Source organism: Bacteroides sp. OM05-10AA (assembly GCF_003439055.1).
Classification (GTDB): Bacteria; Bacteroidota; Bacteroidia; order Bacteroidales; family Bacteroidaceae; genus Bacteroides; species Bacteroides intestinigallinarum.
In genome coordinates this window covers 1-57,671 of record NZ_QSUR01000033.1, presented here as the reverse complement: position 1 = coordinate 57,671, position 57,671 = coordinate 1, and the positions used below count along the sequence as shown (strand labels likewise).

Below are 57,671 nucleotides of genomic sequence, written 5' to 3'. Positions count from 1 at the left end.
CAACAAGGCCCTTCAATGGTTCGAACTTGTACAGAAACCGGAAGAGATAGACAGTATTTTTGTGAAAAGTGACTACAAACTGGTACAAGTGGACTTGAAGAAAATCATGTATATCGAAGGACTGAAAGATTATATTAAAATATATACGGAAGATGCTTCCAAACCTATTCTATCACTGATGAGTATGAAAGCAATGGAGGAACTTTTACCGTCCAGCCGTTTCATACGCGTGCACCGCTCATTCATTGTGCAAAAAGATAAGATACGTGTGATCGACCGCGGCCGTATTGTTTTTGACAAGACATATATTCCTATCAGCGATAGTTACAAGCAAGTTTTTCAGACTTTTCTTGACGAAAGGAGCTAATTATTCATGAATTTATCGGTAAAAAAGTGAATTTTGTCGATTATAGTTTGTCAAAACCCGTTTTATATCTACCTTTGCAACGAACAGAAAGGGATTGTGAAATTCCAAGAATAGAATAGTTTAGTTAAGTCTAGTTTAGTTTTTGTGTTAATAGCTCCCTCGTCGGCGGACGAACTAGGGAGCTATTTTTTTTATTTATTACAGGAATATAATTGCACAAAATATACATATTTTCCATAACTTTGCAGCGACAAAGGATCACACAAATGGAATATAGCGTAGAAGAACTAAAAAGTGCATTAATAGAGAAATGCGAGAGTGAAGGTATCCTGTATGCAACGGTTGCAATGGACCGTCGTACTAAAGAAATGATTCTTCCTGATACTTTACAAGGAGCTCTGAAACATCCGGAATTCTTCGTATGTACCTGCAAGAAAGTAAAAGACCAATATGTAGTGGAGGAGATTACTAAAGTGTAATACTCCCCCAGTCTTTTATTTTTTATTCGCCCAGTTCACCTAGCAAATCGTAGGAAGGAGCAAAGAAAAGTGTTCCCGTAACTGCTGTACTAAAGTCCAGTAAACGGTCGGTATTGCCTACCGGATTGCCAATAAACATACTTTCCAACATCTGCCGGGTAGTAGTGAACGTACTTGCATAGCCGATGAAGTAAGTACCATATTCTCCTTTAGATGTATTGGCGAACGGCATATTGGCACGCACTATTTTCAGGTCATCACCAATATTAGTGACGGCATTATGCGCATTTTGAGGTTTCTCCTCGTCAGACAGTTCGACATCGTTAAACTTACGACGTCCGATCACTTTCTCCTGTTCTTCCACAGGCAAGGAGTTCCACGCAACCATATCGTGAATATACTTCTGCACAAAGACATAGCTGCCTCCTGCAAAATCAGCATCTCCCTCTCCTACAACTGCAAAATGATAGGGATTTTCATCAACCGCCGGATTCTCCGTTCCATCCACAAAGCCGATAATGGCTTTGCCATCCATATATCTGAAACCGTGAGTTTCGTCGACAGGTTCAACCACGCCTTGAAGTTTCTCATCGATGATAGATGCAAACTCAAAACATAATCCCATCTGTTTTGCACGGATATGAAACAATAAGTCGCCCGGAGTAGAAACTGCCGTATGCTTCTCGCCTTTTATCTCTTCGAAAGTTTTCAGTTCTTTGGGTTTTCCTTGTTCCGGGAAAAGACGGCTCCAGGCATCGGCTCCAAATCCCATGGTACAACTGAACATCATATCAGGAAAACGGTTACGCATACTGCGAATCAGGGCCGAGAAATTGGCACACACATCTTTTACTTTGTCAAGAGTTTCAGGCGAATCTTTTAAAGTATAAACAATAAAAATAACATTTTCGCCTTGTTTCCCCGCTACGTCTTGTGGGATATTACCACCAAATGAATGTTGATAAGGATTCATATTTTTCTTTTTTTTTCTATTAGTTTCGTCAATGAAATAGTTCTGTTCTAACTCATCTTTTTATTAGGATCTTCAATATATGCGGCAGCCCCTTTATCCATAAACAGTTCTACATTTTGCGCATGATGAGCCACATAGGCTGCGGGACCAGTGTCTCCCGAATTACAGATTTCTTCTACTACATCGGCTTTGTTTTTTCCGGTAATCAGGAAAATGACATAGCGGGCATTCTGAATGGGGTATCCCGTCATTGCGATACGCTTCTGCCCGTTACGGGGATGTGCACTGACCACATAAATAGAGTTTGAAGTCAGCAAATCTTCTTGCCCGGGAAAGATCGAAGAAGTGTGTCCGTCATCTCCGGCTCCCAACAGTATAATATCGAATTCCGGCCAACCACGCTTAAACGGCACTTGCTGTCGGACTAACTCCGAATAACGAACCGCCTCTTTCGCAGGCTTTGCCTCTCCACGGATACGGAATACATTCTCATAGAGAATAGGAGTGATACCCAAAAGAAGGTTGCGCATCATTCCGTAATTACTGTCCGAATCATCGGGAGGCACACAACGTTCATCCACCCAATAAATCCGCATACGGTCCCAAGGGGTAATTTCCATATATTCATTCGCCCATAAATCGAACATCAGAGCAGGGGTATTACCACCACTAACTGCGATATTGAACACTCTGTCCGGCTCTTCATTCATGATTTCCACCAGGCGGAGTATCAATGCTCGTGAAGTTTCAATTGATGAGGGAAAAACTGATAGTTTCATAATTCACAATATTGATCTGTATTTGTCAAATTCTTACAAGGATTCGTCCAGTCAGCCCCATGTTCGTGCATCATTGCTTCGCTTTCCAAAGGTCCCCACGTACCTGCGGGATAACCGTAAAGAGGCGCATCGGGGTTATCTTTCCAATAGCGGAGCACCGGATCGAAGAATTTCCATGAGGCTTCTACTGCATCACTTCGAGTAAATAAAGTCGGATCGCCCTGGATACAATCATCTATCAGACGGGCATAAGCGTCACCACTAGGCACACCGCCCAACTGTGCATAACTGAAATCCATCGTCACCTGGCGGACTTCGAAACCTGCACCGGGGACTTTCATTCCGATTTTGAGCACAATTCCTTCATTCGGTTGCAAACGAAGGATCAATTTATTAGCCCGTGGACAGTTGCCACCGGCACAATGAAACATCTGGTGAGGTGTTTCCCGGAAATGAACAACGATTTCCGTTACTTTCGTCGGCATTTGTTTACCTGTACGAATGTAGAACGGAACGCCGCTCCAGCGCCAGTTACTAATGCCCAGTTTCATGGCAATATAAGTTTCCGTGCGCGAATCGGGAGCCACTCCTTTTTCTTCACGGTATCCCTTTTTACTACCGGAGGCTGTATATTGTCCGCGAACAATATGTTCATTCAAATCGACATCATTCAATGGAGTAAGAGATTCGTAGACCTTCACCACTTCATTACGGAAATTGTCTGCATTGAAAACAGCAGGCGGTTCCATAGCCGTAAGGGCCACGAGCTGTATCAAATGATTCTGCACCATATCCCGCAGCGCACCTGCCGTTTCATAGAACCCGCCTCGTTGCTCGATACCCAGATTTTCTACGGCTGTAATTTCTACGTAGTCAATATAGTTACGATTCCAGAGAGGTTCGAAGATACCGTTGGCAAAACGGAAAGCCAGTACATTCTGGGCCGTTTCCTTACCGAGAAAATGGTCGATACGGTAAATTTGATGCTCATTGAAAACAGAGGCATACGTTTTATTCAGTTCAAGTGCCGACTCGAGATCATAACCGAAAGGTTTCTCAACGATGATGCGCGAGTGGGGAGTGTTAAGTCCGGCAGCTTTCAAATAGAGGGGCACTACTCCGTAAAGTGATGGCGGAGTGGCAAGATAGAACAGCAGATTGTCCGGATCTACCTCATTAGTCAATTCCACCAGACGTTGGCGGAGTTGCGGGTAACCTTCTTCTTTTGCCGGGTCCATCGGTAAATAGTAGAGATGGGAGACAAATGAAGCCATAAGAGCTGTGTCCTGTTCTTCGGACTTGACAAACTGTTGTAGTTCTTCTAATATATAGGAACGGTAGTTATCGTCAGAATAGACCGTACGCCCGATACCCAATATGGAAAACTCTCCGGTCAACCGTTTTTCACGGTAGAGGGAGTAAAGGGCAGGCATCAGCTTACGCTTGGTCAAATCACCTGACGCACCGAAAATTATCATTGCAAATTTATCCATCATTCAAGAATTGTTTTGATTTATGTTTTGAAATGGTAAATAATCATTTATGAGTCCACCACAGAGGACACGGAGAACACAGAGTTCTTCTCTCTCTTTCTGCAAGTAAAACAGAGCGATAAATACAATTATAAATACGTGAAACTCTGTGTTACTCCATAGTAAATAAAAATATAAAACCTCTGTGTCCTCCGTGTCCTCTGTGGTGAAATATAATTTATCATTTCAAAACTATTTTTCTATTTAAACATTATATGTGCCCGATTTCGTATCTCCTCCGTGACCTGTCCAGTTCTCGTGGAAGAACTGTCCGCGCAACTCATCCTTACGCTCAAAAGTGTGCGCACCGAAATAATCGCGTTGTGCCTGCACAAGGTTGGCGGGCAGATCAGCAGAAGTGAGCGAATAGAAATAGTTGAGGGCAGAGGAGAAAGCAGGAACGGGAAGTTCTTCTTTCATGGATTCCGCCACCAGACTCTTCCATCCGGGAAGCAATGTCTTCATTTCTTCTTTAAAATAAGGAGCCAACAACAAGTGTTTAGGCTTGTCGGTGGCTTCGAAGGCAGCAGCAATATCGTTCAGGAATATACTGCGGATGATGCATCCCCCACGCCACATACGCGCAATGGAAGCCAGGTCGAGATGCCAGCCGAAAGCGTCGGAAGCACGTTGCAACACGGCGAATCCCTGGGCATAAGAGACGAGTTTGGAAGCATAAAGAGCAGAAAAGATATTCTTTACGAGTTCCGCCTTATTATATATAGGTTGTGTATGTTGACACTGGAATTGCTTGGAAGCCAGGTGACGCAAGTCTTTCTGTGAAGAAAGGCTTCGTTCGAATACCGCCGTGGCAATTAGCCCTAACGGCATACCGAGTTCCATCGCATTGATAACCGACCATTTTCCGGTTCCTTTCTGTCCGGCTGCATCCAGGATTTTATCAATGAGATAACCTCCGGATTTGTCTTTATGCCGCAGAATGTTGGCGGTGATCTCGATCAGATAACTGCGAAGTTTGCCTTCGTTCCAACGGGCAAAGACATCAGCCATTTCCTCATTGGTCAAATCAAGCAACTTTTTCATCACCCAATAGGCTTCGGCGATCAGTTGCATATCACCATATTCGATACCATTGTGAATCATCTTCACAAAATGACCGGAGCCGGCAGGACCCACCCATTGACAACAAGGAGTGCCATCCGGTGCTTTTGCCGCAATACTTTGAAGAATCGGCTTCACTTCCGGCCATGCTTTTTCCGAACCACCGGGCATGATAGAAGCTCCATTCAAGGCTCCCTCTTCACCACCGGACACACCGCTACCGACGAAAAGAAATCCCTTTGATTCCGCCAGTTGGACACGGCGGTTCGTATCTTCGTAATTAGAATTACCGCCATCAATAAGGATATCTCCCGGTGAAAGCAGCGGGAAAAGCTGATCCATCAGTTCGTCAACAGGACTTCCGGCACGAACCATCATCATAATCTTACGGGGAATAGCTATCGAATCTACAAATGCCTTTATATCTGTGAATCCTTCGATGTTTTTACCTTTTGCACGACCATTCAGGAAGCGTTCTACCACCCCCTCTTCTACTCCGGGAACAGTACGGTTATAAACCGACACGTGCCATCCCTTACTCTCCATGTTTAAAGCAAGATTCTCGCCCATCACAGCCAAGCCGATAAGTCCGATATCTGTTTTATTCTGATTTGCCATAACTTGTATATTTTGAATATTCTTTATCTTAGTAACATTTGAAATGCACATTTGTTCGCAATATTTTAGATTAAAATATTATTTTTGTGGTCTACAAATAAAATCAAGGATGAAGAAGATCAAAATCGGTTTGTTGGCACGCATCGTTATCGCCATCATTTTGGGTATTGCCATCGGCACAGTTTTCCCGGCTCCGCTAGTGCGAATATTTGTTACGTTCAATGGCATTTTCAGTGAATTTCTCAATTTCTCTATCCCATTGATTATCGTCGGACTGGTTACTGTGGCTATTGCCGACATCGGAAAAGGCGCAGGAAAAATGCTACTCGTGACGGCTTTGATCGCCTACTTCGCTACTCTTTTTTCAGGCTTTCTCTCCTACTTCACAGGAGTCACAGTATTTCCTTCGCTCATCGAACCGGGCGCACCACTTGAAGAAGTAAGCGAAGCGCAGGGAATCCTCCCCTACTTCTCCGTCTCCATTCCGCCACTGATGAACGTAATGACAGCTCTGGTTTTAGCTTTCACACTGGGGTTAGGACTGGCGTCACTCAACAGCGACGCATTGAAAAATGTGGCACGTGATTTTCAGGAAATTATCGTACGAATGATAAGTGCCGTCATTCTACCGTTGCTACCGCTTTATATCTTCGGCATATTCCTCAACATGACACATTCGGGACAAGTATATTCTATCCTGATGGTGTTTATTAAAATTATCGGAGTCATCTTCGTTCTTCATATTTTCCTGTTGGTTTTTCAGTATTCCATTGCGGCATTGTTTGTGCATAGAAATCCATTCAAATTGCTTAGCAAAATGCTGCCCGCTTACTTCACGGCATTGGGTACACAATCATCTGCAGCCACCATTCCCGTGACGCTGGAACAGACCAAAAAGAACGGAGTATCTGCTGAAGTAGCCGGATTTGTGATTCCGCTATGTGCCACCATCCATCTATCGGGCAGTACACTGAAAATTGTAGCCTGCGCACTGGCATTGATGATGATGCAGGGAATGCCGTTCGACTTCCCCCTGTTTGCCGGGTTTATCTTTATGCTGGGTATCACTATGGTAGCTGCTCCGGGAGTTCCGGGTGGAGCAATCATGGCTTCCCTGGGGATTCTGCAATCCATGCTCGGTTTCGACGAATCGGCACAGGCTTTGATGATTGCGCTTTACATCGCTATGGATAGTTTCGGCACTGCCTGCAATGTGACGGGAGACGGAGCTATCGCTTTGATTATCGACAAAATAATGGGAAAAAACCGTGCTGAATGACTGTGCTGAAAAATAATTGGAAAGTCACTTGGCTAGGTCACAAAAAATGCCGACATTTGCACCCACATTTTCAATTATATAAATAATTAGCGTATGAAAAAAGCCCTAATTTCAGGCATCACCGGGCAAGATGGTTCTTATCTTGCCGAATTTCTATTGCAAAAAGGTTACGAAGTACACGGTATACTCCGTCGTTCTTCTTCGTTCAATACAGGACGTATTGAGCATTTGTATTTTGACGAGTGGGTGCGCGACATGAAACAGAAACGTACGATTAATCTGCATTATGGGGATATGACAGATTCTAGTTCGTTAATTCGTATTATTCAACAGGTGCAACCGGATGAAATCTACAATCTCGCAGCTCAAAGCCACGTGAAGGTTTCGTTCGACGTTCCGGAATACACTGCCGAAGCGGATGCTATCGGTACGTTGCGTATGCTCGAAGCTGTACGCATCCTGGGACTGGAAAAGAAAACCCGCATCTATCAGGCTTCTACTTCCGAATTGTTCGGTAAGGTGCAGGAAGTTCCACAAAAAGAGACAACTCCATTCTATCCCCGTTCTCCGTATGGGGTAGCCAAACAATATGGTTTCTGGATTACTAAAAACTACCGCGAAAGCTATGGTATGTTTGCAGTAAACGGTATTTTGTTCAATCACGAGAGCGAACGCCGTGGTGAGACGTTCGTTACCCGTAAAATTTCGCTTGCTGCCGCACGTATCGCACAGGGCGAACAGGACAAGCTATACTTGGGTAATCTGGACGCACGCCGCGACTGGGGATATGCCAAGGATTACATCGAATGTATGTGGCTGATCCTGCAACATGATGTTCCCGAAGATTTCGTTATTGCTACCGGAGAAATGCACACGGTGCGCGAATTCGCAACGTTAGCATTCAAAGAAGCAGGGATCGAACTTCGTTGGGAAGGTGAAGGCGTAAATGAAAAAGGTATCGACGTAGCTACCGGAAAATCTCTGGTAGAAGTTGATCCGAAGTATTTCCGTCCATCGGAAGTAGAACAATTGCTGGGCGACCCGACTAAAGCTAAAACACTGTTGGGCTGGGATCCGCGTAAAACATCATTCGAAGAACTGGTAAGTATCATGGTTCGCCACGATATGGAGAAAGTGAGACGAATGATTGCTACCAAACACTAAAAAATGAATTTCATTTCACCACAGAGGACGCAGAGGACACAGAGAAAAAAATAAAATCCTCCGTGTCCTCTGTGTCCTCTGTGGTGAACTAATAAAAGATAGAATGGAAAAGAATGCAAAGATATATGTAGCAGGACACCGCGGACTTGTGGGATCTGCTATCTGGAAGAATTTGCAGGATAAAGGATACACCAATCTGGTAGGCCGCACTCACAAAGAGCTTGATCTGCTGGATGGCACGGCTGTCCGTAATTTTTTCGATGAAGAACAACCGGAATATGTATTCCTTGCTGCTGCCTTTGTGGGTGGTATCATGGCGAACAGCATCTACCGTGCCGACTTTATCTACAAGAATCTGCAAATTCAACAGAATATCATCGGAGAGAGCTTCCGTCACCATGTAAAGAAGTTGCTCTTCTTGGGTAGCACATGTATTTATCCACGTGACGCCGAACAGCCGATGAAGGAAGATGTATTGCTTACTTCACCGTTGGAATATACCAACGAGCCGTATGCAATCGCTAAAATTGCCGGACTGAAAATGTGCGAAAGTTTCAACCTGCAATATGGAACGAACTACATCGCTGTGATGCCGACAAACCTTTACGGACCGAATGATAATTTCGACTTGGAACGCAGTCATGTACTGCCTGCCATGATCCGAAAGATTCATCTGGCACACTGTCTGAAAGAAGGAAACTGGGAAGCTGTACGCAAGGATATGAATCTGCGTCCGGTGGAAGGCGTCAACGGCGACAGTCCGAAAGAAGAAATCCTGACTATTCTGCAAAAATACGGAATCAGCCAAACGGAAGTCACTCTTTGGGGTACAGGTACTCCACTCCGCGAGTTCCTTTGGAGCGAAGAAATGGCAGATGCCAGCGTCTTCGTAATGGAGCACGTAGACTTCAAAGATACCTATAAAGAAGGTAGCAAAGATATCCGCAACTGCCATATCAATATCGGCACCGGTAAGGAAATCACCATCCGTCAGCTGGCCGAACGTATTGTAGAAACTGTAGGGTATCAAGGAAAACTGACCTTCGACAGCAGCAAACCGGACGGCACTATGCGCAAGCTGACCGATCCTTCGAAACTGCACTCTTTGGGGTGGCACCATAAAATTGAAATCGAGGAAGGCGTACAAAGAATGTACGAATGGTACTTGAAATAAGAATTTAAAGAATCAATCAATATGCTATGAGCAGAATTATTTTTGCTTATAGCATATTTTTTTTTGATTATAGCATAATGTTTTTTGGTTATAGCATAATGAAATTAGCTATAAGCATAATCTTTCCTCCTACCAGCCTGTCGTAATCTCACTACATCGCCCTTCCCCATTTCCAAAAATTCTTCCCTCTTAATTCTTCATTCTTAATATAATTGCTATATTTGCACAAATTAATACCAAATGTGCAAAACAATGGAACAAAGTTTTATAGCCTACATTGAGAATAGTATCAAAAATAATTGGGACCTGGATGCCCTGACCGATTATAAAGGTGCAACTTTACAGTATAAAGACGTAGCTCGCAAGATCGAAAAACTCCATATCATTTTTGAAGAAAGTGGAATCCGCAAAGGGGATAAGATTGCTGTTTGCGGAAGAAACAGCTCACATTGGGGAGTCACTTTCCTTGCTACACTGACGTATGGGGCAGTTGTTGTACCCATCCTCCATGAATTTAAAGCGGACAATATACATAACATCGTCAACCATTCCGAAGCAAAATTACTGCTTGTAGGAGATATGGTATGGGAAAACCTGAATGAGTCGGCAATGCCGCTACTGGAGGGTATCCTGATGATGAACGACTTCACCCTGCTAGTGTCACGCAGCGAACGACTGACTTATGCACGCGAACACCTGAACGAAATGTTCGGCAAAAAATATCCGAAGAATTTCCGCACAGAGCACATCGCTTATCATAAGGATGAACCGGAAGAACTGGCTGTTATCAATTATACTTCAGGAACAACAAGTTACTCGAAAGGAGTAATGCTCCCCTATCGCAGTCTGTGGTCGAATACCAAATTTGCTTTTGAAGTGTTAGACCTGCAAGCCGGAGATAAGATCGTATCCATGCTCCCTATGGCACATATGTACGGACTGGCTTTCGAATTCCTTTATGAGTTCTCCGTGGGTTGCCACATCTACTTCCTTACCCGCATGCCGAGTCCGAAAATCATTTTCCAAGCTTTCGAAGAGGTGAAACCGAATCTGATTGTTGCCGTACCGCTTATCATCGAAAAAATCATCAAGAAGAGCGTACTTCCGAAACTGGAAACTCCTGCAATGAAGATCTTACTAAAAGTACCTATCATCAATGACAAGATAAAAGCAACGGTACGCGAAGAAATGATTAAGGCATTCGGCGGAAACTTCAAAGCTGTTATTGTAGGAGGTGCTGCTTTCAATCAGGAAGTAGAACAGTTCTTGAAAATGATTGATTTCCCTTATACAGTAGGATATGGAATGACGGAATGTGGTCCGATTATCTGCTACGAGGATTGGAGAAGATTCAAACCGGGTTCATGCGGAAAAGCTGTGCCACGTATGGATGTGAAAGTGTTGTCATCTGATCCCGAAAACATTGTTGGCGAAGTCGTATGTAAGGGCCCGAATGTGATGTTGGGATATTACAAAAACGAAGAAGCTACCCAAGAAGTTATCGACAAAGACGGATGGCTGCATACAGGTGACCTGGCTTTGATGGATGCCGAAGGAAATGTTACGATCAGAGGACGCAGCAAGAACCTGTTATTGAGTGCCAGCGGACAGAATATCTACCCGGAAGAAATTGAAGATAAATTGAACAACCTGCCATACGTGGCTGAAAGTATTATCGTTCAGCAAAACGAAAAACTTGTCGGACTTGTTTATCCTGATTTTGACGACGCTTTCGCTCACGGTCTCAAGAATGAAGACATCGAGCAAATAATGGAAGAAAACCGTGTGGCACTGAATGATATGCTACCGGCCTACAGCCAAATATCCAAGATGAAAATCTATCCGGAAGAATTCGAAAAGACACCGAAGAAGAGCATCAAACGTTATTTATATCAGGAAGCAAAAGGCTAATATAAAGCTGCATAGAGATATAACTTAAACCGAAAAGAGAAAGGAATGAAGATAAAGAAAACAATATTCACGGCAGCTATACTAATGGCTGCCGTTTGTTTACCGGCACAAAACAAGAGTGCAGGTATTAATATATCCATCTGGAAAGATATTTGTACGCAACCGCATGACAGTACACAGACGACTTATGTGAACATCGGTCTCCTGTCTACAATGAATCGCTTGAACGGTGTGGGTATCAATGCATTGGGAAGTGTGGTACATGGTGACATGAACGGAGTACAGATCACCGGATTAGCCAACCTGGCAGGCGGAACAATGAGGGGTGTCCAACTGGCCGGTATCAGTAATATCAGCGGTAACAACACCGTAGGACTTTCTGCTGCCGGACTGGTAAATATCACCGGCGACAGAACGCAGGGAGTAATCATATCCGGTTTAACCAGTATCGGAGGAGATAATACCTCGGGGTTAATGATTAGCGGTTTCATGAATGTGACGGGCAATATGGCTTCGGGGCTACACTTTTCCGGAGCGGCAAATATTACAGGGCAGAGCTTCGGCGGCTTGATGGCTTCCGGACTTTTGAATGTAGTAGGCGAACACATGAACGGCTTGCAGATTGCAGGAATTGCCAACATAACCGCATCGAAACTGAATGGGGTGCAAATAGCATTATGTAATTATGCAACGCAGGCCCGCGGACTTCAAATTGGCCTTGTCAATTATTACAAAGAAGATATGAAGGGATTCCAACTCGGATTGGTTAATGCGAATCCTGATACAAGAGTACAAATGATGGTGTATGGTGGAAATGCTACGCCTGCCAATATAGGTGTACGCTTCAAGAACCAATTGTTTTATACCATTCTGGGAGTCGGCTCCATGTATCAGGGGTTGAATGATAAGTTTTCGGCAAGTGCATCCTATCGTGCCGGTTTGTCCTTCCCTCTTTACAAAGGCTTATCCATCAGCGGAGACCTTGGCTACCAGCATATCGAGGCGTTCGATAACAAAGACGAGGTAATTCCGAAACGTTTATACGCATTGCAGGCACGTGCCAATCTGGAATATCAATTTACCAGGAAGTTCGGCATCTTTGCAACAGGTGGTTATGGGTTAACCAGATTCTATAATAAATCAAGCAATTACGATAAAGGGGCGATTATAGAAGCAGGTATTGTTCTTTTCTAAACAGGAATCAGGCAAGATATACTGCTGAAAAGATTAAAACACTAATATCAAGACATTGCCTTACTAATTATAATTCGTTCCACCTGGATGTTTGTTTCGTTCCACCAAGGTTTTCCTTTCGTCCCACCCAGGTCGCTGTTTAGTCCCACCTAGGTGGAACGAATCACTCAAAACACTAAAAATTATTGAATTTTATATTGCAAAGAGATAGTATTTATATCTTTTCCTTTATCAGACCAGTACGATAAGCAACAAGCAATTTCTTCAAATCCTGTATTTGAGTCACCAGTTCTTTTCCCTTATCGGTATCTTTCACCATCATTCGTTGCGAATTAAATTCGAGAACGAAGTTGGTCGATTTGATATCAAGCCCCTCTTCAATGGCTTTCTGACGGGATTGGAACGGTTCGTGCTGTACGAGTTGCATACCATGAGAATGATAAACAAGCGTATATCCCGCAATTCCCGTTTCCGGCTGATAAGCTTTTGAAAAACCACCATCAATCACAAAAAGCTTGCCATTGGCTTTCATAGGTTGTTCTCCCTGAATCGTCTTCACAGGCACATGACCGTTGATAATATGCGAATGAGGCCCTGAAGCTCCAAACTCTGTCAAAATCTGGTCACAAATATCTTCCCGGTTACGCAATGTGTAATAATAGCCTTTCTTTTCTTTATGCAACTCTTTATCTTCTACAAAATAGCGCTCAAAAGTCGCCATCTTATCTTTATCAAACAAAGGAGCTTCCGGACCACACCACATATACCAGATATAATCCATAGCAAATTCCTTATCCTCCTCTCCCTCTTCATCGAAATAAGCGGTACGGATCAATTGATCGGCTTTATCCAGCAATTTATGTCCCCAGTATTCCTTACCACGTATTTTGACATGTTTAAAGCTGCCATCCTCATTCAGAGGAACAGAAGCATGATAAAGAAGATTCGAGTTTGAAACCAGATACATGCCGCCATAGGTAAACAGACAACGCATGTGCTTCTTCAATTTCTCACTATTCATAAATGAATAATGAATCTTTTCTACCAATTCACGTTCTTCTTCAGTCAATCGGTAAGGATTTGCCGGGTCTACAGTCGGGAAGTTGGTATCACGCAAAGCATATTCTTTTCCTTCATATACAAAGACGCCGCGTTCAAAATCAATCTTCTCCAAAAGTTTACGATTAGCCATTCCGAATTCCGGACGGCGGTCGATGATTTCAGCTTCCAACTTAAACTGGATAATGGTAATGGCTTTATGCATTTGAGTAATCAGGCGCAAAGTCTTCTCATTATAATGAGCATCGGCAAAGTTCATTTTCGGCATGAAGATGGTGCAAGGATCATCGGCATACGTATCCATTGCAAAAGTAGCCAATGGAAGCAAATTGATTCCGTATCCGTCTTCAAGTGTACCCAGATTACCATAGCGCATGGACATACGTATCACGTTAGCGATACAACTATCATTACCGGAAGCTGCTCCCATCCAAAGAATATCATGATTTCCCCATTGAATATCGAAGTTGTGGTAATTACACAATGTATCCATAATGATATGTGCACCGGGACCACGGTCGTAAATATCACCTACAATATGAAGAGAATCAATAGTCAAGCGCTGAATCAGATTACACATAGCGATAATGAAATCGTCGGCACGCTTCGTAGTGATAATCGTGCTGATAATTACATTAATATAAGCATGCTTATTCGGTTCGATAGACGATTCGTGCAATAACTCCTGAATGATATAAGAGAATTCGGCAGGTAGTGATTTACGAACCTTCGAACGGGTATATTTGGAAGACACGTTCTGACAGACTTTCACCAGTTGGTTCAGCGTAATCAGATACCAATCATCCAGATCCTTTTCACGGGCCTTCACCAATTGGAGTTTCTCTTCGGGATAATAAATCAACGTGCAGATTTCTTTCTTTTCAGCTTCACGAAGAGTGTTGCCGAATATTTCATTTACTTTACGTTTTACCGCACCGGAAGCATTTTTCAGCACATGCTGAAAAGCTTCATATTCTCCATGAATATCAGTCAGGAAATGTTCTGTCCCTTTCGGTAGATTTAAGATAGCCTCTAAGTTGATTATTTCCGTACTGGCATCGGCAATGGTAGGAAAACTTCGGGAAAGCAGTTGCAGGTAACGGAGATCACTCACAATGCTTTCAGGAGTTATGTTACTTTGAGCAGTCATTCTATTTATTATTTTACTATTTACAATTTATTAATCGGCAACTTATTATTAGTTGACAACTTCCATTTAGTAACTCAAAAAAGGAATTTATGAATTCCTCTCCTTTTATTGTTACAAATTTATCTATTTTAAACGATTCCTGATTAAGAAATGACTTCTTTTTATTTACAAATCCATCATTTCTCTATTTTCAATTCTCAATTCTCAATTTAACAAGAACATTAACAACACTTGAGCGATAATTACCCGCAGGAACATACACAGCGGATAAACAGTTGCGTAGGCTACGGATGGGTTGTCGCCGGGAATTGTATCGTTTACATAGTTCAGTGCCATCGGATTTGCCATACTTCCGCACAACATACCGGATACAGTACCGAAATCAATCTTCATCATCTTGAAAGCCACAAACCCCACCAGTACGGTTGGAACAATAGTCAATCCGGCTCCTAAAGCGATCCATAACAAACCTTCCGGACGGAATACGGTGTCAAAAAAATGAGCTCCGGCATCCAGTCCCAGACAAGCAAGGTACATGGAAAGTCCTAAGGCACGCAGCATCAGATTCGCGCTACGGGTGGTATAAGTAATCATGTGTATCCGCGGTCCAAAAGTTCCCAGAAGGATACCAACGATAATCGGTCCACCCGCTAATCCCAGCTTCACAGGAGTACTGACACCCGGAAAAGAGAAAGGAATAGCCCCCAATGCCAAACCGAGTACGATGCCGATAAACACAACAACCAGATTGGGTTCTTTCAAACTTTTTACAGCATTTCCAAGTACTTTCTCCACATTCTGAATAGCAGCAGCCTCTCCCACTACCGTCAGGCGGTCTCCTAATTGAAGTACCAATCCCGGAGTAGCAAGCAACTGCACACCCGACCGGTAAACGCGACTGATGTTAATCCCATAATGATTTCTCAACCGGAGTGAACCGAGTTTCTTACCATTCAGTTCAGGGCGGGTAACGACAATACGTTGCGAAATCAATTCACTATCAATCGCATTCCAGTCAATGTCCTCTTTATTCCAATCCGTATTTTCCTGTTCACCAAAAAGCACGGTCAAGGCCAAAGCATCTTTCTCCGCAGTTACCACCAGCAAACGGTCACCTTCCTTCAATATCTTGTCAGAAGTCGGAATACTTACATGTCCGTCACGCCATAAGCGGGAGATGACAAACTTCGGGTAACTCATGCGAGCTATATCCTTGATGCTTTTATTGAAAATAGCAGGATTGTGTACTTGAAACGCTGCAATGTAGGTTTTGTTCGCATCGTCTTTCTCTTTTATCTCCAAGTCTTCTTTGCGAACCAGCACTTTGCGAATTAATAAAACGGCAAGGATTACACCAACTACCCCCATCGGATAGGCTACCGCACATCCTAAAGCAGGAGTACTGCTGTCCATTCCCATCTGTTTTAATGTTTGTTGTGCAGCTCCCAACGCCGGAGTATTCGTCGTTGCTCCACAAAGGATACCAACCATATCAGGAAGAGAGACACCTGTCGCATAACTGGCCACCACCGTCAACAATGTTCCCAACAGAACAACTCCCAATGCCAGCATATTCAATGTCACCCCTCCTTTGCGGAAAGAGCTGAAGAAACCGGGACCGACTTGCAAACCGAGAGAATAAACGAAAATGACCAGTCCGAAACTTTCTGCGTAGTTCAACATCTGCGGATCGACCGAAAGCCCGAGATGGCCGGCGAGGATGCCTGCAAAAAAAACAAAAGTGACTCCCAGGGAAACTCCCCAGAAATGCACTCTTCCCAAGCCCAGACCAATGGCAGAAATCAATGAAAGTACCACAACAGCCTGTAAGGCAGAATGTTCGAGAAATAGACTATATAACCACTCCATGTATATAAAAACTAATAGGGCGCAAAGATAAAAACTATTTAGTCCGGTTCAAAACTTTTAAGCTCTCATTTCGCGCCCTATTTATACCCTGAATCATGTATCCTGAAATCTTATTGATTACCCTTTTACTTCGTTACCTATTATTTTGTTCCTAATAACTATCCTATTTCTATCTTAACTATCTTATCCATCTCTTTTCACCTGCATCTTGTTATCCATCAAACGATCTTTTTCCCTCTGTTTCTTTCCGTTTGATCTTTCATCATTTCCCCTGAAACTCTACAAAGTTATTTCGTCCGTCCAGATAACCGCTTAGCCTGTTTCCACCGATGTACACATCATCCAAGTATGAAACATCATTCGGTCCGTATGACATACGAATGGAAGTCTGCGCATAATTCTCCCAGCTCCAACGGAAATTATATTCATACTGCTCTACTGCTCCGTTAGGATATTCCACCCGTATATAGTCAATTCCCGTACGATCTAAAAAGAAATCCAGTTCCTGACAGCAATAGTTACCGTCCATGTCCCGGTAGAAACTAACCCAGGTACGGCTACACAAATCAGCCGAACGATTATAGTACCCTGCACCATTATTATCATCATCATAGAAACTGTCTATTTCCACTTCGCAAGAGGTAAAACTTACCATCAATATAGCCATCAAAGCCAAACCGAAGTATTTAAATGTGTTCGTTTTCATATTCCTTTATTTTTAACGGTTCTCTAATTATTATCTATCATTTATCTTTCGATAGAACAAAAGTAGAGAATGAATTTTCCATCTAAAACTGAAAACTCCTACTTATCGGGAGGAAATTGCCTAAATCTAGGGGTAAATCCCCCCAATGAAGTCTATTTCAAAGAATTCTTGTATCTTTGCCTCCTGCTAACAACACATGAAATCATCTGTCGCATGAAGTCAATCAAATCCCATATCACCCAACTGCTGAAATCCCTCAATGAGGGGGTATTCGAAAAAGAACATACCATCGCACTCTCCCTATTATCTGCCATGGCAGGTGAAAGTATCTTTCTATTGGGCCCTCCGGGAGTAGCCAAGAGCTTAGTGGCGCGCAGGCTCAAACTGGCTTTTAAAGATGCGGATGCTTTTGAATATCTGATGTCCCGTTTCAGTACACCGGATGAAATATTCGGCCCCGTCTCCATCTCAAAATTGAAAGATGAAGATACATACGAACGTATTACAAAAGGATACTTGCCGACAGCATCGATTGTCTTCCTGGATGAAATATGGAAAGCCGGTCCTGCTATCCAAAATTCTCTTTTGACAGTAATCAATGAAAAGATATATCGCAACGGACAATTTACGGTGCGTGTTCCTCTGAAAGCACTGATTGCCGCGTCCAACGAACTACCCGCAAAAGGTGAAGGACTGGAAGCCTTATACGACCGTTTCCTGATCCGCCAGTTTGTCGGATGCATTGAACAGGAATATGCTTTCGACCAGATGATTTCTTCTACACGGGAAGTAGAACCTGAAATCCCGGCAAAACTCCAGGTAGACGATGAATTATACAATCAAATACAAGCTGAAAGTGAGAAAGTAGGTATCCACTATACCATCTTCGAGCTGATTCACAATATCAAACGAGAAATCGAGCAATATAATACAGGGCGGGATGAAAACACCCCTCCGATCTATATATCCGACCGCCGTTGGAAAAAAATAGTAGGTCTGCTCCGCACCTCGGCCTATCTGAACGAATCTCCGGGAATTCACTTCTCCGACTGCTTGCTGATGAGTGCCTGCCTGTGGGATGAAGTTTCGCAGCTCCCCATCATCGAAAACATAGTGGAACAGTCGATTGCACGGGGAATCAATACCTATTTATTGGGAGAAAAACGACTGGAACAGAAACTGGATACATTGAAAGAAAACATGAAGTCCGAACACAGCCTACGGGAACTTAGCGATCCGGGAATCCAGGTCGTAGATACCTTCTATCATCGCATAGAAGGTTACCATATTGCCGGAAATTTACTCATCTTTGCTTCGGATTACCAGTCTTTGAGGAAAGACAGCAACCGGTTGTTTTATATCCAACAGGATAAATTCCGTCCGGTCAACAAAATCCTGAAAGCCTACGATTTCGTAAAGAACAGAAATATCGCACAAAAGAATATTTATTCCCTCCGAAAAGGGAAACGATCCGTTTTCGTCAACAATCAGGAGTATCCACTACTATGTTATGATAATTGCGAACCTTTGCCAGCACAGCAGGACGGCAGTACTCCGTTCGAATTTACATTGCAGGAAGTGATAGATTTACTTCATCAGATGGAGGTAGAATATAAAACAATCTCCGAGCGGGAAACAGCATATACAAAGGAACATCTTTTCTTAAGCTCATCGCAAAAAAGCAAAATTAAGCGAATCTTAGGGGAAACTGCACATATCATAGAGAACTACCGGAACGAACTTCGCATCATCGCTCATGCCCATGAACAAGAGAACAGAGAGTATTAGGTTCAAACACCTGCAAGACATTTATTACGACAAATTGCAGGGAATAGCCTATGATGTGTACGACGAACAACTACACAATCTGATTATCCGTCCCGAAGAACTGGATGCGGACATTCACCTGTATTTTCGTCACACACAACCCTCCCTGCAAGATTTCTACTCCCGTTATGCATCACAATGGGAATACTTTCATGAAATGAATGAAGCATCGGACGCAAAGTTTCTTCAATTCCTGAAAAACAGCGCATACCCCTTCTCCATGAAATATCACCTGGTAGACCTCAACGTAAAATACTATCTCCAACGTTTTGATGCAATCAGCCCGCGTTCCAAAGAATGGAAAGCGCTACGGACTCTCTTTTTCGACAAGTGGCATACGCTGCTCTCGAACAATGAGTTCAACTATCAGATGGAACATATCGAGCAACTCTGTGAGGATTTCTACCGTATTCAACTGTCATTAGCCAAAAATCTTCCGGTACGCGGTGGCTCACGCCTCGTCTGGCTGCTTCGCAATCATAAACAGATAGCGGAACAGATTTTAGAATACGAAGAAACGATCAAACGAAATCCCGTTATCCGCGAACTGGTAGAAATCTTAGGCAAGAAACACCAAAGTAGCCGGAAACGTTTCAAAATGACCGCAGGTATTCATCGGGAACAAATTATATCTCACGCCACCCGAAGCGATATTGCAGGCATTTGTGAAGGAAATGATTTGAATAGTCTTCTCCCTCTGGAATACTGTTATCTGGCGGAGAAGAGCCTGCAACCCATATTTTTCGAGCGTTTCATAGAGAAGAGACTACAAGTCATCGATTATCAATCGCACGAGAAGCAAACCATCAATGATAAGAAAACAGTAGGAAATGAAGTGTCCGAAGAAGCCGAAGGCCCTTTCATCGTTTGTCTGGACACTTCCGGTTCTATGGCAGGCGAACGGGAAAGAATTGCGAAATCTACTCTACTTGCCATTGCCGAATTGACAGAAGTACAACATCGGAAATGTTACGTCATCCTTTTTTCCGATGATATCGAGTGTATTGAAATAACCGATTTAGGAAGTAGTTTCGACCGCCTTGTCGATTTTCTAAGCCAATCTTTTCATGGTGGCACAGATATGGAACCAGTCATCACGCATGCTCTGCGAAAAATCAGAGAAGAAGGATATATGGAAGCAGACATCATCACCGTATCGGATTTTGAGATGCGTCCCGTCGATAAACTGCTATCCCAGTCCATAGAACATGCAAAAGCAAAACAAACAAAGATGTATGCCATTTCTTTAGGAGGCAAAAGTGCCGAGACCAGTTATCTGAAATTATGTGATAAATATTGGGAATATAGTGTTCAAAACGCTGAAAATCTTAATAAAAATAGAATTGAGGAATCAAATATTTAATCAATGTTATAAAACATCTCTTTTTTCTTGCTTTATTTGCAAATTCACCAGAAGTCCGTATATTTGTACTGTGTTTTTCATAGTATTAGATTTAAGGTTAACAAAAGATTGGCTGTCTGGGATAGATAGCCTTTTTTTATGCCCTTTTCCAAGGTTAAATATACCGTCACTATCCAATCCCGATGGTTACCCTATCCCATGAAGATACCGTCACTATAATGAACGGATAGCGTCAATATGTTTCAAGTCGTCCACCCATCGATAAAAATTAAAAGCATTCGAAAAAAAAATTCCTCCGTTTAACATTTGAAACATAGCAGGTTATCTCATTTTACAAAAAACAGGTAAAAAAAATCTTGCTAAAAGATTTGCGTAGTCCAAAAGTTCCCCCTATATTTGCACCGCATTTGAGAGAGAATGCGGGTTCAAGGAAGTTTGGGTGAGTGGCTGAAACCACCAGTTTGCTAAACTGACGTACTCGTAAGGGTACCGGGGGTTCGAATCCCCCAGCTTCCGCAAAATCTCAAAATAAAAAAGAGCTAAGTTTTATAGACTTGGCTCTTTTTAAATCTATCAAAATCCGGTGGGTTCGTCTAACGGTTAGGACACATGCCTCTCACGCATGTAATACGAGTTCGATTCTCGTACCCACTACTATCTGATTATCAGCCTCTTACAGACAAGTAAGGGGCTTTTTTATTGCCTTATATCTATATCAAAGTATCGTTTTTAGGCGTTATAAACGGATATTATTAAAGAAAATAGTGCAAATTTTGCGCAAATTTTCATCTTGCATTATTATCGCCCTATCCCGTTAATACACTATTTGCGTATATATACTAAAAAAATGACAATAACATGAATAGGAAAGTAATAGATTAAATTAATTCATTGAAAATAATTCGCCAAGACTTGTATCATAAGCAAACGCTTATTACTTTTATAAAATCAAATAAGAGTTCTTAATTTTAATGTTTAACCAATGAAAGATGAAGAAAGAAAGGAATTAGAACAAGAATATGAGAATTTAAAACTTCTCGCTTCATTTCACGAAGCCTATGGGGGTTCCCGAAAATAAAAAGAAAGAGAAACATTAATAAATGACATACTCGAATGAATGAAATTCAGGAAAAATTAAAAGAGTAATTAATCTCCCTCCCTTTGGCGAGGGATTAAAGCTTTAAAAATATGATAGATATAAACGCCTGCTTACCTACACCCGAAATGAAAGCGGATTTTGAACGATTCAAAACCTTATCTACCAAAGAAGAAAGAGATGCTTTCAAAAAAGAAATACAAGCCCAATATAATGCACTGCCAGAAGTCCAGAAAGAAGCCTATAAAAAAGCGTCTGAATCTGGACTAAAAGCAACCGTAGATGCTTGTAATGATTTTATAGAAAGAGCAGAAGAAGCTATATTACGGGATAAACTCGGAGAATTGCCGGAAGCTATTTCGTTTAGCTATATCGCAAAGAAATATTTCGGCAAGTCAAGAAATTGGCTATATCAAAGAATTAATGGCAATATCGTAAACGGGAAAAAGGCTCGCTTTACTGATAACGAGCTTCAAACGTTTTTAAACGCTTTGAAGGACGTAAACGAAATGATTCATCAAACATCGCTTAAACTCGGTTAAGATTCTTATTTGACACCAGTCCCACAAATTGAGCCATTGTGGGACTTTTTTAGGAAACAAAAAAGCCAGGATTACTTGGATTTTTCTAAAATCTACTATCACGATAATACATTTAATATTAAAATTCTAGCGCAATCCCACCTAAAATAGAATATTTTGTAAAAGCCAAATTTATATTTACTTTTTTTATATTTACGACTGCCACCCCACCAAAATCTAACCCCGAAACACTTTTTTTCTCTGAAAACTTATTATGTACTACACCGGAATCAGATATGGTATAATCACTTCCATCTGTAGTGCCATATGCTATTTTCGCATATCCTATAACTGGAATAAATCTTAAATTCTTCACAATAGGAATTTGATAGCCTATATGAACTACAGCAGATGTCTTATCAGACCACTTATCTACTCCCATATCATTTTCATGAGAAGAAGGCCATCCCATAACACCAGCATAAAAACCTTTTATTGCCAAACTTACTCCTACCGCACCATTTGATACACCTCTTCCATATCCCACATATCCTCCTATTATACCAATGCTCCATTCCTTGTTAACTTCATTAAAAGGGAAAAAACCTTTTGCTAATAAATCATTCATTGAAAGAATTACAACTAGCAACAATAGAGCTTTCTTCATGACTATGTGTTTTGATTTGTGAATACTTCTACAAAGAAAGACACTTCTTTGCACTAAATCAAACATTTTACTATTTTTTTCAAGTTGAATAACGATCATCCGTAAATTACCAGTAATCAATTCGAGAATTCATTATACTTGAATAAGTATAACATTCTCATTACTATTATCTATTATTTTATCTACAATTTCTTTTGCTGGTTTTGATATTTCAATTACCTTTGGCACAAAACATCAAAAAACAAGTAAACATGAAAAAGCAAACAAACTCTATTACCGTTTAATTCTTCTGGGGCAAATAGCAGCACACAATCTAAAATGATACTTCCCATATCACATCTATTTAATAGTTTATTGATAGCCTTAAAAAAAGTTCAGACAATAGTTAGAAATTAAACAATCACCAAAAACTAAATATCATGGAAACATTTATTATTTTAATCATTCTTATATTCGGAATCCTACAACTAATCCTATTTTTCAAAATCTGGGGCATGACAAACGACATTAGAGAAATCAAAGAAAGATACCTTTCTTCAACCGCCTCCCCCAAAAAGAAAATACCCACTCAACCAACAGAATTTAATATTGGCGAGCTTGTTGTAGAAATAAAAACAAATAAGCAAATGCGAATCAAAGAGATTACAGAGGATGGGAAATATAGTTGCTATACAGGTGGAGGTGCTTCACATGAAGGAGATTTTACCACATCGGAAATAAAACGTTTCAATTCGTAATTCCATATTCAAATAATTAATTTATTTGGATGATGTATAAAAAGACCTCCCATGCACGTACGTATAATCTCGTACCCACTACCAAAGAAAAAGAGGAAATGCAGTTTAACTACATTTCCTCTTTTTCTTTATAGATCTCGAAATAAGATTCCTTATCAATCCTCAACCGGACTCTATCCTCCCTTTTCTGTCCTGCCAGATTCACAAACAGATTGAAATACAGTTGGCTGAAAGAAAGGTTGGAACGATCATAAGTAATATCAAACGTCCAGGTTCTACGAAAAGAATCGAACGTAGCATACGATTGCTCACCCCCTTTACACATAAACACTTCCGGGAAAGACGTAGGAGGATAAGGCTGGAATAAACCCGCTAATTGAGCATAAATATAGTCAATCATCCATTCGTCTCCTGTTAAAGTCAATTCTCCCTTTAAACGGAGTTTAATGGCATAACTGGCAGTCACGTCGGACGAAGTATAAACAGGAACCTGGCTTTCTGCCGGATAGTTGCCGTCTTTATATCCAAGACTCATCGTTAGTTTGGATAGACCGACACCATTAAAGCCACTCACCTCCTGATCTGCCAACCGGTTTTTCAGACTGACCATGAATGTCAGTTTACCGAGCGTCGGATCACCCGGATATTGTGCAAGCGTGTCCAGTACATAATCTTCGGTATTGTAACTACGGGCTATTAAATCACCCTTTCCAGCCTCCAAAGCCGGACCGCCTCTTTCCACATCCACGTTGCCAACCGGATAATAAATAGCATCATTATCCCTTACACAACCACTCAAACAGAACAGCAACACTGCCAAGCCTATTATCTTATTCATAATCATCTTACCTCTTGATTTTGCGGACAAAGATACATCTTTTTTATACCACACTTGATTTATGTCAACCGTTTTTAGTATTTTTGCACACATCAAGACAGAAAAGACATGGATACATTATTAAGAGAGACTGTAAATGCTGTTGTAAATTCCCGCTTTCCGGAAATGAGTATAGAAGGAAGACGACAGATAGAAAGTATACTGATTCGTGAAGAATTTCCCAAAGGAGCAATAGCGCTGAATGAAGGAGAAGTAGCTCATGAAATCGTATTTGTCGGCAAAGGGATGCTTAGACAGTACTATTACAAGAACGGGAAAGACGTGACCGAACATTTCTCATACGAAGGATGTATCGTGATGTGCATTGAAAGTTTTCTAAAACAAGAACCTACCCGACTGATCGTGGAAACCCTCGAGCCTTCCATCATCTACCTGTTCCCTCGCGACATGATACAAAAATTGGCAAAAGAGAACTGGGAAATCAATATGTTCTACCAAAAGATACTGGAATACTCCTTGATTGTGTCACAGATTAAAGCAGACTCCTGGCGCTTTGAATCCGCCCGCGAACGCTATAATCTCCTGCTCGAAACACATCCGGAAATCATCAAACGTGCACCTCTGGCACACATCGCCTCTTACCTTTTGATGACACCGGAGACATTAAGCCGTGTACGCTCCGGTGTTTTATGATTTTAGCGACTTTTCCGGTATTCTTTAGGAGACATGCCGGTGTAATGCTTGAAATACTTTCCAAAGAACGACTGGTTGGCAAAATTCAGCCGGTCGGCAATTTCCTGAATATTCATGCTTGAAGAATTCAGAAGCGCTTTCGCCTCCAGAATCACCAGTTCGTCGATCCACTCTCCCACCGTTTTTCCGCTGACCTCTTTCACCACCCCCGAAAGATGTTTAGGCGTCAGACACAACTGGTCAGCATAGAATTTTACGCTCCGTTCAGACTGGTAAGACTCTACCAAGGACTCATAAAAACGTTCGAAGATATATTCTTTCCGGCTTTTATTCTTCATGGTAGTAGCATTGGCAGGCGCGTGATTAGTGAAGATATTACAAAGCTCATAAAAGAACCCTTGCATCAAGCCCATTACCACTTCTTTACGATATAAAGCCTCCTTATTCCTCAACTGCTTTCTGATAAATGCATGATACTCCTTCACAGTCTCCTGCTCCTGCGGCGTAAGATCGAAACACGGGTAATCTTTCAGATAAAAGAATAAGGAAAGCATATTACCAATCTTAGGCAACGCCTCCAACAAGTTTTTCGACACAGCAAAGAATATCCCTTTAAAATCAGAACTGAAACGCCTCTGTTCAACAATCTGATTAGGCAACGCGATCACCATTAATCCGGGAAACAGTTGAAACTCACGCAAACTAATATTAAAAGTACCAGTACCCTCCAGGCAAAGACCTACCGTCAGCACCTCCAGTTTAGTCGGTCCATTATACAACGATATAACGCTCTCCGTGTCGAAGAGCGCTATATCATTATCAACAACATCAATGTTGTCAGAATCTATATGTTTAGAATGAACTACCGAAGAAATACCTACTTTTGGAACATTTTGAATATACATACTCTCTCTTTTTTGCGACAAATATACCAGCATTTAACCAGATATACAAACCGTTCAAGAGTATTATCAGACATAATGAACACTTTTAGTTACTTATTGAACAGACCGGAATAGATATTCAGAATCACGCTTGGCAGCCGGCACTGTCCATTTCTCCGGAACAAACTTCCACTGATTCAAGGCTTTGGGGTCCATCGTACCTTTCTTTTCAATATAATTCATCAGATAGAAACGAAGATCTTTATCCGTAGAGAAAATAATGCGGTCCTTCAATTCCTCCTGCGGAATGCCCGACCCTTTTGTCAACAGTTCTCCACCGCCATTGCCACGATAAGAATTTAAGGCCACCTTATATATCTTATCCATACGGAAAGGAGAACCGTCCGCCATGCTCGTAATCGTAATCTTTTCCCCCTGCGGTTTAGTCACGTCCACCGTATAAATAATGCCGGAAGCCGAATCGAAATTAAAACTGAAGTTCTGGAAAGAAGCCCTGTCTTCCGCACCTTCCCGAGGTTTCTCCTTGAACCAGAGCAGATGATCTTCCGGTGACTTCATCCGGTTCGTCCACATATAATAAGACATCTCCAGAAAATCCTTAATCTCCTTTCCGGACAACGTCATCACATACAGCATATTCTCATACTTATACAAGTTGAACATATCACTGACAAACACATCCCCCTTCTTTATCTCCGCATCAAACGAAAGCGGAGCGGCAAAAGAGATGTCAGCTCCGGTAATATCGAGCTGTAAAGTATGTATCAAATCAATAAAAGCAGAAGGACCGAAGAAAGCAGGATGAGTAGAGATACTCTCGGTAAAAGTACCGATCTTCTTGGATACAAACTTCTGCACCGTCTCATATTGCGGAGCAAAACGCTTCATGAAATCCTCGCTGATTCCGTAAGCTTCCGTTTCTGTCAGCTCCCCTTTGATGTCCTTGCTCTGCACCTTTCCATCTTTCAGCTTCAAGGTCACATCGACATTAGACAATACAATTCCATTGCTGGCCGGATCGATAATCAACACCGAATCTCCGGCTACATTCATCACCTTCTTACATTCGCGGGCATGATCGTGTCCCATCAATACAATATCGAATCCCGGCACATTCTTCGCTACATTGAGAGAAGCATTCTCATTGTATTTGCCCGACATTTTGAAAGCCTCCTGTCCGGCATGGAACAATCCGATCACCAAATCCGGATTCTCTTTTTCACGGATAATCTTCATCCATTTGCGTGCCGTCTCTTCCATATCGTCGAAACGCAAGCCTTTCCACAGATTTTCAGAAAGCCATGCAGGGATGGCAGGAGTAATCATACCCAATACTACGATCTTCACGCCATCACGTTCCAACACCTTATAAGGAGCCAGATGGGGCTTTCCCGTAGACGTATCAATGATGTTGGCACCCAACACCGGGAAGTCACAAGTGGCTATCCAACGGTCGAACACAGCACGCCCCGTTTCCACATCATGGTTCCCCATATTACCGGCATCATATTTCATGAAATTCATCATTTCCGAACAAAGATGAGGAGACACCGTATCTATATAATTATAGTAATAGGCAGTAGGCTGTCCCTGCAAAATATCACCATTATCCAGCAATATCAAATTCCCTTTATACTGTTCACGCTCTTTCTGCACGAAAGAATAAATACGTGCCAGACTACCCTTCCACTCGTGGCGGGTTATAAAATTGTAAGGATAATAATTACCATGTACGTCACTCGTTTCCACAATCTTCAGCTTCACCACCTTTTCCTGCGCCGCAACAGACAGTACGAGACAGAAAAGCAAGCCATAAATAAACCCTATTCGTTTCATTCTTTTTCTATATTTAGCGGATGCGAAAATACGAACCGTGCCCCACCGGTATAGTCAGGATCGATCCATATACTTCCTCTCCATTTATGCACAATCAATTTACAGATAGACAATCCCAATCCGGTTCCCTGGGCGTACTCATTCAGCTTTTCAAAACGCTCGAACACAAGTCCCTGTTTTTCTTTCGGGATACCGCATCCGGTATCCGTTACAGAAAAAATAGCCATTTGCTTTTCCTCATTCACAGAAAAGTCCAAGGAAATCTTCCCGCCTTTCGTAAATTTGTCAGCATTGGACAGCAGATTAATGATTACCTGTTGCATACGCTGCACATCCGTCACCATCCGGAAAGTTTCAAAAGAAGTGGAAAACAAGAACTGATTGTCCGACGACTGCCGTGAAAAACTAACAGAGGCAACCACCTGACTACACAACTGCACCACATCACATTCCTCCCACGTCAAAGTCACCCGATTGGCCTCCAGACGTGAAAGATCGAGAATATCATTAATCAGGCGAAGCAACAAATCCGAATTGGTTTTGATAATCTTATAATAAGACTGCTGTTCATCCTCCGTGCTACCGCCCATTGCCAGTACATCCGAAAAGCCGACAATCGAGTTCAACGGCGTCCGTATCTCATGACTCATATTGGCAAGGAAAGCACTCTTCAGACGATTAGACTCTTCCGCCCTGTCTTTCGCTACACGCAAATCCTTCTCCGATTTCAGAAGCTCGTCTTTCAAACGTTTCGTACGGAAATAATAGAAAAGAGAAATACATAAGCCAAGTACCAGAATCACGAACAAAGCACAAGCAGACCATATCTGATAAGTATATTGCTGATAGAACGAAACCGGTTGGTTGACAAGCTGCACTTTAAAAGGCAACACACTCGGGTGCAGCCCCCACTCTTTCACCTTCCGGCTATCCAATACCGCTTTAGAGCCAATGATCGAAAGATGCTTCCCCGTATCCTCCGGGTGCTGATCCATCCGTACGGACTCCATAGCCATTTCTCCTCCCACTTTCCGATAATCGGGCAGCACTCCCCCTATCGCCCAATAGCCAAGGCTCACCGATGAAGGAGTAAAAGCCGGGATGGTAGGAGTAGCTTCCATCATGGCATACGTCGCATTTCGCATGAAATACCCCTCGTTCATATCCACACGCCACGTTCCCACCAAAATAACTGTATTTTCGGGCAGATGTCTCAATTCCTCAACAATGGTATAAATAGAATGTTTCCGGCCGTCCATCAAAATCAAATCCAGATCGGGGAACTTCTTCATTTCTTTTCGTACCAACGCTTGCATGGTCACTCCGCCATAAGTATTGTCCGAGATAAAGGCAATATGTTTCGTTTTCGGATAGAAAGCTTGAATCATGGAGATATTACCTTCTATATTATATTGATTGATGAATCCCGATTCCAGTTCGGGAATATCCAAATGATCTTCAAAGATATCGACAGATTCGGGCATCCAGCAATCAAGGTTTTCCACCGTATCTTTCGGCAATATCACCACATTGCTACTGGCCAGACTGCACATCACCGGCACTTTCACCTGCATTTCATCCCTCTGCGACAAATAAGCAGCCCATGCCTCCTGTCCTAATAAGATAATTTGCGCCGGATGCTTTTCCCCCTGATATTTAGCCAGAATCTGCGTCATCATCGCGCTCCATAACGGAGCCTCCGAGAAGCTTTTACAGTTCATGTTTTCGATGATAATGTCGCGCTGTCCTCCCAACTTACTATATTCATCCATATAATCGGAAATAGTGACCGAGGTTTGGTGCGCTGCCGGATTATAAGAGCAAATAATCAGAATAGGTTTCTTATCTTTAGAGACAGCCAATACTTCCGTTGACTGCAGAAGCCAAAGGAAACAGATAAAAAGATATCCAAGACGTCCCAGCATAATTATGCAGTTTTGATGTGTTAATTCATTAATTGAGTTGCAAATATAGTAAAACTTGTCGGGTTTAGCAGATTTATATGTATTTTTGTCGCTCATTTACTCTCAAAAAATACAAATTATGGAATTATTTCACAAGATGATTTCCGGTTTTCTGGGTATACCGGAAAGACAAATAAGTAGTACGCTCCATCTTTTGGGTGAAGGTGCTACGATTCCCTTCATCAGTCGTTACCGTAAAGAAGCCACCGGCGGACTGGATGAAGTGCAGATAGAGCAAATCAAAGAGCAACACGATAAGTTGTGCGACATAGCCAAACGGAAAGAAACGATTCTCGGCACCATCAACGAGCAGGGAAAACTGACTGCCGAACTGGAGAAACGTATCAACGACACTTGGAATCCGACGGAACTGGAAGACATTTATCTTCCTTATAAACCCAAGCGGAAGACACGTGCTGAAGTAGCCCGTCAGAAAGGACTGGAACCGCTAGCCACCCTCCTGATGCTACAAAGAGAAAACAATCTCGACGCCCGTGCCGCCGCCTTTGTCAAAGGTGAAGTGAAAGATGTGGAAGATGCCCTGAAAGGTGCACGCGACATCATCGCCGAACAAGTGAATGAAGACGAACGTGCCCGAAACGCCGTACGTAATCAATTCAGCCGTCAGGCGGAAATCAGTGCCAAAATAGTGAAAGGCAAAGAGGAAGAAGCCTCCAAATACCAGGATTACTTCAACTTCTCCGAACCCTTGAAACGCTGCACTTCCCACCGTCTGCTCGCCATCCGCCGGGCAGAATCGGAAGGACTGCTGAAAGTCTCCATCACCCCGGACGACGAAGCATGCATCGAACGTCTGGAACGCCAGTTCGTACGTGGCAACAACGAGTGTAGCCAGCAGGTGGGGGAAGCCACCATCGACGCCTACAAACGTTTGCTCAAGCCCTCCATCGAAACAGAATTTGCCGCTCAATCCAAAGAAAAAGCCGACGAGGAAGCCATCCGGGTATTCACCGAGAACCTCCGCCAGCTTCTTCTCGCCCCTCCATTGGGACAAAAGCGGGTGCTCGCCATCGACCCCGGATTCCGTACGGGATGTAAAGTTGTCTGCCTCGATGCACAAGGCAATCTGTTGCATAATGAGAATATCTATCCGCATCCTCCGGTGAACAAAACAGGAGAAGCTGCTTCCAAACTCCGTAAGATGATTGAGGCCTATCAGATAGAAGCCATCTCCATCGGCAACGGAACGGCAAGCCGTGAGACAGAAGATTTCATCAACAGCCAGAGCTTCGACCGTCAGATACCCGTGTTTGTAGTCAGTGAGCAGGGAGCTTCCATTTATTCGGCTTCGAAGATTGCCCGCGACGAGTTTCCCGATTATGACGTAACGGTGCGTGGAGCAGTCTCCATCGGCCGCCGCCTGATGGACCCGTTGGCAGAATTGGTGAAGATAGATCCTAAATCCATCGGTGTAGGTCAATACCAGCACGATGTAGACCAGACAAAGCTGAAAAAAGCGCTCGATCAGACAGTAGAGAATTGCGTGAACCTGGTCGGTGTAAACCTGAATACGGCAAGCAGCCATCTATTGACTTACATCTCCGGACTGGGACCGCAACTGGCTCAAAACATCGTCAACTACCGGGCGGAAAACGGAGCTTTCGGTTCGCGGAAAGAGTTGATGAAAGTTCCTCGCATGGGCGCCAAGGCTTTCGAACAATGTGCCGGATTCCTCCGCATCCCCGGAGCCAAGAATCCGCTGGACAACACCGCCGTGCATCCGGAAAGCTACCACATCGTAGAGCAAATGGCCAAAGACCTGAAATGTACCATCGACGAACTGATAGCCGACAAGGAACTCCGCCGGAAGATTAACATCTCCGCCTACATCACCCCTACCGTCGGCCTACCCACCTTACAGGACATTCTGCAGGAACTCGACAAGCCGGGACGTGACCCGCGTAAGGCTATCAAAGTCTTCGAATTCGACAAGAACGTGCGCACCATAGCCGATTTGCGCGAAGGAATGATTCTTCCGGGCATCGTAGGCAACATCACCAATTTCGGGGCGTTTGTCGATATAGGTATTAAGGAGAACGGACTGGTGCACCTCTCGCAATTAGCGGAACGGTTCATTTCCGATCCGACGGAAGTGGTATCCATCCATCAACACGTCATGGTCAGAGTGATGAATGTAGATTATGACCGGAAACGGATTCAGCTTAGTATGATCGGGGTACAGCAAGACTGATTGCTTCCCTTTTTTCTCCCCACCACACGATCAGAATCATAAAAACAATCATAAGTACTGTGCAAATGAGCGAGCCTTCAAAACCGAAGGCTCCGCCATTCAGTACGTTTTCTTCGGGCATACGCAAAGTCAGCATGCTCGTCGTGAAATTATTTCCGCTCACCTGATAACCTAGAATCGGACCTTGAATCCAATTCCAGAAAAGATGAAGAGAGATAGGGAAACACAGATTCCGGGTATAAAGATAGGAAGCACCCAGCAACATACCGGCAAGCAAGAGATTAAGCATCGGCAGGAAAGCTATTTCCGGATTAAAGATATGCATAAACGCGAATAATGCCGATGAGATGAAGAGCGCCAGGAATTTATTCATATTAGTATGAAGCAGACGTCCGAGGATATAGCCGCGCATCAGAATTTCTTCAAACAACGCCACTAACAGGAAAAACACCCACGACCCCAATAAATCCAACGGCTTAAACTGAAAACCGGTGACTTCTATTTCTCCCAAAACAACAGAGATTCCGAAACCCAGCAAATAGAGCAAGATTGCCATCAGAAGACCATACCACAGTCCACTGGCATGTCCTTTTAAAGAAAGTCCCAAATCAGAAAACGGACGACGTTCGAGACGAAGCAAGATTACGGCAGCAGTAAGAACAGCCAAAAGCATACTGGCCTCCACGAAAATATACCCTACTACTCCCGGATGACGAGCCTCCACTCCAAGAACCAACGACAAGCCTCCGCTAACCAGTGTCCCATACAATCCAATAAATATGAAAAGTACCACAATAAACAGCGGGATACATGCCCACACAGGAAGTCTTTTGGGTTCTTTCTTCCCATCTATGTTGTCTGCCTCCATTTTTACAATTTGTTAATCCAGCTACAAAATTAGATATAAAACATAAAAAAACATCATGTATTCTCTATTTTTCCTATATTTGTCAGAACAAATCTACAAAATTATGAAAATTAAACTACTATTGATAAGTTTCTTACTGGCCGCTAATGCATTAGGAGCCGCCGCCCAAGTGAGTAAGACGTATTATGTGAGTAAGCCCGGTACGCTGATTTCCATGATGACTGAAGAGGAAGCCAACAGTGTCACCCACCTCACACTGACCGGAAAACTGAATGCAGAGGACTTCCGGCATCTCCGTGACGAATTTGCCAATCTGAAAGTATTGGATATTTCGAACGCAGAAATCAAAATGTACAGCGGAAAAGCCGGTACTTATCCCAATGGAAAATTCTACATTTATATGCCGAACTTCATCCCTGCCTATGCTTTCTCGAATGTGGTAGGCGGAGTGACCAAAGGTAAAGCCACACTGGAAAAAGTGATCCTCTCCGAGAAAACGAAGAATATCGAAGATGCTGCTTTCAAAGGCTGTGAGAATCTGAAAATCTGTCAGATCCGGAAAAAGACAGCTCCCAACCTGCTTCCGGAAGCATTGGCAGACAGCGTTACCGCCATCTTCGTCCCTCTGGGCAGCAGCGACGCTTACCGCTACAAAGACAGATGGCAGAATTTTGCTTTCATCGAAGGTGAACCGGTAGAGACTACCCTGCAAGTGGGTGCAATGGGTAAACTGGAAGAAGAGATCCTGAAAGCGGGACTGCAACCCAGAGACATCAACTTCCTGACCGTTGAAGGGAAACTGGATAACGCTGACTTCAAACTTATCCGCGATTATATGCCGAATCTCGTATCGGTTGATATTTCCAAGACAAATGCAACGGCTATCCCCGACTTCACTTTCTCGCAGAAGAAGTATCTGCTGAATATGAAATTACCTCATAATCTGAAATCAATTGGACAGCGTGTATTTAGTAATTGCGGTCGTCTGTGCGGCACGCTGGAATTACCGGCCAGTGTAACGGCTATCGAATTCGGTGCTTTTATGGGATGCGATAATCTTCGCTATGTATTGGCTACGGGAGATAAGATCACAACGCTGGGAGATCACTTGTTCGGGGATGGAGTTCCGAGTAAGTTGGTTTATAAGAAATAAAAGAATTGAGGGCTGTCTAAACTTCAAACTTACTAAAGACAGCCCTTTTCTTATTTAAAAGAAACATGCTTTTGACCAGTTTTAAGCAGAATACATATATTCATGATTATTTCACATATAGGCTGTTTCCTCTTCCTAAAGCATAGCTTTTGCCCACCTAAAGCTAAGCTTTCCGTTCTCTAAAGCTATGCTTTTTACTTATACTAAAAGAAGTTTCACACTTCTCCTACTAAAAACTCATTTCTCTATTCTCCTTCACCTTTCTTCTGAACTCCTGATAAATAACCTCTTTCTAGGTGAAGATAAAGCTTTTCATCATTACATTCATCGTATTGCATATCGAAAAAAGTCATTACAGTACTTTCTAAAAATCATCGCATTAATTGTAGAAAACATCCCAATGTTTAAAAAAGAATATCCCAATGAAAAAAATAATCTATTAGCATATTCTATTTAACTATTAGCATATTTCTAAGCAAAGTGAAAAAGACGGTGTAAGAGCGTCCCTTCACCCGTAAACACACTATTTATCAGGAATCCGGAAGAAAGGTGAAGGGCAGAAAAATAACTACGCTCGAGAAAGAGAATTGAATATTAATTATGCACATAATGCTTCTGTCCTGTTATTACAATCAAAGTTACAATTACAGACATAGGGATTAGTAGTATTTTTCAATTCCCCCAAATCCTTTTATCATTTTATTTTCCTTCGTTTTATTGATGAAGTTGTTCAATCGCTTTTCAAATTCTTCGGGCCGTTTTCTGGCAGCTTCAATGTATGCAATTCGGATACGTCTATACGCATCGGAAAATTGTTGGTAATTCTCCCATACTGTTTTATCCTCTTTCAGTTTTCCGATGATATCATTCGGGAAGACAAAAGGGGCTGACAATACTTCTCGTATATTATCTTCCCAATCAGGGTGAATCATATTATGTTCCAGCAACCATTTCAGTCTCTCTTTGTTGGCTTGCGAGTAGGAACTTTTAGGGTTTCTGGGTGTGAAATGCTGGATTTTATGTTCTTTGTCGAGCGCCTTTATGGTGCTGTCGATCCATCCGAAGCAAAGGGCTTCTTCGACAGCGTCGTTGTATGTAACACATTTTTCGCCCGAAGATTTGGAGGGGAATACAAACCAAACGTCATTGGCGTTTTCAAAGTTGTCTGCCAGCCATTTTCGCCAATCTTCTCTGTTTTCAAAATATTTTATTTCCATAGTGCTAAAAAGAACAGCAACCCATTGTTGAGAATAGGTTGCTGTTAAATTGGTTATTCATCAGACTTCATGTATGGGAGTCAGGAGCTTTTATTCGTCCGGTCACTTATTTGTCTCCGTACATCTTCGCCCGCAATTCCTTAATATGGTCGGAAGTGATATATTCGTCATATTCCATCATCTTGTCGATGATACCGTTCGGTGTCAGTTCGATGATGCGGTTGGCAACGGTCTGGATAAATTCGTGGTCATGAGACGAGAAGAGGATATTTCCTCTGTACGTCTTCAGGTTGTTGTTGAATGCCTGGATAGATTCCAAGTCCAGATGGTTGGTCGGAGTGTCCAGAATGAGGCAGTTTGCATTGCGCAGCTGCATACGGGCAATCATACAACGCATCTTCTCACCTCCGGAGAGTACGCTTACTTTCTTCAGCACCTCTTCGCCGGAGAAAAGCATACGGCCGAGGAAGCCTTTCATATATACCTCATTGCCTTCTCCAAACTGGCTCAACCAGTCTACCAGGTTCAGGTCGGTATTGAAGAAATCGGTGTTATCCAGCGGCAGGTAAGCAGTGGTGATGGTTACCCCCCAGCTGAAGGTACCTGCATCCGGTTTCATGTTTCCGTTGATAATTTCGAAGAAAGCAGTCATCGCGCGCGGATTGCGTGACAGGAATACCACCTTGTCACCTTTCTCTACGTTGAAGTTCACGTCGTTGAAGAGCACTACGCCTTCTTCCGTCTTCTTGCTCAATCCGGAAACTTCCAGAATCTGGTTGCCCGGCTCGCGTTCGGGAGTGAAGATGATGCCCGGATACTTACGTGAAGAAGGTTTGATTTCTTCTACGTTCAGTTTCTCCAACATCTTCTTACGGCTCGTTGTCTGCTTGCTCTTCGCTACGTTCGCGCTGAAACGGCGGATAAACTCTTCGAGTTCTTTCTTCTTCTCTTCAGCCTTCGCCTTCTGGTTCTGTTGCTGACGGAGAGCCAATTGGCTGGATTCGTACCAGAAACTATAGTTACCGGCAAACATATTGATTTTTCCGTAGTCGATGTCTACGGTGTGTGTACATACAGAGTCGAGGAAGTGACGGTCGTGGCTTACCACCAATACGGTATGCTCGAAGTTGGCAAGATATTCTTCCAACCAGGTCACTGTTTCCATATCCAAGTCATTGGTAGGCTCATCGAGCAAGAGGTTGTCCGGATTTCCGTACAATGCCTGCGCCAGCATGACACGTACTTTTTCCTTACCACTCAATTCACCCATCAATACGTAATGCTTATCTTCTTTCACGCCCAGTCCGCTCAACAGCATGGCTGCGTCGCTTTCCGCATTCCATCCGTCCAACTCGGCAAATTTTTCTTCCAATTCGGATACTTTCAGTCCGTCTTCGTCTGTGAAATCTTCTTTTGCATACAATTCTTCGCGTTGCTTCATGATGTCCCACAACACGGTATGTCCCATCATGACGGTATCCATGACGGTATATGAGTCCCACTTGAAGTGGTCCTGACTCAACACCGAGAGACGTTCGCCCGGTCCGAGCGCAATCGTACCTGTTGTCGGGTCCAGATCTCCGTAAATCGTACGAAGAAACGTAGATTTTCCCGCACCGTTCGCACCGATAATACCATAACAATTACCACTCGTAAACTTCAGGTTTACGTCATTAAATAACACTCTTTTACCAAACTGAACCGATACGTTCGAAACTGTAATCATCTTATTATTTACTATTTTACTAGTTACTATTTACTATTTGAGCGTGCAAAGGTAGACATTTAAAATGAATTATGAGCTATCTGATATGTGCCAATCTGACATAAAAGTGTTACCTTTGCTGCGTTTTTTGGCAAAACGGCCAACTTGGCAAAGTTTTTGCAGACGAAATCTGTGACATCCGGTCAGTCCGGTATGTTTATAAGCGGTATCTTGCATAGATAACGTGTGTTTCTAAATAGTAAATAATAAAATAGTAAATACCAAGATGGATCCGAAAGAAAAAAAAGTGAAGGAAGAGGAACTGAATGTGGAGGAAACTCACAATCCTGCGGAAGACCAACCGCAAAACGAACAAGCAGAGGGAACCGCTCCGCTGACTCATGAAGAGGAGTTGGAAAAGGAACTGGAAAAGGCTCAAGAAGCGCTTGAAGAGCAAAAGGATAAATATCTGCGCTTGTCTGCCGAGTTCGACAATTATCGTAAACGCACTTTAAAGGAGAAGGCCGAACTGATCCTGAATGGTGGCGAAAAGAGTCTTGGCAGTATTCTTCCGGTAGTGGACGACTTCGAACGTGCCATCAGGACGATGGAAACGGCAACGGATGTCAATGCCGTAAAAGAAGGGGTGGAACTGATTTACAATAAATTTATGGCTGTTCTGGCTCAAAATGGTGTGAAAGTCATCGAGACGAAAGACCAACCGCTGGATACTGATTTCCATGAAGCCATCGCGGTAATCCCCGCACCGTCGGAAGCACAGAAAGGTAAGATTCTGGATTGTGTGCAGACGGGGTATACACTGAACGACAAAGTGTTGCGCCACGCCAAAGTGGTAGTAGGGGAATAAGGATTCGCAACCCATAAAACTCATAATTTTTAAAGAAGCATGGCAGAAAAAAGAGACTATTACGAAATATTGGAGGTGACGAAGACAGCCACAGTAGAGGAGATTAAGAAAGCGTACCGTAAGAAAGCAATCCAGTATCACCCTGACAAGAATCCGGGGGATAAGGAGGCGGAAGAGAAATTTAAGGAGGCGGCCGAGGCTTATGACGTGTTGAGTAACCCGGAAAAGCGTTCGCGTTACGATCAGTTCGGTCATGCGGGAGTGAGCGGTGCGGCAGGCAATGGCGGTCCGTTCGGTGGTTTCGGTGGCGAGGGGATGTCGATGGATGACATTTTCTCTATGTTTGGCGACATCTTCGGTGGCCGCGGCGGCGGTTTCGGGGGAGGCTTCGGAGGGTTTAGCGGATTTGGCGGTGGAGGAGGTTCACAGCAACGCCGGTATCGCGGCAGTGACCTTCGTGTGAAAGTGAAGCTGACGTTGAAGGAGATCTCTACCGGAGTAGAAAAGAAGTTTAAACTCAAAAAATATGTGCCGTGTGACCAGTGTCATGGCACGGGTGCCGAAGGTGACGGCGGTTCGGAGACTTGTCCTACTTGTAAGGGTAGCGGCTCCGTGATCCGTAACCAGCAGACTATTCTGGGCACTATGCAGACTCGCGTCACTTGTTCTACTTGTGGCGGTGAGGGTAAGATTATCAAGAACAAATGTAAGAAGTGTGGTGGCGACGGAATCATTTACGGTGAAGAAGTGGTATCTGTAAACATCCCTGCCGGAGTGGCAGAGGGTATGCAGCTTTCTATGGGTGGTAAGGGTAATGCCGGCAAGCACAACGGTGTGGCAGGCGACTTGCTGATTCTCGTAGAGGAAGAACCGCATCAGGACTTGATTCGCGACGAGAATGATTTGATTTATAATCTGTTGCTTAGTTTCCCGACTGCTGCTCTGGGCGGAGCCGTGGAAATTCCGACTATCGACGGCAAAGTGAAAGTGAAGATTGATTCGGGTACTCAACCGGGTAAGGTGCTTCGTTTGCGCGGCAAGGGATTGCCGAATGTGAACGGGTACGGAACGGGGGATTTACTCGTCAACATCAGTATCTATGTGCCGGAAGCGCTCAATAAAGAGGAAAAGAGCACGCTCGAAAAGATGGAGGCTTCGGACAACTTCAAACCTAACACGTCGGTGAAGGAGAAGATTTTCAAGAAGTTCAAGAGTTTCTTCGATTAATATAATAATTTAGGCACGGATTACACGGATTTCACGGTTTTTAGTGTTGTCATTGCTGCAAAGTAACCGCGTTAATCCGTGAAATCCGTGCCTAAAAAAGATAGAAATTTATTAGTGACAAGTACTTAACATATAAAAGTGAGCTGCAATCTTTTTTGTGGCTCACTTCTGTTTTTAGAGCTTGTCCTTTTAAAAAAAAGACATATATTTGTGTAGCAAATAAATAGAGACTAAATATAGACTTCAAGTATGGCAGAACCTTTTAAGAATATGTATAACGAGCAATTTTTCGATCTATTTACGAAAGATTTGAAACTTGTTATCGATGATTTTGATGCTCACGGGTTTGTTTCTCAAGTTATGGATGATGAATGGGAAGGCAGGGAACTTAAACAGCGCTGCATACATATCACTACCATTCTGAAAAAGTTTTTGCCGGCAGATTACAAAGAGGCAATCGCTAAGATTCTTGAGTTGTTGGATTATGTAAAAAGTACGCGGCCTGATTTTTCGGTGATAGATGATACGAAGTTTGGATTGATGCTGGAGTATGGGGCGATTCTGGATAATTATGTCGAGCAATATGGGTTGGATGATTATGAAACGTCTGTCAAGGCGATAGAGAAAATCACGCAGTTCACAAGTTGCGAGTTTGTGACTCATCCTTTTATTATAAAATATCCGGATAAAATGATGAAGCAGATGTTGGTTTGGTCGAAACATGAGCATTGGGGAGTAAGGCGGCTTGCGTCAGAAGGTTGCCGTCCGCGTTTGCCTTGGGCGATGGCTTTGCCGAATCTGAAGAAAGATCCGACACCTATCATTCCTATTTTGGAGAATCTTAAAAATGATCCGGCAAGATTTGTACGGTTGAGCGTTGCCAATAATTTGAATGATATTGCGAAAGATAATCCGGAAATTGTCATTGATTTGGCAAAGAAATGGAAGGGGGAATCGAAAGAGGTAGACTGGATTATTAAACACGGTTGCCGGACGCTCTTAAAGCAAGGGATTCCGGAGGTGATGGAGTTGTTTGGTTTTGATTCTATCAGAAATAATATTAGTGTGGAGGATTTTCAGATTTCAAGTCCTAAGGTTAAAGTCGGGGATTCGTTGGAGTTTGGTTTTAACTTGTTGAATCATAGCAATAAGACAATCAAAATACGGCTTGAATATGGTATTTATTACCAAAAAGCAAATGGAACGCTGACGAAGAAAGTTCATAAAATCAGCGAAAAAGAATATACCGGGAATTCTACCACACGAATAACGCGAAAGCACTCTTTCCGTGTGGTTACAACGAGAAAATTCCATCTCGGGCTTCATCAAATTGCTATAATAATCAATGGGAGTGAATTTGAAAAATATGATTTCGATTTGATTGAGTAATTCGATTGCTGCAACAAATAATATAAATCCTCGATTCTCCGGATGAAAATCGAGGATTTTTTATTTTGATTACTACTATCTTCTTCCTAATACCCCGGATTCTGTTTCAACCTCTCATTCATCACCCGTATTTTCTCCGGTATAGGAAATACGGTTGTATATCCACTTGCCTCATCCGGCAGTTGCGGACGGCTGCTGTAAGCTCTTGTAAACTTCCCGAAGCGGACTAGGTCCTGACGTCTCCATCCTTCCCAAGCCAGTTCCAGCTGACGTTCGGCAAGGATATTCTCTAAAGTGGCAGTGCGAGGAGAAGCGTTGACACGGCTACGAACTTCATTGAGTTCTTCATCTCCGTTTGCTCCGTTCCGGACTTTCGCTTCACTCTTCATCAACAAAGCGTCTGCATAGCGGAACAATACAATGTCATTCTCCATCAACTTACCGTCTTTTGTGGCAGTCGGGTCGACTTCATACTTTTTCATGCGGGCTCCTGCGGTTTGTTCGTATGGGGTGTCTGTTATATCCAGAGATACTTTCCAGGGCAGATATTCCAGTACCGTTCCATTATCCAGTTTGATTATGTTTCCTTTCAGGTCGTGGACAATTCCTGCAAAATAGCAAATATCAAAACGGGGATCTTGTTCCGCGGTTTCATAACCGAAAGTTTCGAGGGCTTCAATGGTGGCGCTGGGACCGTTCTCACCGCTTAGTCCGTAAGCCTTGGCGTGATTATAGTGGCGGGAACGGAAGAGATATTGCATCTGGTTGGTATACAGAGTTTTGTTCATCGGGATAGTGAAGACATTCTCTACAGACGGTTCGTTGAATATGGAGAAATTCGTTTCGTATTCCGGTTCCAGTTTGTAGCCCATAGTCTTGAGTTGGTCACAGTAGTAGATGACTGTTTCCCAAGCATTGAGTTCGCTGCCGTTCACAGTGAACTTTATATTTTTTCCGTCCGGACGTTGTCCGTCCGTCCAATCATTGTCTGTATAAACTTCGGAGTTCAAAGCCAGTTTGGCCAGTAAGAAACTTACCACGGGGCGAGTGATACGACCATAGTAAGGGCCGGACTGGTTGCTATGTGCATCGCTCAACAAAGGAGCCGCCTCTTGCAATTCCTTGACAACAAAGTCAAAGACCGTTTTCCGTTCACTTTGCACTACATCTTTCATTGCTACGGAAGAGGATTGAACTAGCGGGATGCGTCCGAACAAATCCATCAGGTAATAATAATACATAGCCCGCATGGCACGTACTTCGGCACGGTATGCCGGCAGTTCCGTAGCGGAATGAGTTTCGGCGAATTTGTCTATCCGTTCCAGTGATTTGTTACTTAACATGACGACTTTATAGAGATATTCCCATGTAGCCTGAATGGCATCATTCTCTATTCCCCAATCGTGCAGGTAAAGTCCTTGCCAAAAACCACCGTCATACCAGTCACCTCCACGGGTGGGGATAATGGCTTCGTCGGAGGTAAAGGTGTTCAGATCGTAGACTCCCCTACCCGTTCCCTGCAATCCCTGACTATCACTATAACCGCCTACGTATGTATAAAGCGAAGCTACTGCATTGAGATATACTTCCGAGATCGTATTGTAAACGTCATCTTCGGGTAACTTATCTTTCGGATTTTCCTCCAAAAACTTACTACATGAGAATAAACCCAGGCACGCTATAAGAAGAAAAACCAGCACTCCCGAAGGAGGTAAGATCTTCTTTGAAAGCTGTTCCGCTATCCTTGAAAGCTGTTCTTCTTTCTGCAAAAAACGACTTTTATTTTTCATATATTGTTTCATCATCTCCTCCTCCATTAAAAGTTAATACTCAATCCCAGTGTGTACGTCCGCGCCAACGGGTATCCTCGTTTATCATCCACGCCTAAAGTGGAGTTCACCGTTGAACTGTTAATCATGGGTGAAAGTCCCGAATAACCGGAAATGGTTGCCAGGTTGTTGACTGTAAATGCCAGACGCAGGGAACGGACATATTTCTTCAGTTTCTGCACTTTCTCAATCGGCACGTTCCAACCCAGCGTCACATAGTCGAAGTTGACATAATCTCCCTTTTCCAACCAATAGTCAGTGGCGGTTTGATCCTTGATGTTCTGTTTCGGGGCTTTCTTCATTACGTTATAGTCGGGAAATATATTCATGTTCATATAGGTCAGGGAGGTTCCGTTGTAGATTTTATGTCCGAAAGCTCCGTTAATCTGCAAAGACAAGTCGAAACGCTTGTAGCGGAAACTGATGTTGGAGCCAAGAATCGTTTTAGGTACGGCTTGTCCTGCCACGTAGCGGTCTTCACCATCTTCAAGGCTGACACCTCCGCCATTCAGATCGGCGATGCCATAGGTGTATCCACCGTTTCCATCGGATTCGAGTCCCGTACTGTGGGGAAGATAGAACACGCCCAACGGTTGACCCACCATCTGATATACGATGTGGTTGTATCCTCCGTGAAAGCCGGCTCCGTCAAGGCTGGCAAGACTTTTATATTCGGGGGCAGAAAGCATTTCGCCGTTGTACATACCGCTTAATGAGAGCAGTTTGTTGCGCTGGAAAGTGATATTGGCATTGATATTCAGTTCCATATCCTTGGTCTTCAAGGGGGTGATGCCGATGGCGATTTCCGTACCCCAGTTGCGCATGGAACCGATGTTGGCAAGTAAGGTGTTATAGGTGAAAGGCGGTACGCTTACGTTGTAAAGGTAAAGCATGTCTGTGGTTCGGGAGTTGTAATAGTTGGCGGAAAGCAGCAGGCGGTTGCCGAAAAGAGCTACGTCGATACCGGTATTAAAGGTATGTTTCACTTCCCATTTCAGGTCGGGATTCGTGTTCCGTAAGTCTCCTAAAGATACGACGGCGGAGTTTCCGACGGGGACTACACCGTTCGGCTTTACAAGGTTCAATGTAGTGTATGAGTCAATCCCGCTCTGATTACCTGCCAAACCGTAGCCAATACGGAATTTCAGATTATCCACCATCGGCAACTGCTTCATAAATTCTTCTTCACTAATCACCCATGCGGCAGATGCGGAGGGGAAGAATCCCCATTTATGGTTCGCTCCGAATTTGGAGGAAGCATCTGTACGGGCGTTCAGCGTCAGTACGTAGCGGTCGGCGTATGTATAGTTGAAACGTCCCATGAAAGATGCCAGACGGGGTTGGTCGTAGTAAGAATTAGTGCCTTCCCACAAGCGGAGTGCGCCTGCCTGAAGATTATTATACCCGAATTTGTCGGTGCTGAAATTGCTTACTGTTGTATAATATCCCGTGTAGGTTTCTTTTTGAAGTTCGGCAAGTGCCAACACGTCAAAGAAATGTTTTTTCCAGTTTTTCTTATAGGTCAGCATCATGTTGCCCAGCAAGGATTCTCGCTTTTTGGTTCCTTTGTAAGCCTGGCCGTTCGCCCAGACGGAGGTGGGGAGGTATTGCGAATTTTCCACGATATTATAGGTATAGGCACCGAAGAGGTTTAGTTTCAGTCCTTCCAGCAGATTGAAAGTCAGACGGGCGTGCGTGCTGATGTGCGAAGTGGCATCATCGTCCTGCACTTCCATCCATGCCAATGGATTGGTGATTTGGCTGGCAGTCGTTATTCCGTCCCAGGAATTGGTGACGGGGTCTTTATGGTTGGGATAGGTGGGGTTGAATGTGGCTGCCGAATAGAACGTTTTCTGATAATCCACCAGATTATGATTCTTCTGAATGGAACCGAACATTCCCAGCTCGCAGTTCAGGAAGCCGTCGAACATTTTCTGATTCATGTTCATATTCGAAGTGAAGTTTTTCATGTCTTCATTCAGAATCACTCCCTGACGATCCATGAAACCAAGAGAAACGCGATAGCTGGACTCACTGGAACCGCCATAAAAGGCGATGTGATGGTTTTGTTGTAGTCCTGTCTGTTCAATCTCTTTCTGAAAATCGGTGTTATTTCCTTTGTCCAGAATGGAAATGCCGCGTTCCGAGGCGACACGGCGGTACTCATCGCCGGACAGCATTTTCAGATTCTTGTAGACGGTGGAAACTCCGAAGCTACCGTTGTAGGCTACCTGTGTTCTGCCGCTCATTCCTTTTTTGGTGGTGACTTCAATCACACCGGAGGCTCCTCGTGAACCGTATTGTGCGGTTTCGGAAGCATCTTTCAAAATGGTGAAGCTCTCAATATCCGTAGGGTAAATGGAGGTGAGCATACTCAAGTCGCCAAATACTCCGTCGACGATTATCAAAGGGTCATTGCCACTGGTCAGTGAGGTGGTTCCCCGCAGGCGTACCGCATCCAAGGCTGCCGGACCGTTTGATCCGCGTTGGATGGTCAAGCCCGGCACACGTCCGCGGATTGCTTCCAAAGGGTTCGTTATCTGGTCTTTATTCATCTGTGTCTCCGTAATCTTCTCTACGGAACCGGAGAGAGTTTTCAAACTTCCGGTGGCATATCCAACAGTTATCAATGAGTCTATGGGCGTGACGGGAATCTTCTGCGCCAAGGTGCTCTCGCACGGAATTACCAGAAGAAGAAGGCTGTAGAAAATGAGTCTAGCGTGTTGTACCATATTCTTAGTTTTTAAGGTAATAATACAAATATAACAAAAAAAGAGGGAATCTGGTTGAGTAGATTCCCTCTTTTATTCATAAATGATATTGACAATGTCTATTTCACGATTATCTCATCCGTAAATATCCAACCTCCGAATTCGCTTCCGGCCTGTGCCTGGTAACGTACGTATCTTCCTTTGGCTTCTCCCTGCCATGAAATATCCGTAAACCGGATAGGGGTTTCTTTGCTCACTTCAAAGTGTTGTTTTTGCAACTCCGTGAAGTTAATCCCATCATCGGAAATGGAAATAATCACTGTCTCCGGCAGGAATACTTCCGCGCCGACCACTTGCATAAAAGCGGCGGTGACGGAATGGATAGGGGTTTCTTTTTCCATATCAATCGTCACATCGAGACGGTTGTCCGAGATAAATCCTTGCCATGAACCATCACCATAAGTCCAGTCACCACGTATGCCGTCTGTCAGAGCTGTGTTGCCCTGTGCGGGATAATGAGGGCTGTAGGGAGAGTTATAGATCACTTTTTTACCGAGCGCCAAATGGCTGACTGGTTGAAGAGATTCGGGACGGCTGCCGATTTCTTTGCTCAAATCGAAAGGATGGTATCCTTTTTTCTGTAAATCGGCCACTGCTGACAGTGCGCGGGTATGGAAATCGGGCCACGACTTACGTTCCGGAGCCGACCAGGCTACTTCCGCCAATGCCAGCATACGGGGATAAATCATATATTCCACGTGTTCGGGAGTAGGGATATATTCCACCCATAGGTTTCCCTGCACGCCGTAGACTAACTTTGCCTGCTCCGCAGTTAAGGAAGCGGGAACAGGATCGTAGGCATATACTTTCTTCAATGGCAGGTAGCCGCCGATAGCTTCCGGCTGGGAGTACGGGGCGTCCTGATAGCTGTCCATATAACAGTATGCACCCGGCGTCATGATGGCATGATGGCCGGAGGTGACGGCAGCGATACCACCCTCTTCTCCACGCCACGACATAACGGTTGCATTGGGCGCAATGCCTCCTTGCAGAATCTCGTCCCATCCCAAGAGACGGCGTCCGTGATTGTTGAGGAACTTTTCGATACGGTGTATCAGATAGCTTTGCAGCTCGTCTACATTGGCCAGATGCTCGTCTTTCATTCTCTTCTGACATTTCGGACAGGTCTTCCAAGCCGATTTACCGGCCTCATCACCTCCTACATGAATGTATTCGGAAGGGAAAAGTTCCATAACTTCCGTCAGTACATTCTCCAGAAAGGTGAAAGTTTCTTCATTGCCGATACAGAAATCGGAGTTCTTGTAAGGTTCTCCCGAACAGGATAGCTGCGGGTAGGCAGCCAGTACTTCTTCCGAATGGGAAGGCATTTCAATCTCCGGAATCACGGTGATATAGTGCTGACGGGCATATTCCAGTATTTCACGAATATCGTTCTGGGTGTAATAGCCGCCGGAAGCTCCGGGTTCATCGTAACGGAGGTATTTACGTCCACCGTTCCACCATTTCTTCCAAGTGGGGTCTGTACGCCAGGCTGCAAAATCGGTCAGTAAAGGGTATTTCTTGATTTCAAGCCGCCAGCCTGCCGCATCGGTCAGATGCAGGTGCAAACGGTTGATTTTGTAATATGCCAATGCATCTATCTGCTTCTTTATAAACTCTTTGGTAGAGAAATGGCGGGATACGTCCAGCATCAGTCCGCGGTAAGCAAAACGCGGGGTGTCTTCTATCTCGACAGAGGCTACGGAATAGCTGCCTGTGCCCGCCGGTTGCATCAGCTGTAACAGGGTTTGCATTCCATAGAATAATCCGGCTCCCGAAGTTGCCCGGATCTCGATTCGTTGAGGGGTGACGGAGAGTGTATAGCTTTCCGGTGATGGCAATTGGGGGGTCTTGGGGGTTATCAATAAGAAAAGCATCTGTTTCCTGTCTTTCATTCTCGCTTCTTTCAATTGAACAGGCAATGCTTTCAGGTAATTCTCCCAGAGTTCCGCTTCTCCACCTTGCAGGTTTGTATAAAGTTTTGTCTTTTCTGACAGTAAAAAAGAGCCCGTCCCCTGCTCCATTTTTAATGGGACAGGTATGACGGACTGTGCCAGAATGGGATGTGCATGGAAGCACATCCCCAATATCCATAAGAAAAGACAAACTTTAGGGTGTTCTTTTCTTATATTCATTAATCAATTTTGATTTCGTCTACAAATAAAAATGCGTTTTTACCTTTTCCTCCATGCCATGCCGGAAGTGATTTCTCCGGTGAAGCAATGACTCTCACGTATTGGGTGGTCACAGGAGCAAAGGTTAGTTTATGCTCAACGATTCCGTCTTTGTCTGTCTCTTTCATCTCCGGATATTCTTCGGAAGCAATCTTTTTGAAGGTCTTGCCATCATCTGAAGTTTCTACGGACAGGTTTCTGGCATCAAATACCCAGTCTCCTTTTGCTACATTGGTAGAGATTGCCACGCTTGAGATTTCAGTAGGTTGCTGGAGGTCGATAGTCATATCCATGTCGTTTCCGTTGAAAGCGATCCAACGGCCTGACTTGTAGCTGCTATTTCCTTTCAGACCATCTATCAAAGTGGAAGCTCCTTTGAACAGGTATTGTTCATTGATAGGCTGATTGGCTACAATCGGCTTCATGCTGGATTTGCTGAAATCAATCTTCTCTGTCACTGTCTTGCTTTCGCCGTTGGGACGAATGGCTTTGGCGGACAGGGTTACATTTTCCTTGATTTTCAATACTCCTTCGTAAACAGGGGAAGCGGCAGTAGGTTCTGTGCCGTCTAATGTATAGTAAACAGGGGCACCGTCGATGGTAGACAGGGTAACGTCCATTGTTCCTTCTGCCGGATTCGGGTCAAACTCGGCTTGTACGTCAAATACGTGTTTAGCGTAATTGTATCCTTCTGCATCGTACCACTTAATCAGTTGTGGAAGACGGGACAGGAAGTTGGCATAGTTTTTCTTTTCGGGGCTGGACCACTGAATTTCACACAAAGCAGCCCAACGAGGCAATACCATGTATTGTGCATGCGGGAAGGTAGCGATGTATTCTGTCCAGAGGTTGGCTTGCACTCCCTTGATGTATTTCTGTTCTTCCGGAGTAAGAGAAGCCGGCATCGGCTCGTAGCTATACACTCTCTCCATCGGCAGATAACCACCGATACCGAACGGTTCGTTTTCGATGTCTTTAGCTTGGTAGTAGTCGAAATACAGGTAGGTGTTCGGTGTCATGATGACATCGTGTTTCTGCTTCGCAGCTTCGATACCACCTTTCTCACCACGCCATGACATCACGGTAGCATTCGGAGCAAGTCCGCCTTCGAGGATTTCATCCCAACCGATGATCTGACGTCCGTGGTCGTTCAAGAATTTCTCAATATGGTTGATGACAAAGCTCTGCAAACGTTCTTCTTTACTGTGGTTCTGGTCAGATTTCAGCCCCAATGCTTTGATACGTGCCTGGCATTTCGGACATTTTTCCCATCTCACCTTCGGACATTCGTCGCCACCTACATGGATGTATTCCGACGGGAAGATTTCAATCAGTTCACCAAATACATCTTCAAGGAATTTCAAGACTTGGTCGTTTCCGGCACAAAGCACATCTTCGGATACACCCCATTGTCTCCATACTTCGTACGGGCCACCGGTACAACCCAGTTCAGGATAAGCGGCAAGGGCAGCTTGCATGTGTCCCGGAAGGTCGATTTCGGGAATAACTGTAATATAACGTTCGGCAGCATACGCCACTATTTCTTTCGCCTGTTCCTGTGTATAGAAACCACCATAAGGCTTACCGTCATATTCGCCGGAGTTACGTCCGATAACTGTTTCTGTTCTCTTGGAACCGATTTCTGTCAGTTTCGGATATTTCTTGATCTCCAAACGCCAGCCCTGGTCTTCCGTAATATGCCAATGGAAACGATTCATATTGTGCAAAGCCATCATATCGATATAAGTCTTTACTTCATCTACTGTAAAGAAATGACGGCTGGTATCGAAATGCGCGCCACGATAGCCAAAGCGGGGAGCGTCATTGATTTCTACGGCTGGCATGGCAATATCCGTACCGACAGCCACAGGCAATGATTTGCGTAGGGACTGGATGCCATAGAATACGCCGGCTTCCGTAGGACCGGTAATCGTGATTCCATCACCGGTAACTTTCATCTGGTAGGATTCCGGATTTTCGTTCTCCGTGCCTAATGCCAGTACGATTGCGTTTTTACCTTCTGTTCCGGCTTCAATGGCGAAATCCTTTCCGGTAGCCGTTTTCAGATAGTCTGCCAGGAATTTTGCGTTGCGTTGCATCTTCTCGTTTCCTTCCGGATAGAGAATTTTCACACTGCTCTTGAGGATGAAGGGACTTCCTTGAGCGGTTACAATTTCTTGTGGCATGGGGATGATCTGGTAGTTGGCTTCCTGTTGCGCCGATTGGCAAGAGGCAAAAAGTCCTGCTAGTGCCAGACATCCGGTTAATTTTAAGAGTTGCTTCATAAACTAAAAAATTAGGTGTTAAGTTATTAATAGATTAATTATAAGTTTCACGAATATGTTTGATTGTCAAAGGCAGTTCCTCTCCTTTCTTTATTTGGGGAGAAGTGATAACGACCGTTTTACGTTCTCCGGGAAGAAGGTCGAAAAAGTTGTCGCTGAAACGGGCTCCCTGCAAAGGAATTTCAATAAAGACATCTTTTGCAAGAGCGGGAGAAAACAATGTCAGTTCACACATGCCGTCTTTCTGTTTTATCTTGCAGGAAACGGTTGTTTCAGGCAGAAGCAGGTCTTTTGTTTTTCTAAAGAAGTATACGGTTTCGGCAAGGGTGTTTCCTGCCTTGTCTTTCAGGGTCAGTTGCATGAAACAGCGTTGCTGTTCTTCCGGTGATAGCCAGGTGTCGGGTTTTATACGGTACACGCATTGGGAAGTGTTAGCCGGAACTGTCAATGTGTTGAGTCGTATCGGCTTGCCTTGTTTCTTTCCGTCAAAGTCTGTTACTTTCATTTCCAACATCAGGTGGTCTTTGGTGTCCGGACAGTCGGAAATCAGGTAGATATTGAGGCTGTCGTTCTGCTGGATAGGATTGATGAGGATTGGAGCAAAGGCTCGTTTGGCTTGGTAATGCAGGGCTTTCCAGTTACCGTAATAGTCGATGCTCGACCAGGATACTACCGGCCAGCTGTCATTCAGTTGCCAATACAGGGTACCCATACAGTAAGGACGGTTCCGACGGTGTGCTTCCAGTCCGTGACGCATTCCTTGCCCTTGCAGCACTAGTCCGACATAGACAAAGTCTTTAAATTTTTCGGGGATGATATAGTCGCGCTCCATGTAGGTACAAATCAGGGCGTTGCCGATGCTGCTTTTCTGATGAGCATTCATCACTTCCGATTCTATCTGATAATCTTCCGGAGCGGCGAAAGTGGAGATGGTCTTCATTTCCGGGAAGGACTGAAAACCGAATTCGCTCATGAAACGGGGCAGGTCTGTATCGAGTGACTCGAATGTTTTTTGACCATACCAGACTTCCCAGTTATGGCTGTCTCCTATTCCCCAGGATTCAGGACGCCCCCAGTTGGCAAAATACGGGGAGCTGTGTATGTAGAAACGGTCGGCATCCAGTTCTTTAACCTTGGCTGGAAGGAGCTGATGGAACAGTTTGTCGTAGCCTCGAAACATTTCCTGATAGATTTCGGGCGGGAAGTTCTTGTCGAATCCCCAATATTTTAAGGCTTCCAGTATTTCGTTATTACCGCACCACATCGCCAGGGAAGCATGATTGCGAAGGCGACGGATGTTATAGCAGGCTTCCGCCTCTACCCTTTTCAGGAAGGTGGGGTCGGACGGATAGGGAGTGCAGGCAAACATGAAGTCTTGCCACACCAGTATTCCGTTTTCATCTGCCAGGTCATAGAAACGGTCATCTTCGTACGTTCCACCTCCCCATACACGAATGACATTCATGTTCGCTTCGCGGATGTCGCGGAATAAGGTTTGGTAGCGTTCGGTAGTGACGTTAGTCAAGAGTGCATCCTGGGGGATGTAATTGGCTCCTTTGGCAAACATAGGTACACCGTTTACTTCAAAATAGAAGGATTCTCCGTCTTTATCTTTTTCATTAACGAGGCGAACGGTACGCAGTCCTATCCGGTGCGATTGCTCGGCTACGACTTTATCTTCTACTATGATTTGGGCGGAGAAATCATACAGGGCGGGCTTTCCCCATCCATTCGGCATCCAACGTACGGGGGATGCCACTTCGGAAGGTATGGAAACATGATTGATTCCGGGCTGTAAGGTGATTGCCTGGCTGATGCTTTTTTCTGCACTTCCTTCGAATGAGGTATTGATTCTCACCTCTGCCTGAAGTGGCCGGGGGAGTATGTTGTTTATTTCTAATTCATTAGACAGGTTTGCGAGCTGGTCGGTCAGTGCGAGTTGCTTTATGTGGTAGTCACTGATAGAAGCTGCGTCATAAAAACGGATGGTCACCGGACGCCAGATACCGCTGGTCACCATGCGGATTCCCCAGTCCCAGCCATAGCTGTAAGGGGCTTTACGGGAGAATATGCTTAAATGTTTGTCGTGATGGTCGTTGTCTGCCGGATAGTTGAATCCGTTCGAGTTATATTGAGGCAGTGTCTGCCGGATGGGGGAATGAAAATAGATGTGAAGAAGGTTTTCTCCGATACGGAGTTGGGACTTGACGGGTATGGTATAACCGACAAACATGTTATCGGCTTTCAGCAACAGTGCTCCATTGAGGTATACATCGGCGTATGTGTCAAGGCCTTCAAAAACCAATTGGGCGTCATCCCGTTTCAGTTGTTCGGGGGTAACTATAAAAGCAGTCCGGTATTCCCAGTCTTCATTTTCCACCCACTGAATCTTTTGTTCATTGATGCCATAAAAAGGATCGGGAAGTTGTTTATGGTTAATAAGATCCTGATGAACGGTGCCCGGAACCTGTGCCGGTCGCCACAGCTCTGTCCCTGCCTGGGAAAACTCCCAGCCTGTATTTAGAACGACAACTTCGGAATTGTCATTGCTCTGTGCATATGCCATACTGCAACAGCATAGTAGTTCACATGCTATTTGAGCCTTTTTTCCGATCAAATTAATCATCATAGTGGGGGCATTAGATATTAACGGATTCAAAGATATTATTTTTTCAGCAAATTTCACTGATAATTTAACAAAATAATGCAGACTAACATAGCACTTTGGGGGAAATGCTGCAGAAGCTCCCATCTTACAACCTTTATCGGGCTTTGGAAAGTAGTTCATTCATTGAAGTTGAATGTTCTGAACCTACGATTGCGGAGCCTCTGCTTTAAAAGTGGAGGCGGGCAATTCATCCTTGTTCACCAGATTGGCCCGGGTGAAAGGTTGCCAACCATAACGAACATACCGCGGATGTTTCACTTTCTCACTATACACTTTCAGTCGTCCTGCTTCCACCTCGGCAACTGCCGGATAATAGATTCCGTCTGTTTCGGCCACTTCGAAAGTCCGCAACGGCAACCCATCTGCACTCGTTAGTCCATCTCCATAATCAAAAGTAATGTATACTACCTCTCCGGAAAAATCTGCCTGATGGAATAAGGGACCGGAAGAAGTGACGTGAGATTTATCATAAGTTTTACTTAATGCCCAACGGGCTAAACGTTCGCCTATCGGTCTTTTATTTCTGGGATGCACGTCTAATGAATCTCCCCAATCGCTCGACACAGCCATGCCCGTATAAGGAATTTCATTCATCATCCTACGCTGGCTGTCGCGGAAACAAGGCCATGACGGACGATCTATGCTCGATAACTGCACGTAATAGAACGGCATCGCCACATCTCCCCAGTTCTGACGCCAGCTATCGACGAGTAATTTGAACAGTTTCTCATGGGCTTCATAGTTATGTGTATTCGATTCGCCTTGATACCAGATCACTCCTTTGATCGGATATTGTTCTAATGAACGTATTCCTGCTTCATACAGATAGCAAGGTTCGTAAGGATGACGTTGCAGGTTGTCCTCTGACTTTTTTATATTCAGACTTGCCCGTTCCCGTACCCAGTCCTGAATAAAATCATTCTTTCTCCAATTGCACAGGATGGCCGGGAAGTTATGTTCTAATGTATTCCGATCTATCCAGGCTTCCGTTGGCGAGCCGCCAATGGCATTACAGATCAATCCCACCGGAACTTGCAGACTGTCCTGCAACATTTTTCCGAAAGCATAGGCTACAGCAGAAAAAGAAGCTGCCGTTTTCGAAGTAGAGGCTGTCCACTTGGTGTCTTTATAATACTGAAGATGATTCAGGGAATCGAGAACAGAGCTATCCCACTCGACTGCATTCGTAGCCCAACGACATTTCATATCAAACAAACGGATGTTGTCATTATTCGCCGCTGCCATGTCTTCCTTGGCGGTAGAAGAAGCTCTCAACATAAATTCCATATTTGATTGCCCGGAACACAGCCAGACCTCACCTGCCAATACATTATTATATTGAAGTTTTTGTTTCGCGGTAGCAACTGTCAATGTATAAGGACCTCCAGCTTTCAGAGGTTGCAGGCGGATACTCCATTGTCCGTTAGAAAGGAGGTTCGTCGTATATCGTTGGCTGGCTATACTGACTGTCACTTTATCTCCCGCATTGGCAACTCCATGAATCGTCAACGGACAGCCATGTTGCAAAACCATATTATCCGTATAAAGCTGGGACAATCGTAATCCGCCCAAGATACGCTTCTGTACAGATTGTGCAGATAAGGCTGCACAGCATATCAAACAAAACGACAATATGAATATCTTTTTCATTTCTTCGTTATATAAGATTTCATTATTTCTACTCACTTCAGAGATCCTTAACCTCAATTATATTCTCCGCGTTTTCGGGGCTTACTGTATCTTTCTCTCGGGCGAATAAACCAGTCCTTTTACTGCATCCTCACCATCAAGCGTTACAAAGACGGTAGTAAACATCCATTTAACCAAACGCACTTCTTCCATCTTAAATTTGCCGACTGGCAATTTTAGAAGTACTTTATTCCATCCTTTATTCAAAGATACTTTCAATGGAGGCCGGGCCACACAGTTCTCGTTTCCCAATGCGATTTCTGCACTTTTCACCCGATGGGTGGCAGACCATACCGGAGGCAGAATCTCCTGGTCGTTAATCCAGATGCGGCTCTCTTTATAATCCCATTTTCCGGGCAATGGAGGTAAATCGTTTTCCGAACGTCCGTAGTTCTGAAATTCAGCCCACAAGCCTACTTCCTGATCTTTCGGGGAGTAAACGTATGTATATGCATAGGCCGTGTGATTCTCCTGCGGGTCTTCATAAAACGTTGGAATTATTTTTCCCCAGACGTGACGAAGATAGATGCCGGCACCAATAGCAGAACTCACTTTATATTCTTTTCCCTCATATAAGTAGCTATCTTTCAGTTCCTGTTCGGGAGGAAACACTTTTGTCAGATCACCTTCATTCGGAAATGCTTCTGTAATGTTCCATTTTACATTGGTCTGTTTCACATAAGCAAAAGGATATCCTTTAAACGTATGTTCTTTATGCCAAAGCATTCTCTTTTCGAAATCGGCAAAAGCCTTAAATTCAGGTTGTTCTTCCGAACGAAGAATGGTTCCATTCTTATCAAAATATTCTGTTCCGCCTCCACGCCAGGCGCGCTCTGCGAGGGCAAGCACATTCGGATAGAAATTATTTTCAAGGATTATGTTACGTTCAGGAGCTACCAGACGGTCATTCCATACAGCTACTATGGCACCTGCCATATCATCACTTCCCTGTTCCTTATTATATATGCGACTGTTATAAAGACCGATAATATCGCCAAAAGTATCAAAGTGGTTTAAATAATGAAATCTCGAATCAATGACAGGAATACCCTCCTGCGCCTTACCGCGATAACTCCACAAATGAGTCATATCTATTTCTCCCGGTTGGTAATGCCATCCGGGATTCCATGAGATTACTTTTTTCCCGTTAGCACGCACGTGTGCAATCATTTCGGGCACAAACTTCGGATTGGTAAATTTGACTTCATCCGTACCAATATGAATATAAGGTACGTCAAAGGTTTCGCAGACTTCATCCATCAGGAGTTTCAGTATTTTCATTCCCTCGGGACTTTGCATATCATGACGAAATGCACGGATAAAAGCTGCACTATGTCCCGGCATATCGAACTCCGGTATGAGAGTCATATTATGAGCTTTACAATATGCCACTAGTTCTTTTGCTTCTTCTTGTGTATAGAATTTGCCGGGCATCCGGGTGGTGTTGACGCTGTCATTCAGCACGGGGAATATCTTGCTTTCCAATCGCCATGACTGGTTCTCTGTCAAGTGCCAATGGAATACATTTATCTTATAACGAGCAAGAATGGCTATTTCACGTTTCAACTCTTCCATCGAAATATAGGTTCTTCCTACATCGTGCATGAATCCCCTGACCCGAAAAGCCGGCCAGTCGAGAATTTCACAACCTGCAAAAACTGTCTTTTTACCTTTCACATTCTGGAGTTGGGCCAAAGTTTGCATCGCCCAGTATACGCCTCGTTCGCTGACTGCTTCTACCTGAATTTTATGGGCTGATACTTTCAACTGATAGGCCTCATCCTGATTTACAGGCACTCCATATAAAGCCGGGACAAAACTTACCTCAATAATAGAAGAAGCATTGTCAGTCGTTACTCCTCCCCTTTCAAGAATAAAGTTTTCCCATTCCTGTTTGAGTGCAGGAGTAGAAAGCCGGACTTTTCCCAATGTAAAGTCGGATTTCAGAGAAGAATATCGTTGCGGTTCGGGAAGCAGATGAGCGCCATCTGCCAGAACCGTAGAAGTTGTGTTAAAGCTAATAAGAAAAAGGAATAAAAAAATGATTCTGTTTCTCATTGCATCTCTATAATTTAAAATTGGGGGGATGGAGAGTATTTATTTCACAATATCTTTTAGTTTGATAGACTGAAAAGTCATGTGTGCCACACTGCTCTCATATAGAATACCGATTGTCTCTTTATCAATCATCGTCAGGCAACTATATCCCCATCCTTCTGCTTCGTCGAGCATGATTTGATGTTCGGGCAACCAGGTAAGTCCTTTATCCAGACTTGCTTTTATTGTTATATGATTGCGCCCTTTAGTTGTATCCGGATTTGAAAACAGCAGGAGGTCTTTATTCAAAACGTTGTCCTTGGCATCGACATGAATCAGACTGGCCATACATACCGGTTCCTGAAGTGCCTTACGTGAAGACGGATGTTCTGTCCAGGTTTTTCCCAAATCTTTGGTTAGGGCGACAGCACGGCTTCCTCCTCTATTATCACGCATATTCAGCATTAATACTCCCGGTTCTATTTCAGCAACTTGTGCTTCCGTTGTATTAGTCCGTGCCAGATGATGCATTTTCCATGTTTTTCCCCGGTCTTTACTATACATGATTCCTGCATTCGGGATACGGGTAGAGTCGATAAACTGTGTTGGAAATACTAATGTACCGTCGCTCATCGTTATTCCTCGTCCTGGACCTTGAAGCAGAAAATACCAGGAGGGATCTTTTACCTGTTCTGTTATATTGATCGGTTTCGACCAGGTTTTACCATCGTCTGTGCTCTTTGCCAATACCAGCTGTGCGGTATGGTTTATATCCATTCCCGGATGGGAGCTCCACCAGGCACGTTGATTACCCATACCATGGGTCCATGCGGCAACCACCCAGACGGTATTCGTTTGGGTATCTACCAAAATAGAGGGATCTCCTACCCCATTCTGTGCTTTAGGCAAACCGCCATACTCACCAAATGAAAGCGGAAGACGCATTTTCTCCCAGCTCTTCCCTCCGTCAGTGCTACGACTCAAACCCACATCTACATATTCCTGTAAATCGGCACTACTATTATATCGGACATCGTACACTCCCAATAATGTTCCTTTATTGGTTGTCACTAATCCGGGAATACGGAAGGAAGCAGATCCATCATTACCGGCATGACGAACTCCGACTGCCATCCGGTGAGTAATATTCTTCGGAGAAATAAATTTACAATAGAGTTCTTTTCCATCCACTCTTACAGCACGTAAATCAGAGACTACTTTAGTATGCAAAGAGGCATCTGTTTTCATCTGCAAACTGATCCAAAAAAAGTTGACACCTGGAAATAATTTGTAATTACCTCTTAATACAACTTTTTCCGATGGTCCGACCTCTGCACATTTTATGGAATAGGAAGGATTAGCCGCCAATGTTACACCTGGTCGATGGCTAGATATATACTCTACAGGGGCAAAGCGATTTTTGTTTTGATCTTGTAAGGCCTCTGTTCCTCCATAATAGAGTTTGATTGCCTGAACATCCGCTAAATTGGTACTTTTACTGAAATTTAAAACTACTTCATCGAGCATCTTGCTTTCCTTTGCATCCAACCGGATATAGAACAGAACATTGTCCTGCCGCTCTATCAAAACCGGGATTTGTGTTTCATGGATAAGCACTGTGTCTGAAGCTTTTACGTCAAAAGAATAGCCTAATAAGATAAGGAAAAGTAAATAAAAAATTCTTCTCATAATGGGGGTATTAGTTAGTTTAACGCGATAAAGATAAAACTTTTCTACCATAATACAGCTATGCAAACAGTTAACTTTCATTTTACCAAGTTCTGGTAGGACTAGTCAACACCTTGACCACTGTTCT

The 57,671-nt window shown here is 43.8% G+C and carries 40 protein-coding genes and 2 tRNA genes (1 of these 42 running past the window's edge); 19 read left to right on the top strand and 23 right to left on the bottom strand.

Annotation, left to right across the window (positions count from 1 at the left end):
- Positions 1-367, top strand: partial view of a LytTR family DNA-binding domain-containing protein gene (locus DXB58_RS21385; RefSeq protein WP_004300327.1) — the 3' portion only. Its footprint begins 332 nt before the window's first position; 367 of the gene's 699 nt are visible here — the last part of the coding sequence; the start codon falls outside the window, past its left edge; the stop codon is at positions 365-367.
- A gap of 266 nt (positions 368-633) precedes the next feature.
- Positions 634-846 (top strand): hypothetical protein, encoded by a 213-nt coding sequence (locus DXB58_RS21380; RefSeq protein ID WP_004310918.1) that lies wholly within the window; start codon positions 634-636, stop codon positions 844-846.
- A 22-nt stretch (positions 847-868) separates the two neighbouring features.
- Here the strand turns inward: DXB58_RS21380 and DXB58_RS21375 are convergent, their stop codons facing one another.
- From DXB58_RS21375 to gnd, 4 genes are all read right to left on the bottom strand, one after another.
- Entirely contained in the window at positions 869-1,819 is a 951-nt protein-coding gene (locus DXB58_RS21375) for a Dyp-type peroxidase (protein WP_122138209.1), read from the bottom strand.
- Positions 1,820-1,866: 47 nt separating this feature from the next.
- Positions 1,867-2,598 (bottom strand): 6-phosphogluconolactonase, encoded by a 732-nt coding sequence (pgl, locus tag DXB58_RS21370; protein ID WP_004297828.1) that lies wholly within the window; start codon positions 2,596-2,598, stop codon positions 1,867-1,869.
- Complete coding sequence (zwf, locus tag DXB58_RS21365) at positions 2,595-4,091, bottom strand: glucose-6-phosphate dehydrogenase (RefSeq protein WP_032853567.1); 1,497 nt, start codon at positions 4,089-4,091, stop codon at positions 2,595-2,597. Before zwf ends, pgl begins: the two co-directional genes overlap by 4 nt.
- Positions 4,092-4,334: 243 nt before the next feature.
- The gene (gene gnd, locus DXB58_RS21360) at positions 4,335-5,810 is read right to left on the bottom strand and encodes a decarboxylating NADP(+)-dependent phosphogluconate dehydrogenase (protein WP_032846467.1); all 1,476 of its coding nucleotides are present in this window, start codon (positions 5,808-5,810) and stop codon (positions 4,335-4,337) included.
- Between the two features lie 109 nt (positions 5,811-5,919).
- Here gnd and DXB58_RS21355 point away from each other — a divergent pair, with 109 nt between their 5' ends.
- From DXB58_RS21355 to DXB58_RS21335, 5 genes are all read left to right on the top strand, one after another.
- Positions 5,920-7,089: a dicarboxylate/amino acid:cation symporter gene (locus DXB58_RS21355; RefSeq protein ID WP_004297835.1), complete on the top strand. Its 1,170-nt coding sequence runs from the start codon at positions 5,920-5,922 to the stop codon at positions 7,087-7,089.
- 93 nt (positions 7,090-7,182) lie between these two features.
- A complete protein-coding gene (gmd, locus tag DXB58_RS21350) occupies positions 7,183-8,253 on the top strand; it encodes a GDP-mannose 4,6-dehydratase (RefSeq protein ID WP_117933029.1) in 1,071 nt (356 codons plus the stop codon).
- A 103-nt stretch (positions 8,254-8,356) separates the two neighbouring features.
- Complete coding sequence (locus tag DXB58_RS21345; protein WP_122138208.1) at positions 8,357-9,427, top strand: GDP-L-fucose synthase; 1,071 nt, start codon at positions 8,357-8,359, stop codon at positions 9,425-9,427.
- Between the two features lie 252 nt (positions 9,428-9,679).
- A complete protein-coding gene (locus tag DXB58_RS21340; protein WP_122138207.1) occupies positions 9,680-11,338 on the top strand; it encodes an AMP-binding protein in 1,659 nt (552 codons plus the stop codon).
- 45 nt (positions 11,339-11,383) lie between these two features.
- Entirely contained in the window at positions 11,384-12,532 is a 1,149-nt protein-coding gene (locus tag DXB58_RS21335; protein ID WP_117933025.1) for an LA_2272 family surface repeat-containing protein, read from the top strand.
- 214 nt (positions 12,533-12,746) lie between these two features.
- Here the strand turns inward: DXB58_RS21335 and DXB58_RS21330 are convergent, their stop codons facing one another.
- The 3 genes from DXB58_RS21330 to DXB58_RS21320 form a co-directional block, all read right to left on the bottom strand.
- Complete coding sequence (locus DXB58_RS21330) at positions 12,747-14,741, bottom strand: fructose-1,6-bisphosphatase (protein ID WP_122138206.1); 1,995 nt, start codon at positions 14,739-14,741, stop codon at positions 12,747-12,749.
- Between the two features lie 204 nt (positions 14,742-14,945).
- Positions 14,946-16,610, bottom strand: coding sequence for a putative transporter (locus DXB58_RS21325; protein ID WP_004297845.1), 1,665 nt, complete (start codon positions 16,608-16,610; stop codon positions 14,946-14,948).
- A gap of 262 nt (positions 16,611-16,872) precedes the next feature.
- Positions 16,873-17,316 (bottom strand): hypothetical protein, encoded by a 444-nt coding sequence (locus tag DXB58_RS21320; protein WP_122138205.1) that lies wholly within the window; start codon positions 17,314-17,316, stop codon positions 16,873-16,875.
- A gap of 213 nt (positions 17,317-17,529) precedes the next feature.
- Here DXB58_RS21320 and DXB58_RS21315 point away from each other — a divergent pair, with 213 nt between their 5' ends.
- From DXB58_RS21315 to DXB58_RS21295, 5 genes are all read left to right on the top strand, one after another.
- The gene (locus DXB58_RS21315) at positions 17,530-19,104 is read left to right on the top strand and encodes an AAA family ATPase (RefSeq protein ID WP_122138218.1); all 1,575 of its coding nucleotides are present in this window, start codon (positions 17,530-17,532) and stop codon (positions 19,102-19,104) included.
- Positions 19,079-20,506, top strand: a complete 1,428-nt coding sequence (locus DXB58_RS21310) for a VWA domain-containing protein (protein ID WP_199488000.1) — start codon at positions 19,079-19,081, stop codon at positions 20,504-20,506. The genes DXB58_RS21315 and DXB58_RS21310 overlap by 26 nt, the downstream gene beginning before the upstream one ends.
- A 429-nt stretch (positions 20,507-20,935) precedes the next feature.
- Positions 20,936-21,022, top strand: a tRNA-Ser gene (locus tag DXB58_RS21305).
- A gap of 66 nt (positions 21,023-21,088) precedes the next feature.
- Positions 21,089-21,160: transfer RNA gene (locus DXB58_RS21300), tRNA-Glu, on the top strand.
- Positions 21,161-21,694: 534 nt separating this feature from the next.
- Positions 21,695-22,144: a DUF5053 domain-containing protein gene (locus DXB58_RS21295; protein ID WP_122138203.1), complete on the top strand. Its 450-nt coding sequence runs from the start codon at positions 21,695-21,697 to the stop codon at positions 22,142-22,144.
- Positions 22,145-22,262: 118 nt separating this feature from the next.
- On the opposite strand, the gene DXB58_RS21290 is transcribed toward DXB58_RS21295, so the two are convergent.
- Entirely contained in the window at positions 22,263-22,790 is a 528-nt protein-coding gene (locus DXB58_RS21290; protein ID WP_147338746.1) for a hypothetical protein, read from the bottom strand.
- A gap of 419 nt (positions 22,791-23,209) precedes the next feature.
- Between DXB58_RS21290 and DXB58_RS21285 the strand changes: the two genes are divergently transcribed.
- Entirely contained in the window at positions 23,210-23,527 is a 318-nt protein-coding gene (locus tag DXB58_RS21285) for a hypothetical protein (protein WP_122138201.1), read from the top strand.
- Positions 23,528-23,636: 109 nt separating this feature from the next.
- Here the strand turns inward: DXB58_RS21285 and DXB58_RS21280 are convergent, their stop codons facing one another.
- Positions 23,637-24,458 carry a DUF3845 domain-containing protein gene (locus tag DXB58_RS21280; protein ID WP_117933007.1) on the bottom strand — a complete coding sequence of 274 codons (822 nt, stop codon included), beginning with the start codon at positions 24,456-24,458 and terminating at the stop codon, positions 23,637-23,639.
- Between the two features lie 15 nt (positions 24,459-24,473).
- Here DXB58_RS21280 and DXB58_RS21275 point away from each other — a divergent pair, with 15 nt between their 5' ends.
- Positions 24,474-25,058 (top strand): Crp/Fnr family transcriptional regulator, encoded by a 585-nt coding sequence (locus DXB58_RS21275; RefSeq protein WP_008999267.1) that lies wholly within the window; start codon positions 24,474-24,476, stop codon positions 25,056-25,058.
- 2 nt (positions 25,059-25,060) lie between these two features.
- Here DXB58_RS21275 and DXB58_RS21270 read toward each other — a convergent pair whose 3' ends face one another.
- From DXB58_RS21270 to DXB58_RS21260, 3 genes are all read right to left on the bottom strand, one after another.
- On the bottom strand, positions 25,061-25,963 hold the full coding sequence (locus DXB58_RS21270; protein ID WP_122138200.1) for an AraC family transcriptional regulator: 903 nt from the start codon (positions 25,961-25,963) through the stop codon (positions 25,061-25,063).
- A 93-nt stretch (positions 25,964-26,056) separates the two neighbouring features.
- Positions 26,057-27,799 (bottom strand): bifunctional UDP-sugar hydrolase/5'-nucleotidase, encoded by a 1,743-nt coding sequence (locus DXB58_RS21265; RefSeq protein ID WP_122138199.1) that lies wholly within the window; start codon positions 27,797-27,799, stop codon positions 26,057-26,059.
- On the bottom strand, positions 27,796-29,724 hold the full coding sequence (locus DXB58_RS21260) for a HAMP domain-containing sensor histidine kinase (RefSeq protein WP_122138217.1): 1,929 nt from the start codon (positions 29,722-29,724) through the stop codon (positions 27,796-27,798). The genes DXB58_RS21265 and DXB58_RS21260 overlap by 4 nt, the downstream gene beginning before the upstream one ends.
- Before the next feature lie 118 nt (positions 29,725-29,842).
- Here DXB58_RS21260 and DXB58_RS21255 point away from each other — a divergent pair, with 118 nt between their 5' ends.
- Positions 29,843-31,975 (top strand): Tex family protein, encoded by a 2,133-nt coding sequence (locus DXB58_RS21255; RefSeq protein ID WP_122138198.1) that lies wholly within the window; start codon positions 29,843-29,845, stop codon positions 31,973-31,975.
- Here the strand turns inward: DXB58_RS21255 and DXB58_RS21250 are convergent.
- On the bottom strand, positions 31,947-32,843 hold the full coding sequence (locus DXB58_RS21250; protein WP_122138197.1) for a CPBP family intramembrane glutamic endopeptidase: 897 nt from the start codon (positions 32,841-32,843) through the stop codon (positions 31,947-31,949). The genes DXB58_RS21255 and DXB58_RS21250 overlap by 29 nt on opposite strands.
- Positions 32,844-32,946: 103 nt before the next feature.
- Here DXB58_RS21250 and DXB58_RS21245 point away from each other — a divergent pair, with 103 nt between their 5' ends.
- Positions 32,947-33,996 carry a leucine-rich repeat domain-containing protein gene (locus DXB58_RS21245; RefSeq protein WP_122138216.1) on the top strand — a complete coding sequence of 350 codons (1,050 nt, stop codon included), beginning with the start codon at positions 32,947-32,949 and terminating at the stop codon, positions 33,994-33,996.
- A gap of 659 nt (positions 33,997-34,655) precedes the next feature.
- On the opposite strand, the gene DXB58_RS21235 is transcribed toward DXB58_RS21245, so the two are convergent.
- On the bottom strand, positions 34,656-35,213 hold the full coding sequence (locus DXB58_RS21235; RefSeq protein WP_122138195.1) for a YdeI family protein: 558 nt from the start codon (positions 35,211-35,213) through the stop codon (positions 34,656-34,658).
- A 106-nt stretch (positions 35,214-35,319) separates the two neighbouring features.
- Positions 35,320-36,939, bottom strand: a complete 1,620-nt coding sequence (locus DXB58_RS21230; RefSeq protein ID WP_122138194.1) for an ABC-F family ATP-binding cassette domain-containing protein — start codon at positions 36,937-36,939, stop codon at positions 35,320-35,322.
- 265 nt (positions 36,940-37,204) lie between these two features.
- Here DXB58_RS21230 and DXB58_RS21225 point away from each other — a divergent pair, with 265 nt between their 5' ends.
- The 3 genes from DXB58_RS21225 (at position 37,205) to DXB58_RS21215 (ending at position 40,402) form a co-directional block, all read left to right on the top strand.
- Complete coding sequence (locus DXB58_RS21225; RefSeq protein ID WP_122138193.1) at positions 37,205-37,786, top strand: nucleotide exchange factor GrpE; 582 nt, start codon at positions 37,205-37,207, stop codon at positions 37,784-37,786.
- Positions 37,787-37,825: 39 nt separating this feature from the next.
- Positions 37,826-39,013, top strand: a complete 1,188-nt coding sequence (gene dnaJ, locus DXB58_RS21220) for a molecular chaperone DnaJ (protein ID WP_122138192.1) — start codon at positions 37,826-37,828, stop codon at positions 39,011-39,013.
- Between the two features lie 249 nt (positions 39,014-39,262).
- Positions 39,263-40,402 carry a DNA alkylation repair protein gene (locus tag DXB58_RS21215; protein ID WP_122138191.1) on the top strand — a complete coding sequence of 380 codons (1,140 nt, stop codon included), beginning with the start codon at positions 39,263-39,265 and terminating at the stop codon, positions 40,400-40,402.
- Between the two features lie 86 nt (positions 40,403-40,488).
- Here DXB58_RS21215 and DXB58_RS21210 read toward each other — a convergent pair whose 3' ends face one another.
- From DXB58_RS21210 to DXB58_RS21175, 8 genes are all read right to left on the bottom strand, one after another.
- Complete coding sequence (locus tag DXB58_RS21210; protein WP_122138215.1) at positions 40,489-42,207, bottom strand: RagB/SusD family nutrient uptake outer membrane protein; 1,719 nt, start codon at positions 42,205-42,207, stop codon at positions 40,489-40,491.
- An 11-nt stretch (positions 42,208-42,218) separates the two neighbouring features.
- The gene (locus tag DXB58_RS21205) at positions 42,219-44,963 is read right to left on the bottom strand and encodes a SusC/RagA family TonB-linked outer membrane protein (RefSeq protein WP_122138190.1); all 2,745 of its coding nucleotides are present in this window, start codon (positions 44,961-44,963) and stop codon (positions 42,219-42,221) included.
- 98 nt (positions 44,964-45,061) lie between these two features.
- Positions 45,062-47,137 (bottom strand): family 20 glycosylhydrolase, encoded by a 2,076-nt coding sequence (locus DXB58_RS21200; RefSeq protein WP_122138189.1) that lies wholly within the window; start codon positions 47,135-47,137, stop codon positions 45,062-45,064.
- On the bottom strand, positions 47,137-49,461 hold the full coding sequence (locus DXB58_RS21195; RefSeq protein WP_122138188.1) for a family 20 glycosylhydrolase: 2,325 nt from the start codon (positions 49,459-49,461) through the stop codon (positions 47,137-47,139). The genes DXB58_RS21200 and DXB58_RS21195 overlap by 1 nt, the downstream gene beginning before the upstream one ends.
- Positions 49,462-49,495: 34 nt before the next feature.
- Positions 49,496-52,090: a glycoside hydrolase family 2 protein gene (locus DXB58_RS21190; RefSeq protein WP_122138187.1), complete on the bottom strand. Its 2,595-nt coding sequence runs from the start codon at positions 52,088-52,090 to the stop codon at positions 49,496-49,498.
- 183 nt (positions 52,091-52,273) lie between these two features.
- A complete protein-coding gene (locus DXB58_RS21185; RefSeq protein WP_122138186.1) occupies positions 52,274-53,779 on the bottom strand; it encodes a sialate O-acetylesterase in 1,506 nt (501 codons plus the stop codon).
- Between the two features lie 81 nt (positions 53,780-53,860).
- Complete coding sequence (locus tag DXB58_RS21180) at positions 53,861-55,876, bottom strand: family 20 glycosylhydrolase (RefSeq protein WP_122138185.1); 2,016 nt, start codon at positions 55,874-55,876, stop codon at positions 53,861-53,863.
- A 39-nt stretch (positions 55,877-55,915) separates the two neighbouring features.
- Positions 55,916-57,544 carry a sialidase family protein gene (locus DXB58_RS21175; protein WP_122138214.1) on the bottom strand — a complete coding sequence of 543 codons (1,629 nt, stop codon included), beginning with the start codon at positions 57,542-57,544 and terminating at the stop codon, positions 55,916-55,918.
- Between the last annotated feature and the right edge of the window lie 127 nt (positions 57,545-57,671).

What these genes read in the sequence shown, in the direction of transcription:
- DXB58_RS21380 (WP_004310918.1), top strand. Translation starts at nt 634, where the DNA reads ATGGAATATAGCGTAGAAGAACTAAAAAGTGCATTAATAGAGAAATGC.
- DXB58_RS21375 (WP_122138209.1), bottom strand. Translation starts at nt 1,819, where the DNA reads ATGAATCCTTATCAACATTCATTTGGTGGTAATATCCCACAAGACGTA.
- pgl (WP_004297828.1), bottom strand. Translation starts at nt 2,598, where the DNA reads ATGAAACTATCAGTTTTTCCCTCATCAATTGAAACTTCACGAGCATTG.
- zwf (WP_032853567.1), bottom strand. Translation starts at nt 4,091, where the DNA reads ATGGATAAATTTGCAATGATAATTTTCGGTGCGTCAGGTGATTTGACC.
- gnd (WP_032846467.1), bottom strand. Translation starts at nt 5,810, where the DNA reads ATGGCAAATCAGAATAAAACAGATATCGGACTTATCGGCTTGGCTGTG.
- DXB58_RS21355 (WP_004297835.1), top strand. Translation starts at nt 5,920, where the DNA reads ATGAAGAAGATCAAAATCGGTTTGTTGGCACGCATCGTTATCGCCATC.
- gmd (WP_117933029.1), top strand. Translation starts at nt 7,183, where the DNA reads ATGAAAAAAGCCCTAATTTCAGGCATCACCGGGCAAGATGGTTCTTAT.
- DXB58_RS21345 (WP_122138208.1), top strand. Translation starts at nt 8,357, where the DNA reads ATGGAAAAGAATGCAAAGATATATGTAGCAGGACACCGCGGACTTGTG.
- DXB58_RS21340 (WP_122138207.1), top strand. Translation starts at nt 9,680, where the DNA reads ATGGAACAAAGTTTTATAGCCTACATTGAGAATAGTATCAAAAATAAT.
- DXB58_RS21335 (WP_117933025.1), top strand. Translation starts at nt 11,384, where the DNA reads ATGAAGATAAAGAAAACAATATTCACGGCAGCTATACTAATGGCTGCC.
- DXB58_RS21330 (WP_122138206.1), bottom strand. Translation starts at nt 14,741, where the DNA reads ATGACTGCTCAAAGTAACATAACTCCTGAAAGCATTGTGAGTGATCTC.
- DXB58_RS21325 (WP_004297845.1), bottom strand. Translation starts at nt 16,610, where the DNA reads ATGGAGTGGTTATATAGTCTATTTCTCGAACATTCTGCCTTACAGGCT.
- DXB58_RS21320 (WP_122138205.1), bottom strand. Translation starts at nt 17,316, where the DNA reads ATGAAAACGAACACATTTAAATACTTCGGTTTGGCTTTGATGGCTATA.
- DXB58_RS21315 (WP_122138218.1), top strand. Translation starts at nt 17,530, where the DNA reads ATGAAGTCAATCAAATCCCATATCACCCAACTGCTGAAATCCCTCAAT.
- DXB58_RS21310 (WP_199488000.1), top strand. Translation starts at nt 19,079, where the DNA reads ATGAACAAGAGAACAGAGAGTATTAGGTTCAAACACCTGCAAGACATT.
- DXB58_RS21295 (WP_122138203.1), top strand. Translation starts at nt 21,695, where the DNA reads ATGATAGATATAAACGCCTGCTTACCTACACCCGAAATGAAAGCGGAT.
- DXB58_RS21290 (WP_147338746.1), bottom strand. Translation starts at nt 22,790, where the DNA reads ATGAAGAAAGCTCTATTGTTGCTAGTTGTAATTCTTTCAATGAATGAT.
- DXB58_RS21285 (WP_122138201.1), top strand. Translation starts at nt 23,210, where the DNA reads ATGGAAACATTTATTATTTTAATCATTCTTATATTCGGAATCCTACAA.
- DXB58_RS21280 (WP_117933007.1), bottom strand. Translation starts at nt 24,458, where the DNA reads ATGTGTGCAAAAATACTAAAAACGGTTGACATAAATCAAGTGTGGTAT.
- DXB58_RS21275 (WP_008999267.1), top strand. Translation starts at nt 24,474, where the DNA reads ATGGATACATTATTAAGAGAGACTGTAAATGCTGTTGTAAATTCCCGC.
- DXB58_RS21270 (WP_122138200.1), bottom strand. Translation starts at nt 25,963, where the DNA reads ATGTATATTCAAAATGTTCCAAAAGTAGGTATTTCTTCGGTAGTTCAT.
- DXB58_RS21265 (WP_122138199.1), bottom strand. Translation starts at nt 27,799, where the DNA reads ATGAAACGAATAGGGTTTATTTATGGCTTGCTTTTCTGTCTCGTACTG.
- DXB58_RS21260 (WP_122138217.1), bottom strand. Translation starts at nt 29,724, where the DNA reads ATGCTGGGACGTCTTGGATATCTTTTTATCTGTTTCCTTTGGCTTCTG.
- DXB58_RS21255 (WP_122138198.1), top strand. Translation starts at nt 29,843, where the DNA reads ATGGAATTATTTCACAAGATGATTTCCGGTTTTCTGGGTATACCGGAA.
- DXB58_RS21250 (WP_122138197.1), bottom strand. Translation starts at nt 32,843, where the DNA reads ATGGAGGCAGACAACATAGATGGGAAGAAAGAACCCAAAAGACTTCCT.
- DXB58_RS21245 (WP_122138216.1), top strand. Translation starts at nt 32,947, where the DNA reads ATGAAAATTAAACTACTATTGATAAGTTTCTTACTGGCCGCTAATGCA.
- DXB58_RS21235 (WP_122138195.1), bottom strand. Translation starts at nt 35,213, where the DNA reads ATGGAAATAAAATATTTTGAAAACAGAGAAGATTGGCGAAAATGGCTG.
- DXB58_RS21230 (WP_122138194.1), bottom strand. Translation starts at nt 36,939, where the DNA reads ATGATTACAGTTTCGAACGTATCGGTTCAGTTTGGTAAAAGAGTGTTA.
- DXB58_RS21225 (WP_122138193.1), top strand. Translation starts at nt 37,205, where the DNA reads ATGGATCCGAAAGAAAAAAAAGTGAAGGAAGAGGAACTGAATGTGGAG.
- dnaJ (WP_122138192.1), top strand. Translation starts at nt 37,826, where the DNA reads ATGGCAGAAAAAAGAGACTATTACGAAATATTGGAGGTGACGAAGACA.
- DXB58_RS21215 (WP_122138191.1), top strand. Translation starts at nt 39,263, where the DNA reads ATGGCAGAACCTTTTAAGAATATGTATAACGAGCAATTTTTCGATCTA.
- DXB58_RS21210 (WP_122138215.1), bottom strand. Translation starts at nt 42,207, where the DNA reads ATGATGAAACAATATATGAAAAATAAAAGTCGTTTTTTGCAGAAAGAA.
- DXB58_RS21205 (WP_122138190.1), bottom strand. Translation starts at nt 44,963, where the DNA reads ATGGTACAACACGCTAGACTCATTTTCTACAGCCTTCTTCTTCTGGTA.
- DXB58_RS21200 (WP_122138189.1), bottom strand. Translation starts at nt 47,137, where the DNA reads ATGAATATAAGAAAAGAACACCCTAAAGTTTGTCTTTTCTTATGGATA.
- DXB58_RS21195 (WP_122138188.1), bottom strand. Translation starts at nt 49,461, where the DNA reads ATGAAGCAACTCTTAAAATTAACCGGATGTCTGGCACTAGCAGGACTT.
- DXB58_RS21190 (WP_122138187.1), bottom strand. Translation starts at nt 52,090, where the DNA reads ATGATGATTAATTTGATCGGAAAAAAGGCTCAAATAGCATGTGAACTA.
- DXB58_RS21185 (WP_122138186.1), bottom strand. Translation starts at nt 53,779, where the DNA reads ATGAAAAAGATATTCATATTGTCGTTTTGTTTGATATGCTGTGCAGCC.
- DXB58_RS21180 (WP_122138185.1), bottom strand. Translation starts at nt 55,876, where the DNA reads ATGAGAAACAGAATCATTTTTTTATTCCTTTTTCTTATTAGCTTTAAC.
- DXB58_RS21175 (WP_122138214.1), bottom strand. Translation starts at nt 57,544, where the DNA reads ATGAGAAGAATTTTTTATTTACTTTTCCTTATCTTATTAGGCTATTCT.